The organism is Reinekea blandensis MED297, from assembly GCF_000153185.1.
Classification (GTDB): domain Bacteria; phylum Pseudomonadota; class Gammaproteobacteria; order Pseudomonadales; family Natronospirillaceae; genus Reinekea; species Reinekea blandensis.
Window position 1 is genome coordinate 214,020 of sequence record NZ_CH724155.1, and the last position, 53,349, is coordinate 267,368.

The window sequence follows — 53,349 nt, forward strand, 5'->3', positions numbered from 1 at the left end:
CGGATTCTGAAAATCATGAAAACGCTGGTGGGTCAGGTTGATGTCCTCGAAACCATGACGCCGCTGGAGTTTGACAGCTTTCGTCACCGGTTGGATGCTTCCAGCGGTTTTCAGTCCTATCAGTTCCGTGCCTTTGAATTCATGCTCGGTTATAAACGGCCCGAACCGCTGAAGTTTCAGCCGGAGGGGTCGTTCGGTCGCCAGCTGCTGGAAGCAACGATGGCCGCTCCGTCTGTCTGGCAGGTGTTTCTGAATCTGATTAACCGGCAGGGGTATGACGTGCCCGAATCGGCTTTGCAGCGCCCGGTCACCGAGGCAACCGACGCCGATACCGATGTGCAGAAGGTTCTGATCGACATCTATCGCCATGACCATCAGCTGTCGGAACTCTGTGAGCTGCTGGTGGATCTGGACGAGGGCTTGCAGGAATGGCGCTACCGGCACGTGAAGATGGTGCAGCGAACCATTGGTGCCAAAATGGGCAGTGGCGGCAGCAGCGGCGCCGCCTACCTGCAGAAAACTCTGTTTAAGCCGGTGTTTCCGGATCTTTGGGACATTCGTTCGGAGCTGTGACATGACACGATTGAACTGGACAGAACGGGCCGCGGAACTGGCTGGCCATTATCAGCGTTTTCGGGTCAGTGAGCGCATACTATTAACCGGGCATTCTCATCAGGCCTGGCCCGACTGTGCTCGTGAGGCGCAGTTGAATGCTTTTGACGACGCGGCCGAATGGGTCGATGACAAATGGTCCCGGGCATTCGAGCAAGCCGACCGGGTGCGTGAGGAATATCGCTGTCGTCTCGGTGATTCAAGTGGTGAGTTGGTACTCGGTCCGAATACTCAGGAACTGCTGGTGCGTTGGTTGAGCGCCCTGCCGCTGACGGAGAAACCCCGGTTGGTGACCACCGACGGTGAGTTTCATTCCATGCGGCGGTTACTGGATCGATTAGATGAGACCGCTATTGAGGTCCATAAGGTGCCTGCCGAGCCGGTGGCGACCTTGGCTTCACGACTGTCGGACGCGGTGGATGATCGCACCGCCGCGGTCTTGTGTTCAATGGTGATGTTTCAAAGTGGCGCGATTGTGCCGCATTTAGACCAGTTAGGCGCCGATCTGCGCCGAAAAGAAGTCCCGTTGCTGATTGATGCTTACCATGCAGTGAACATTGTGCCGGTGTCGTTGGATGACCTGAACCTCGGCGATGCCTTTGTCGTCGGTGGCGGTTACAAATACTGCCAGTTGGGTGAAGGTAACTGTTTCCTGAGAGTTCCGCGTGATTGCAACTGGCGACCGATCGTGACCGGTTGGTTTGCCGAGTTTGCCACACTGGATCAGGCTCCTGACGGGTCGGTGCAATACGGATCCGGACGCTGGGCGTTTGAAGGCTCGACCTACGATGCCACGTCGCACTATCGGGCTGCACGGGTGTTTGAGTTCTTCAATGAGCAACAACTCGATGCGGCCACCTTGCGGGCAATCAATCTGGCTCAGTTGCGGTGTCTGTTAGACGCGTTGAAAACCTATGATTGGCCGGATGATATCCAGTTGCCGGATGATAATCTCGAAAGCCGGGGTGGGTTTCTGGTCATTCGAACCTCTCGGGCGAGCGAACTGGTGAGACGGTTACGCGAGCATGACGTCTATGCCGACGCGCGGGCGGACAGTCTGCGTTTGGGGCCCGCCCCGTATGTGACAGAAACGCAGCTGCTAAAAGCAGCAGAGGTGCTGCACTCGGTGGTGTGAGGCTTGTGGCTGCATCGCGACCCGCATGAAATGCCGGGTCGCTGTCATACGATGGCGATCAGTTCGCGACGCGAACCGCGTATTCCGCTGCAATGGCCGATCCGAGCCGGGCGTTGTTCAGCACCAGTTGGATGTTACTGGCCAGGCTGTCACCGCCGGTGAGTTCCGCCACCCGAGCCAACAGGAACGGTGTGGATTCTTTGCCGCTGACGTTCTGGTCTTTGGCTTCTTGCAGTGCCTGAGCAATGGCCTGATCAATCTTGGCTTTGTCCATGGCGTATTCTTCCGGAATCGGGTTGGCGATAACCACGCCGCCGTTCAGATTCAACTGCCACTTGGCGTTCAGGAAGTCGGCGATCGCGTCCGCCGAGTCCAGTCGGTAGTCGACGGTTTCGTCGCTGGTGCGGGTATAGAACGCCGGCAACGCATCGGTTTTGTAGCCCAGAACCGGCACGCCAAGGGTTTCCAGATATTCTCGCGTCAGGCCCAGATCCAGAATGGATTTGGCGCCGGCGCAGATCACCGCCACATTGGTTTTACCCAGTTCCTGCAGGTCGGCAGAAATGTCGAACGTTTCCTGTGCGCCGCGATGCACACCGCCGATGCCGCCGGTGGCAAAGACTTTGATACCGGCCATTTCGGCGATGATCATGGTCGCGGCCACGGTGGTGGCGCCCATCTGTTTGTTGGCAATCACAAACGGCAAGTCACGACGCGAACACTTGGTGACACTTAAGCCGGCCTTTGCCAGCTGGTCGATCTCGTCGTGGCTGAGCCCAACCTTTAGTCGGCCGTCAATGATGGCAATGGTGGCCGGCACAGCACCACTGTCGAGGACGGTCTGCTCGACCAGTTTTGCGGTTTCCGCGTTTTCCGGCCACGGCATACCGTGAGAGATGATGGTGCTTTCCAGCGCCACGACGGGCTTGTTGGCGGCCAGTGCTGCGGCCACGTCCGGGTGGATATCGAGGTATTGGTTCATGTTCAGGACTCCGATTCAGCCAAGGCTGAGGATTGGGTGGTTTCGGTTAATCGTTGAAGAACGGCGGTTGCACTGAGGCGGGTGTTGACCGCCTGCGGGGCTTCCAGCGTCATCGCTGCACACAGCAGCGCAAACTGCAGTTGGGTGTCGACCGATTCAATGTGGTGCCGGGCATGAACAAAGCCCGCGAGCAGCGCATCGCCGGCGCCGGTATCGCTGAGCATGTCGCAATGCGGAACCGGCAGCTCGATCTGTTGGGTTGAGTCGCCGTAGCGAACGCCACGCTCGCCCAGGCTGAGCAAGACCGATGTCACGCCGCACGCCAACAGGCGCAGAATGAGTTGTTCATCGCTCAAATCGCTAGACGCCGGCTCGTCGATCAACGTCAACGCTTCGCTGCGATTGACTTTTAGCAGGTCGAGCCGGTGTAGCAGTGGCTTCAGTCGCACGGCTTTGGTGGCCGACACCGCATCGGCCACCAGTGGCGCATTTAAAGACTGCTCGCCCAGCCAGGTCAGGGTCGCTTCGGGCAGATTGGCTTCCACCAGCAGCGTCTGAGCGGATTGCAGCAATGACATGCGCTCGGCCAGCCATTCCGGGGTGAGCTGTTCAATGATGGCCATGTCGGCAATGGCACCGACCAGTTCACCCTGATCGTTATTCAATGCCAGATAGGTACTGGTGGCGTGTTCTGAATGGCGAACCATGGCCTGCGTCTGAATGCCGGCCTCCTGGGCCTGTTCGATCAGATAGCGGCCGCGACTGTCGTCGCCGACCAGCGTGACCATGACCACCTCGTTACCCAGCCGGGCGAGGTTTTCCGCGATGTTTCGACCCACGCCGCCGGCGCCCTGTTTGACACCGCCGGGGTTGGAGTCGCCGGGGCGGAAGGTGTCGGCAGACGTGCCGGTGAGGTCTACATTGGCTCCGCCGAGCACCACCAGCGTTTGACCGGCCGGCAGAATGTAGCCTTTGCCCAGTATTTCACCCTTTCGGGTCAGCCGCATGATGTGACCGGCGACCGATTCACGGGACAAACCCAGCTCGTCAGCGAGAGATTGCTGACTGGCCAGCGGGTTGGCGCGAATGGCGTCGAGCACTTTGCTTTCTATGGCTTTCATAACAAAAGTTACCTAATAAAACTTTTGTTAGATTACGCCGACAGTCATCCCCATGCAAGTGTTTTGGCAATCCGGGTTTATGGTCAGCGGAGTAGTCGATCAGTGAAGCAGGACGGGCGCCACTTGGCGTTCACGGACCTGTCCAATGCGCGTGGCCAGCCCGGCGTCCAGCAAAGACTGTCCGTGCTCGGGTGATACCGACACCAGCAGCCCGCCCTGAGTTTGCGGATCGAGCAGGCAACGCAGTCTGGCATCCGTTGGCCGTTCGATCTGGCAGTCGCGCAGCAACGGTTCCAGTTGTGGTAACAGCGTGGACTGGACACCCTGTTTGGAGAGCTCGTGAGCACCGGGTAACAGGGGGACAGTATCGACCTCGATGACCGCACTCGTTGACGTATCGGCCATCATTTCCAGCACGTGTCCGATCAGGCCAAACCCGGTGATGTCGGTGGCGGCATTCACAGGGGTGTCCGCTAACGCTTCAAAGAAGTCGCGGTTACTGGTTAATAAATGCTGCCACAGCGATTCGATATCCGCCGGGTGCGCGCTGCCGGCCATATCGGCCGCCAACAGAATGCCGGTACCGATCGGCCGGTTCAGCATTAACCAGTCGCCGGGCTGTGCGCCGCGCTTCGGCCAGCGTGCCTGGCCTTCCGCGTTCACCACCACCGCCATGTGGGTTTCAGCGCCTTCGGTGCTGTGGCCGCCGATCAGCCGGGCATCGTGCTCACGCAGCGCATCGTGAACGCCGTGCATCAACCATTTGAAATCCCGTCGTGCAAGGCGGGGATGACTGAAGGCGAGATTGATCCACACCTGTGCCGACGACGGTGCCAGCCCCATGGCGTAGCTGTCGTTGACCGCGTGATGAACTGAGACGATGCCCAGCCGGTAAAGATCGTCGGTAAAACTGCGAAAGCCGTCCAGGCTTTGCCAGAGATGCCCCTGTTTCAGAGGTAAAGCGACGGCATCCTCGGCCGGTTCGCGATAGCCGAGTTCCGACAGGGTTTCACTGAGCATTGCCGGCCCCAGCTTGCTGCCGCAACCGGCGCAATGCATGGTCGATGCTTCCGTGGCCGGTAAGGCCTGTCCAAACTCACTGAAGCGACGCATAAAGGCGCGATCAATCCGGTCCTTCCAGCGCCAGACCCAGGCACCACTGAACGACAATGGGCCGCGTTGCCCCGCCGCTGTGCGATCACCTAAAGACAACAACGACAAAAAGTCGGTTTGCAGGCGGACCGGTTTGGGTGGCTCGGCGGTAAACGAACGCCGCAGGTTTTCCGCCAGAAAGGGCGCAGAACGCACCGCATAGACACCGGCTTTGGGGCGCGGACTCTGCACCATGGCCGCCACGTCACCGCAGGCGTAGATGTCCGGGTGTGATGTGCTCTGCAGGAATCGATTGACGGCAATAAAGCCCTGCCGGTCCGTATCCAGCCCGGCATCGCCAGGCCAGGATGGCGCGGCGGCCGGTGTACACCACAGCGATTGATCCGTGCTCAGCCGCTGCCCACGATCTGAAATCAGCGCGTCGGCCTTGACTTGGGCGACATTGAAGCCAGAGATGCGTTCGACGCCCGCGCGTTTCAGGGCCAGTTCCGCGCGTCGGCGGACGCCAGGCCGGTAACCGCGCAGCAGCTCGGTACCGGCATGCAGTAATGAGAGTTGGATTGGTTGACCCTGCTGAGCAAACCGATGCGCCATGGCTAACACGACTTCGACTCCGGCGGCACCTCCGCCGACAACGGTCCAGTGCGGAGGCTGGTTTGGGTCGTAGCGGTCCAGTAACTGCTGCCATTTGGCTTTGAGCTGACTGACCGGTTTCACGCCAATGGCATGCTCCCGGGCGCCGGGTAAACTCAGGTTGGGGGTTGATCCGGTATTGATCGACAGTTTGTCGTAACTCAGATCGGCATGCTGGGCGAGCTGCACGCGATGGTGCTGAGGATCCAGACCGATGACCCGGTCATGGACAAAACGCACGCCAGCCAGCCGGCACAGTTGGTTTAGATCGATGTGCGTATCATCGACACTGTAGTGACCGGCGAGAAAGCCCGGCAGCATGCCGGAATAGGGCGTTTGGATAGTGTCCGAAATCAACGTGACGCGGACACCCTCGATGGGTTTCATGGCCAGCATGCGAATGACCAGCGCATGGGTATGACCGCCGCCGATCAGGACGAGGTCACGTTCAAACGGAGAGTTGGGTTTCATGGTTGCCTGCGTAACAGAATCAGTGCGCCTGCGGCTTTGTAACCGAGCCAGACGGTTCCGACTGGGATGAGAATACTTTTAAACAGCATGCCGACAATTAAGGTGACCACCGAGGTCGAGAGCCTGGTCCCCATGTCTTCACTGTCCAGCGCGGGCGTGTCGCTGCCGAAAATCAGTCGCCGTAAGTCAATTTCGGTGAGTGTGTCGCGGAGATTCTGCAACACCTGCGCGCTGGCCTCCAGAACGGACAGCGCCTGTTCGCCAGTCGCATCAAAGTACAGTTGATCGAACAGCCAGATCAGTCCGACCTGAATCGACAACAGGTACCGTAACAGCAGCATGACCAAAAACAGCCGTAAAACCAGGCTGCGCCAGTTGGGTTTCTTCCAAAGCGCGTAAAGGGGCATCAATGCCATCACCGACAGCACGATCTTCATGATCGTTGAGGTCGTCAGTAACAGAATGACCTGCTGAATGCCCAGCGCTGTGAGCGTCACCAGCAGCAGGCCGGAAAAACGTTCAATCAGATCGTTGACCGGGTCAAAGATTTCACCGAGACCCACACCGGCGACTCCGACCCCGACTTCCGCCGACTGCACCACCGAGATCACCCCATTCAGTGTCCGCACGACCCCAAACACCACAACGTTGCTGCTGATGGTGTCACTGAGGTAATCCTGGGCGGCCCGGTCAAACTCGGGAATCCAGTTAATGGCAATGGCCAGCAAGACCGCGAACGTCAGGGCCAGTTTCAGGCGGGTGCTGGGGTTTACCGGCTCGCTAACCATTCGAGAATCTCCGTTTCCGTGCCGGTGAACAGCACGCGGTTTTGTTTCTGCTCGAACTGATATTGATACATCGGGTCATAATAGTCGACCAGCAGTCGCTCGATGAGGGTATCAAAGTGTCCCCAATGGTTTCGGCTGGTCAGCGCTGCAATGCCCTCTTCCAGAGTTTGCATCAGGGTCTGATAGCGCTCGCCACCCAGGCGCTTGCGGATTCTGGTCAGCGCATGGGCGACAAAGTCGCGCAACTGTTCTGCGGCCAGTGATGGGTCTGTTTTTTGATATCGCTGATAGCGCTGTTCAAAATAGTCCCGGCGGATGCGTTCGACCCGCGCTTCTACGGACGCCTGCAAGACAATCGAATCAGCCTGTTTGGCCAGCGCCAGAAACTCCGGCAGCACCGAGATCCGGCCAATCAGCCGGGACTCGTCTTCAACCAATACCGGCCCCGGACCCTGCTCGACCTGTTTCAGCCAGGCAATGGACCAGGCATTTTCAAAGTCGATCTGCGCGGGTTGTGCCTCGTCGTGATGACCGAAGGCACTGCCACGATGATTAGCCAGTCCTTCCAGGTCCAGGCTGCGAGGCCAGGCATGGATGACGTCGGTTTTGCCGCTGCCGGTCGGGCCGGCGAGAATCTGAACCTGCCCCTCGGACACCCGGTCGTGCAGTTGATCGAGTAAAAAACGGCGCATGGCTTTGTAACCGCCGGCGACAAACGGTCGGTCGATCCCGGCTTCCTGCAGCCATTGTTGTGTCACGCGTGAACGCAGCCCGCCGCGAAAACAGTAGAACACGCCCTCCGGGTATTGCTCGAAAAAGGCTCGCCACGCGGCGACGCGCTCGGCTTTAATATCGCCCTGTACCAGCTCATGCCCGAGTTGAATGGCGGCGTCCTGCCCTTCTTCTTTGTAGCGGGTGCCGACCGCTTCGCGTTCTTGATCGACCATCAAAGGTCGGTTGTGCGCCTGCGGAAACGCGCCCTGGGCGAACTCCACCGGTGCACGAACGTCCATCAACGGGGTTTCGTTCAGGAATAGACTGCGGAAGTCGGAAATGGCCTCAGACGTCATGTTGCAAGGTGCCTGCGTGCTTGGGAAGGCGCCATTTTAACCACAACGCCGAGGCGAGACTAATGACGATCATCAGCGTCAGCATGGTGGGCAAGCCACCGAGTTCGGCCAGCGACCCCATGATCAACGCACCAAAAGCCGGTCCGGCCAGTGCAATGGTCAACCACAGGCTCATCACGCGGCCGCGTTTACCGTCTTCGGTAATCAGCTGGAGCAGAATCTGCGACCCGGTACCGAGCAATGTCATCAACCCGCTGATACCGGCGATGAACAAACCGACGGTCCAGACCGGCCACGCCCGATACATGGGTACCAGTAACAAGGCCGTCCCGGCCATGGCGAGCATGAGAATCAGATAGAGTCGCTCACGAGAGCCGCGCTGACGGGAAATGAACCAGCCGCCAATGATGGAGCCGGCGCCGGCTGAGCCGGTGATGAATGCCAGATCCGAGGCTCGACCGGCCGTCAATGTCCCTGACAGTGCTGGCAACAACTCCATGAGCGAGCGCGCTACCTGACTGTTGGTCAGGGTCAGCAGGAACAGCAGTTGGATCATCGGCATCGACCAGCAATAGCTCAGACCGGCCACAAAATCCTGCCAGCCACTGGTCTTCGGGCCGTCCCGGGGTGTCGGCACCAGGTTTTTTGGTAAACCGACATTGATCAGTGCCGCGCTGACGAACAGGACGGTTCCGAAGATAAAGACCCAAGACGCCGACGCCCATTGCAGCGCAAAGGCCGCCAGTGCTGGTGCCAGAATCCGCGAGGTGTTGAACAGCATGGCGCCCCAGCCGACCGCATTGGGCAGTTCATCCTGAGTCACCAGCTTGGGAATCAGCGTGAGGCGCAAAGGCGACCCGGCGGCGGCCGTCATACCAAACAGCAGCGTCATGGCGAGCAGGAACGGCAGCGAATGACCGACGCCGTAGAAGATGATCCAGCTGAACAGGGTAATGGTCGCCTGTGCAGCCAGCCAGACGATGACGCCGGTGCGCAGGTTGATGCGATCGGAAATGACACCAAAAATGGGCGTGATGATTAACGACGGCAGCAGCAGTGCGGAACTTGCGACGCCCACCCAGAAAAACGATTCGGTCACGTCCCAGACCAGCCAGCCATAAAGAAAGCGGGTCATCCAAACGCCAAGTGTGGCAAAAGCCGACGCGGTGAAATAGCGACGATAGAGAGGGTTACGGAGAGCAGAGTGTGATGACATTCTGGGAATCATACCATAACGACAGGCTATCGGAGAGTGTCGAGCTGTTAAAGTTGGGCTAATAACTGTAAACATCCGAAACAGAATTGCCCTTGAAACCTATAGATGGTGCTCCATACTAGGCGGAGCAGTCATTTTTGCGCCTGCAGAGCGCACTCATGCTACAAATTCATGCGCGTTTGCGATTCTCTCTTACGGGACAACAAGCCCGCCTAAATGCTCCAACCATAGGACATCCTTTGAATGATTGAACAAAACAAAGTTGTATCACTGAACTATACGGTGAAAGACGATGCCGGCCAGGTGATCGACACCTCTGAAGGCGGCGATCCGTTAACGTACCTGCACGGTCATAAAAACATTATTCCAGGCCTGGAAGGCGCACTGTCCGGTAAAGCGGCCGGTGAAGAGTTCGACGTGACGGTACAGCCGGAAGAAGCTTACGGCGAATATCGTGAAGAGATGGTTCAGGTCGTTCCACGCAGTGCATTCGAAGGCGTTGAATCGGTTGAGCCGGGTATGGTGTTTACCGCTCAGACGCAAGGCGGTCCGTTGCAGCTGACCGTCACCGGTGTTGAAGGTGATGACATCACTGTCGACCCGAACCACCCGCTGGCGGGTAAAGTTCTGCACTTCACCGGTTCAGTCGAAAGCGTGCGCGAAGCGTCAGCCGAAGAGCTGGAGCATGGTCACGTGCATGGCGCCGGCGGTCACGATCATTAATCGTTGGCCCGGCAAAAAAGAACCGACCCATTGTGGTCGGTTTTTTTATGTCTGGGATTTCACTTTGATGAAGTTTCAGTCTGAAATCACCGACCGTAACAGGTCGCCGAACGACGCAATATGCCGCAACCAGTCTTCTTCGGGCAGCGTGTTGAACCCATCGCCGATGGTCAGCTCAGTCATCATGTAGTCTTCGCCGACTTCATACGGTGGTGTCAGAATCCCAATGCCGGTGGCCTGCATCCATTTGATCATCGCGGGCAGTACCGAGTTGGCGTCCCCGCGGAGGCGCAACCGGAACATGTTGGTCTGCGGTACGCGTGGCCAGGTGCTGATGCCCGGCAACGCATTCAGTTGGCCGGCCAGCCAGATGGCCTGCTCCCGTCGTTTCGGCATTTGTGGCAGGTGGGTCTTCAGCCCTTCGCGAGCCGCGACCACATAAGGTGCTAAGGAATAGAGGTTGCCGCCGGCCCGGCGGATCCAGATACGGGCCTTATCAATAAAGGTCTGATCACCAACAAGGCAAGCCCCGGCCAGCCCACCGAGATCTTTGTAAAAGCTCACATAAACCGAATCAAACAAAGCCGCGATGTCAGCGAGTGACTTGTCATAGGCGGCGGGACACTGCCAGAGTCGGGCGCCGTCCATGTGCACACGAATGCCCTGTGCTTTCAGCCATTGCGTCTGGGCCACCAGGTCGTCCCACGGCGGCAACTGCCCGCCAATTTCGCGCATTGGCAGTTCCAGCAACACAGCCGCCAGCGGGTTTAACGCGGCCTGTTGCAGATCCTCGAGTGTTGGGACCTGATGGTTCTGACCTATTGTGACGCCGTGCAGTCCATACAACGCCTGATAGCCGTTATGCTCATGGAGCAACACGTGACTGGTGCTGTGCATGGCCACATATGGGGTGCGAGCCGCTTCTGACCAGATTTTAAGGGCGATCGGCTGCGCCATGGTGCCGCTGGGCAGAAAGACGGCGGCTTCTTTACCCAGCAATTCTGCTACCTCGGTTTCCAGCGCTTCGATCAGCGCACCGCTGCCGTAGAGGTCGGATGTTTCATCGTCGTCCAGGCTGTCGGCGAGTTGTTGAAAGCGCTGTTTCAGTCCGGCGTCGAGATTACGTGCGGTTCGGTGTTGGCAGGCGTTAAAGGCTTGTCGAAAATCATTGATTAAGCTGTCTGGCATGGTGGAAACCCTGTCATGATCGTGGGAGCAGAGTATCAGGCCCGGTCGGGTCCACCAAACATCGTCCTGGTCAGGCTTGAACTCTGATTAAGCTACGCCATATAACGGAGTACGATTGTTGACTCTTCTTCTGCCTGTTTGGAGGCCCTCTCATGAACAGATTTACCTTTCAGAACACCACGCGCATTCACTTCGGTGAAGGACAGATTGCTGCCATTACCAAGGACATCCCGGCGGATGCCCGGGTGCTGGTAACCTACGGCGGTGGTTCGATAAAGAAAAACGGCGTTTACGATCAGGTTGCTGACGCGTTGAAAGATCACACCTGGGCCGAATTTTCGGGCATTGAACCGAACCCGAAATACGACACGCTGATGAAAGCGGTCACCATGATTCAGGAAGAAGGCTATGACTACCTGCTTGCGGTCGGCGGTGGTTCGGTGGTTGATGGCACCAAGTTTATTGCAGCGGCGGCGGAGTTTGCCGGTGATCCGTGGGACATCTGTCAGTTTGGTGCCACCATTGAGCGTGCATTGCCGCTTGGGTGTGTGCTGACATTACCGGCCACCGGGTCGGAGTCTAACACCGGCGGTGTTATTACCCGCGGGACGGATAAATTACCCTTTGGCTCCGAGCTGGTTCGCCCCATTTTTGCGGTACTCGACCCGGCAGTGACCCTGACCTTGCCAGAACGGCAGGTGGCTAACGGCGTCATCGATGCCTTTGTGCATATCATGGAGCAGTACATGACCTACCCGGTCAACGCCAAGGTGCAGGATCGGTTTGCCGAAGGCCTGTTAATGACGCTGATGGAAGAAGGTCCGAAAGCGTTGAATGATCCGAAGGATCTGGACGTGCGGGCCAACATCATGTGGGCGGCGACCCTGGCGCTGAACGGACTCATCGGCGCGGGCGTTCCACAGGATTGGGCGACGCACATGATTGGGCACGAGCTGACTGCCTTGCACGGCATCGACCACGCCCGTACGTTGAGCATTGTCTTCCCGGCCGTGCTGAAGTTTCAGCGCGACAGCAAAAAGGACAAGTTGCTGCAGTTCGGTGAACGTGCGTTCGGCATCACCGAAGGCGATGACAACACACGCATCGATCAGACCATTGCCCGTATCGTCGATTTCTTCCACGAAATGGGCGTTCCCGCGGCGCTGAGCGAAGCCGATCTGACCGCCGACGCCATCGACCCGCTGGTGGATAACCTTAAGGCGCACAAGATGGGGAAACTCGGTGAGCATCGGGCCATTGGCTTTGATGAGAGCCGGGCCATTCTGGAACTGGCCGTCTGAAACGAACAGGCCCGCGTGTCGCGGGCCTTGGTGCCTGTGAACAGGCTGGTGGACGGTAGGCACGTCAACGAGCCTGCCGGTCACATGTGATGTCGATAGGTACGCAGGTCATTCGCCTGCACGTTCAGGTCTTTCTTCTGCCATTCCGGCATCTGATCAATCATTGTTGAGGCGCGGCGTACGCGCATCTGCAGTTCGCGTTGTTTCCATCCCTTGCGGATCTGAATCATCATCCATTCCGGAATCTGAGCCAGGAAGTTAGGGTCTGATAAGACTATGTGCATCCAATCTGCCGAGTTTAAAACCGTTCACGACAAGGCAGAACGCGCGAGTCGTGGTTATTCCACCTGAGCAAGTGATAACGATGACGTGAACGGTTTTAATCCGGCCCAAAGGGTTGGTTTGTGCACTTCCAGAGACGTCGTTGTTCGTCTTTCGTGTGGAGCAACCACAGGTCACTCCTTACGCCTCGCTCTGAAAGCGCACAAAGCCAACAGAATGGACGCACATAGTCTTATCAGGCCCTGCCATGAAGTGTCTCCCTTTATGGTTGGGGTGAGCGTTACCCCGGTGAAGATCAGGGCGGTGTCGGACACCCCGATCTGAAAGACTGGAACAGTGGTCATTTTGAAGCGATCCAGGGTAAAATACCAACGATACCTCCTTACAGATTCTATAAGCCCTCCTTATAGTTAAACCGGTGATCAGAAATGAGTTTTCCAAACCTTCCGGATCTGCAGTATTTCCGTTTTTTCGAAGCGGCTGCACGTCTGGGCAGTTACACGAATGCAGCGTCAGAGCTCAATGTGACGCAAGCGGCGGTCAGCCAGCAGATTCGTAATCTGGAGGCCCGGTTAGGTGTAAAACTGTTCCATCGACAGGGTCGGAGGATGGTGTTAACCGAACAAGGTCAGCTTATGCTTCCGGAGATTCAGGATGGGCTTGAGCTGCTGCAGTTATCCATTCGTAAACTCGACCACTATAAACAACCTAGGGCCTGTTAACACTGTTTCTGTCCATTCTGTTGGCTTTGTGCCCTTTCAGAGCAAGGCGTGAGGAGTGACCTGTGGTTGCTCCACACGAACGACGAACAACGATGCCACTGGAAGGGCACAATCCAACCCGTAGGGCCGGATTAAAGCCACTTACGCCGTCGTTATCACTTACTCAGGTGGAATAACCACGATTCGTGCGTTCTGCCTAGCCGTAAATGGTTTTAATCTCGGCAGAATAGACAGAAACAGTGTTAACAGGCCCTAAGTCCTCAGTGTGACCATGTTGCCCAGTTTTGCTTCGCGTTGGCTGGTGCCCCGGCTCTGGAAGTTCAATCACCGTCATCCGGAGATCGAGCTGAGACTGCACCCCTCCCACCAACAGGTTGATCTGCACCGCAGCGACATCGATCTGGCCATTCGGTTGGGTGAATCCCGCTACCCGAATCTGAACTGCGAGCCGTTGTTGCAGGAATACGCTTACGCGGCCGCCTGCCCGCGCATCGCCGCGCAAATCAATGACCCCGCCGATGTTTTTCGCTTCATGCTGATTCACGGCTGGGTCGACAGCGGCATGAACTGGGAGAGCTGGTTTGAGGCGACCGGGGTCGATCCGAGCGGCCATCCGATTCGCAAGCAGGTGATTAACGAAGGCGGCATTACCATCTACATGCTGTTGTCAGGGCATGGCATTGCCGTGGTGCGTAATACCCTGGCCCGCGCACTGGTGGAAAACGGACAGTTGGTGCCTTTACTTGGCATCACGATTGCAAGTCACTTTCAGTACTATTTGCTGCATCGGCATGAACTCGCAGATAACCCCAACTTGAATGCTTTCAAAAATTGGTTGGTTGAAGAAGTAGATGAGTTTACCCGCAATTACTCTAGAGCCGGAATTGTTGCGCTCTGACAGGAATTGACTACTACTCTTACTCTAAACATTCGGTTGGTTCGGCCGATCAGTTATCTATACGTGATTTCTGACCGCCTGTGCTTTTTGGGCGCCCTGTTTCTGAAGTGAGATTCCCTGTGAAAAAACTCAGCATTACCCTAAAAATCAGTCTTCTCGTTGCCAGCCTTATGGCCGCGTCGCTGGTTATCTCGTTGTACTTCATATTTCAATTTATCGGCGTTATTCAATCGAGTTCTCAGGATGCTGATCTGCGACAGTTCGAATCAGTATTGGTGAACGACTGGGACCAGTTAACCAGCCTGTATAACGACGCCCGACGAGTCGCACCGGAGTTCTTTTCCGGCAACGCTGAAGAAAGTGAGCTGCGCTCTATTATTGAGTCCGCAACTGCGCTCCAGACAAACTTGTTGACCCATTTTGAGGCACTGCCGTTAGAAATTGAGCCAGCTTGGAATGCCGCCAATGCTGATGAAGGTGGTGATCTGCAATCCGTCATTAATAACTTCAACACCGCGATGCAGGCGGCAGAAACCACCTTCGCTGACGCATCCGACGTCTGGATTAATAAAGGTGCCTGGAACCAGCGTAACGCGGCCGATAAAGGCGTACTGGCTGCGATGGACCCGGTCGATGTCGCCATCAAAGATTTCAGTCAACGTCTGGGCCAGCTGGTGACGACCCGATCGGAACAGTTGATTGACTCCCTCAGCACCACCATTCGTTGGTTAATCGGGTTGGTCGGGCTGCTGTTTGTGGTTGCGGCCATCGTTTCGATCTCGGTGTTGCGGCACTTGAAGAAAGACTTGGGCGACATTGTTTCGCTGACGCATCGGTTATCTGAAGGCGACCTGACCGTCACCGTGAACGCGCGTGAAAATGGCGATGAAGTGGACACCGTCAAACTGGCCATGGCCACCATGAGCGATAAGCTGCGGGAGATTGTTGAGTCCGTAGTGGAACTGGCTGACATGTTGAAAACGTCCAGTGATGACAGCCTCAAAGACACCCAAACGCGTTTGCAGGATGCGGAAGAACAGGCCAACCAGTTAAATCAGCTGACACAGGCAACCGAACAGCTGGAGTCCATCGCACAGCAGGTCAGCCATGCCGCGGCCGAAAGTCTGCGCGTCGCCGAAGAGGCCGATGGTCAAGCCGTGCGCGGCAGCGCCACCGTATCCGAAACCGTCACCGCCATTGAATCCCTGGCCGGAGAGATTGAACAATCCGTAACCGTCATTCAGCAACTGGATGGCCAAGCCGAAAGCATCACCACCATCATCGGAACCATTCAGGCCATTGCCGAACAGACCAATCTACTGGCGTTGAATGCCGCCATTGAAGCGGCCCGTGCCGGCGAACAGGGCCGCGGCTTTGCTGTCGTTGCTGATGAAGTCCGTAAGCTGGCGCATCGTACGCAACAGTCGACCGAAGAAATCGAATCGACATTGGAAGAGCTGCGTAAAGGTTCGCAACAGGCCGTGTCCGTCATTGAAGTCAGTCATCAGCGTTCGGTCGCCTCGGTCGAAAAAGCCACCGAAGCTGGTACCGCCATCAGCGAGTTTAATCAGGCCGTCAGCACCATCCGTGAACAGTCCGGACAGACCGCCGATGCCAGTGACCAGCAGAACCAAACCCTGGGTTTGATTACCGACAGTGTGACCACGGTGAATGGCATCACCCAGCAGAACACTGAACGTGCTCAACAGCAGTTACGGGCCATCGAATCGTTGAAAGATCTGAGTGACGATCTGGTGCAATCGATTTCGTTTTTCAGACTCAAGTAGAGGTACGGTTTCCGTTGAAGGGTCTGCGATAGACGTTGACCTCGAACTTCAACGGTAACCGGCATCTTAGGTAGCATTATTTGTTGTTACCACCCTGTTTACCAAATGCAGGTGCCAGGTCAAAGGATATGGCGTCTTCGATAATCTGAATGACCTCAGGCGATTCGCTGTAAACCCGAATGGTGATTCGATACTTACCACGAAACCAATGGCTTAAATGCAGCGCATAAGTCTGTTTGGGTCCATCACCTAGGTGCTGAACGATGCGTTTTTTCAGTCCGGTGGTGGATGATCCGACATACATTACGGAAGAGGGGCGATTCAATTTTGGACAGGCACGCGCTTTTGTTTTTTTGAAGGCGGAAAGGTCGGCAAAAGTTTGCTCAATATCGCCATCAACTTGTTCGATGATATAGATACCATGTGTAAGCGACTCAAGTTGACTGAGATTGGTCAACTCAAAAGTTTGAACCGGTTTGGCGGCTTTAGCCTGGTTGCAATACTCAATAAGGTCGTCAATGTATTTCATTTATGGTCCACTTAGTTCATTGAGGCGACTGCTAATTAGATCCGACCAACAAGTAAACTGGATTTGTAGTTGAATGCCACCTTCCCTTGATGTTGAAACCTATTAAACAGCTCGTTTATGTCTGCTAACAAATCTGAATAGGCTGTCGATGTTTCTGGTGGACAATAAGACGAGGAACGCATTCTGCCAATCAAACCGTCCAAATCAAATGATTGCTGATATGGCCAGGTATGGTGCTCAAACTGCCCTTTTCTGAAAACCTGAGTGTATTCTGAGTTTTCAAGAGTTTGGTGATTAACCGAGTCGTAGTCTTGTGCGTATGTCTGAATGACAGCGTCGTATGCCTTTTGAAAGGGTTCGTGCGTTGAGCGTTGATTCCAGATCAGCGCAACGTATCCACCGGGTCTGAGAATTCGCCGGAATTCGTCAATTGTTCTGTTGAGATCAAACCAGTGAAAGGACTGCGCGGCGATGATCAGATCGATTGAATGGTCGGGGATTCCGGTATGTTCGGCTTGGTGGGGTTGTGAGTGAAAGTTTTTGAAAGAATCCAGCTTCTTTTCGGCTATGGCTCTCATGTCATCGTTTGGTTCAACAGCGGTAACGGAGTACCCCTTTTCGACAAAATATCCCGAGAAAATACCAGTACCTGAACCGATATCGGCAATTTCAGCATTTTTGCTCAGGTTGGTGACTATTTCGATACGTTCTACGAGTTCAGGTGGGTAACCCGGACGAAAACGGTCATAGTTCGTATGCCGACCGGTAAAGCGTTGCGATGATTCCATTGATTCTCCTTATCAAAGATTTTTTGTCATTCAGGTTTAAAACCTATGTCTTATCGTGGCTGCTCAGTAAACCGATTTATCAAGGCAGTAGTTTTTCAATCCGGCGAAACCATACAAATCAACGCCATGAACCTCTGCCATGCCGAGCTTTTTAATGACCGCGATGGAACTTAGGTTTTCAGGCATGGATACTCCGAAAATCCGTTTTTGATCTGTATTTGCAAACGTCCAGTCAATGGTGGCCTTGGCGGCTTCGGTCACAAAGCCCTGACCTTCAAACGGTTTGGTAATGCCATAGCGAATATCTACAAAGCCTGATTTGGGCGTGAACTCCACACCGGAGAAACCGAGCTTGGTATCAGGCGCGTCTTTCAAACAAATGATGAAAGTACCAAAGCCATGCTCCAGCCAATGCTGCAGCCGGTTGTTCAGATACTGTTGCTGTTGTGCATTGGTGTAGGGGGCTTCATTTGGTAGATAACGGGTTTGCTCCGGACAGGAAAGAATGTCGCTTAGCACATCCGCATCGTCAGGAGTGGGTTGTCTTAAATGAAGTCGGGCCGTGGTTATCAAGAGTTGAGATCGCCATTCGTTTTTTGGCATCTTGGGTGGGCTCTGCCTGCCTGTCAATCGATGGGTCGCTTTTGTGGCGTTGCCTTCAGCGAAGTTAACCAAGCCTCCGCCGCGGGTTTTAAACGCAGATAGCCGACATCAATCCGTCGCTCGTGAAGGTTTGACAACGGCACCGCGGCAAGGTGCGTCGGGACGGCGAAATCGGGCACGATGCCCAGCCCCAAACCGGCCTCCGTCAGTGCAATTTGCGCATCCACACTGCCCAGGCTCATCCGGTGAATGACGGTTCCGGGCTGGTGGCTCAGCCATTGCTCAATCAGGTGGCGTGAGGTGGTGCGCTCTTCCAGTAACAACAATGTTTCATGCTCAAGTTGGTGAGCCGCGACCGGGTTGGGTGTTGCCAGGGAGTGGCTTAGTGGGGTGAGCAGCACATCTCGGTACTGCAAGACCGGTTGGCGTTTCAGTTTGGGGTGCGGTTCATCGCTAAGACTCAGGGCCAGATCGGCGCGGCCTTCGACGACATCGATTTGGGCGCCAGCGGACGTCCGGTTCAGAAATGACAACTGCACACCTGGATAGCGGGTTTTAAAAGCCTTGATGGTCGGTAACAGGGCAAAGCGCATCAGCGTATCGCTGCAGGCAATGGTCAGTTTGCCGCGCGTCAGTGTCTGTTCGTCACTGACGTACTCGAGTGCCGACTCCCATTGATCGAGAATTGCCTGGGCCTGGCTCAGCAGGTGCTCTCCGGCATCGGTCAGGCGCAGTGGGTGACGAGTGAACAACGCGGTTCCCAGTGCGGTTTCGAGCTGTTTGATTTGCAGGCTGACGGCCGGTTGGGTCAGATGCACCACATCGGCGGCGCGGGAAATACTGCCGTAGCGCGCCACGGCGACAAAGCTTTTCAGCTGGCTGAAATCAGACATAAGAAAGTCTTATATAAAATATAGAAAACATTAAATTCTAAAATAATTAGTCCAGGCGTACGCTGCAAGCCAAATTTACGGAGGTGAGCTGAGCGTATGAGTTATCCACAACCACACATCGTGGTCGGGGCCCAATGGGGTGATGAGGGCAAGGGTCGGATGGTCGATTACTTTGCCGAAAAAGCCGATGTGGTCTGTCGCTATCAGGGCGGCAACAACGCGGGCCACACCGTCATCAACCATCTGGGAGAGTTTAAGCTGCATCTGCTGCCAAGCGGCGTGTTCGACCCTAACACAACGAATGTTCTGGGCGCCGGCATGGTGATTGATCTGGCCGGTCTGGCCTCAGAACTCGATGCGCTGGCGGCGAAAAACATTCATCCAAAACTGGTGATCAGCGACCGCGCGACCCTGGTGTTGCCATTGCATCGGCTGGAAGATGAGTTGGAAGAGGCCCGCTTGGGTGACCAGGCATTTGGGTCGACTCGTAACGGTATTGCCTATGCCTACGCCGACCGCTTTGCCAAAAAGGCCCTGCAGTTAGGGGCGTTGCGCCATCCAGAGACCCTGCGTCAGAACCTGAAGCGTTGGTACGATTGGAAGTTGCCGATGCTGACCGGGCTCTACGGCGAACAGAACTGGCCGACATTTGAAGCCCTGCTGACCGATCTGCAATGGCTGGCCGAACGGTTTGGGCCCATGATTACCGATCTGACCGCCTGGCAACGGCAACAACCCAAAGACAGCCGACTGCTTTTTGAAGCACAGCTTGGCGCCTTGCGGGATATTCAACAGGGCAATTATCCCTTCACCACTTCGTCCTCGGTACTTAGTGGCAGCGCTCAGGTTCTCAGTGGTTTGCGATTCCCGGCCGCTCCACGCGTGACCGCTGTCGCTAAGGCTTTTTCGACGTGCGTCGGTGAAGGACCCTTTCCGACCGCGATGACCGACATGACCACGCTGCGTGAAAGTGCGAACGAGTATGGTGCCCGTACCGGGCGGGCGCGGGACATCGGCCATTTCGATGCCGTCGCGACACTCTATGGTGTGCGCATGCAGAATGCCGATGAAGTGGCATTGACCAAGCTCGACTGTTTGTCCGGACAAGAGACGCTAAAGGTTTGCACGGCCTACGAACTGGATGGAGAAACGTTGACCGATTACCCGCTGACCAATGACCTGTATCGGGTGACGCCGGTCTATGAAACCTGGCCGGGTTGGACGGACGATCTGCAGGACTGCCGAAGCTATGAAGCCTTACCGGAAGCCGCTAAGGCCTATATCGAGCGGATTGAGGCGTTGATTGACTGCCCGATCCGATATGTTTCGGTTGGGCCGGAGCGGGAGCAGTTGATTGTTCGTTATTGATATCGGGGAAGGCCGGGTATTGCCCGGCCTTTTTTTACGATTATCGGTGGTAATAGGTAAAACCGAAGCGAGTTCCGACGTTGAAGTAAGACCAGTCAAAGTCTGATAAGTCAACTTCTTCACCGTCGTTGGTCTGATTAATCAGTTTGCCTGCATAGAGGCCCAGCCCGGCATCGACAGAAAAATTGTTCGCTAGAAAATAGTGGACGTCTCCTGTGATAGTGCTGCGCAGATAAGTTTCAGAAAATGTATCTGAGCTGTCTTCTTCATCCTCGTAGTTTTGCCAGTCGATACCCACGTTAGCAGCAGCTCGTAACATCGCTTTGTCGTTGATGTCTTTTTTATACACCCCGCCAAGCCAAATTTCGGGACTATTGTAGTTATCGGCAGTGAACGTCTCGTTACCATCCATGTCGGTGGTTACATCAGCGCCCGAGTAGTAGTACGACAACTCAACTCTGGCATGGAAATCTCCGCTAACCTGATATTCAACAAAAGGGTTAATTTGGAAGCCAGAATCCCGGCTTTCGTTATCCGAAATCGTCGTTCCACCGGCCGTTTCGATATCTCCTGATTTGGTGGCAAACACTCGGGCATAGCCACCAACCTGGACTTGCTCATTAAGAGCGTAGGTACCTGAACCCTGCAGCGAAAAATCGACGGAAGTCGTTTTATCGGTAGCATTCGACTCAGGGTAGTCGGTTTTAGTGCTTCCAAAGAAAAGATTGGCTTCTGTCGGTTTCAGGTTGACCGACCATTGACCCGGTTGCAAATCAAGTTCTGAAGCGGAGGCAACGGTTGCTAGGCTTAACAAAGAGACAGTAATCAGTTTTTTCATCATAGGACTCATGCAGTTTGTATTTGTTTGTGTTCGCCATGTTTATCAAAATGAATAGCGGCCTGTCGATCTTGTCGTCGAAGAACCATGCTGTGCATCAATAAACCGAAGTTTTTCGGCGAAGATGACGACATTTTGTCGGAATTTTCTTCAAAAGATAGAGTCAATCGGAGATCCGTCAAACTTGGTATTCGTGCATGCCAAAGGTCATAAATTCCGTTATCTTGCAAAAAATTCGTTGCTATTAACGATTTTGAGGTCTACCTTGACGGAATATTAGCGAGATATTTTCCGGAGTTGCCGTTGCTTGAGGCGTTAGAAGAACAGGTGCTGACCAACCTGGTGGCGTTGCGCAAAGCCGCCGGCCTGTCGCAAAAGCAGGTCGAGTCGCAGCTCGGGTTGCGGGCGAATACGCTGTACGATCTCGAAAAGGGTCGATTGAAACTCAGTTTTCTTCAGGCTGCCGATTTGTGTCAGTTGTATCACGCAGACCTAAACGATTTGTTGGCCGGTGCCGATGCACCTGAACCATTGTCGCGGTCGGAGAGCAATGAGCCCCCCCCTGCGCCACAACCGTCGGTATCCAGTTTGACCGCTCTGGGGGTGATCAGCGGTGGCATTCATCCGTTCGCGCATGCCATGGCACAAGATCCGGTGATCGTTGCCGAAGTGGGCGTCGGCCAGATGGGCAAAAAGCCGTTGATGGAGTTGCTGCTCGGTGAGCTGACGTCGACACAACGACGCTACTTTGTGTTGGATCTGTACCGTTACATTAACTCGGTCATCAGCAGCGATGGAGAGATCCGTGAAACGGAGGTAAACCTTCGTGACACCTTGATCGAGCAATCGCAGGTGATGCTCAGTGAAAGTGAGAAAAAAAGCATCGCCCGGGCGTTTCGCAAGCCCTACTTTGGCAAGTCGATGTCAAAAAGCCTGCCGCGCGATGCGTACCGTCACTTTCTGATCTGGACGCTGCAACTGGTCGCACATTGTGATGGTCGACCGCACCATCAAACTCAGACTTACATACGACAGGTCGCTGAACACATTCGTTTGCCCGTCAGCGCCTTTCGTTACATTGAAGAGCAGATCGATTCTGCCCGTTTGGAGGAAAACTGAAATGGAAATGGTCGCCCTTGTCTGGATGGGTCTTGGCGCCGCGCTGATCGTTTTGGAGTTGGTCGTGCCCGGAGCCGTATTTGGCTTCGTAGGTGGCGCTGCCATCCTCACCGGTGTATTGGTGCAGCTGGGCCATATTCACGGTCCGGTGAACATCTTGCTGACGTTTTTTATTTCGTCGATTTTTTTCGTGATGGTTTTGAGAACCGGGTTACTGAAAATGTTCCCGTCCGATGATCGTGTCGAAAACACCGACGAAACCCAAGACGCTATCGGCAAGATTGTCGAAGTGATCGATGAAGTCACCCCTTATCGTCGCGGACGAATCCGTTATCTGGACACCAGCTGGGAAGCTCAGTCGGATGAAACGCTGGAGTCCGGTCAGCAAGCCGTCATCGTCTCACGCGATGGCAACTGCTGGATTGTTAAACCTTTATAAACCTGCTCGAAAAAGGAAATCACTATGGTCTATATCACGCTGCTGATTCTCGTCCTGATGTTTCTGGCGAAAATCTTCTTTGTCATTGTGCCGATGCGGGAGTCGTTCGTGGTCGAACGGTTGGGTAAGTTCCGCACGGTTTTTGAACCGGGGCTGCATCTGATCATCCCGTTTATCGATCGCATTGCCTATCGCCATGAAATCCGCGAGCAGGTTTTTGATATTCCGGCGCAGCACTGTATTACCAAGGACAACATTCAGGTCGAAATCGACGGCCTGGTGTATCTGAAAGTCATGGACCCGAAGCTGGCCAGTTACGGTATTGGAGATTATCGCTTGGCGGCCATCAATCTGGCGCAAACCACAATGCGTTCCGAGGTCGGTAAGTTGTCACTGGGCGAGATTTTTTCGGAACGGGAAACACTCAACGAAACCATTGTGCGCGAAATCGATGAAGCCTCTGAAAGCTGGGGCATTAAGATGTTCCGCTATGAGGTGGCGAACATTGCGCCATCAGAACACGTTGTCAAAACCCTGGAAAAACAAATGGTGGCCGAACGCGATCGTCGTGCGGAAATCACGTTGGCGACGGCCGAGAAAGAAGCCAAGATCAACATTTCTGAAGGTGAGCGTCAGGAGTCGATCAACCACTCGGTGGGTGAACGGCAACGTCGGATCAACATTGCCGAAGGTCGCGCGCAGGAAATTTCTTTATTGGCCGATGCGCAGTCGCAGGGCATTGCGATGGTCGCTGAAGCCATTAACAAGCCCGGCGGCGACAAGGCCATTAAGATGCGACTGGTCGATCAGTTTGTCGGTGAGTTGGGGCGCATTATGGATGGTTCCGACATATCGGTTCTGCCTTCTGAAATGGCGCGCGTGAAAGGCATCTTTGAAGGTGTCGATCAGGTTTCCAAGACGTTTAAGAACTAAGGAGCGTTCACATGTTTGGTATTGATTCTATTGGCGACATCTTTGTCATTGCGGTGTGGAGCTTTTTCTTCCTGGTCTTCATCGTCGCGTTATTTAAATCGCTGTACTTTGTGCCGACAAAAAGTGCGTACATTGTTGAGCGGTTTGGCAAGTACCTGAAAACCATGGAGCCGGGTTTCCATGGCATCGTCCCGTTCATCGACAACGTCGTGGACAAAATTAACCTGAAAGAAATGACCATCGATGTGCCGCCGCAATATTGCTTTTCGATGGATGAAATTAACCTGCAGGTCGATGGTGTGATATATGTCCAGGTGATGGACCCGGCGAAAGCGTCTTACGGCATCGTCGACTATGTCGATGCCGCCATTCAGTTGGCGCGCACGACCACGCGTTCCGTCATCGGGACATTGGAACTGGAAAAGACGTTCGAAGAGCGAGACCTGGTCAGCGCCAAGGTCGTGGAAGTCTTAAACTCAGCCGGACAGGCCTGGGGCATTCGCGTGCACCGTTTCGAAATCAAAAACATTCTGCCGCCGGTGTCGGTAAATGAAGCGATGGAACGACAGGTAACCGCCGAACGGGAACGCCGCGCGATTCTGGCCAAAAGCCTGGGTGATAAGCAGGCACGCATTAATGTCTCCGAAGGTCACATGACCGAGACCATTAATATTTCCGAAGGTGATAAACAGCAGCTGATTAATGAGGCCGAAGGTAAAGCGCAGGAAATCCTGACCATTGCCAAGGCGACTGCCGAGTCCATCACCAAAATCGGTGCGGCGATTAATGAAAAAGGTGGCGAAGCCTCTATCCGCTTGCAACTGGCTGAGAAGATGTTCGAAAAAGTCGGCTCTCTGGCCGATGCCCATACGCGGGTCGTTCTGCCGGCCAATGTGGCCGACTTCCATGGCTGGTTGAAAATGGCTGACCTTGAGTTACTGCCAGAGTCGTCTGACTGATCGAACCAAGGGGTGGGTTGCGTCAGGCGGCCCGCCCGATTTTCACAAGGGGTTATTTGATGAGACACGCACCCAGGTCGCCGTATCGCCGTCGGCTGGTTCGCCGCAGTTTGGCGTCGTTTTTCTCTTTACTGGTCGCTTTACTGGTTTACCACCTGAATATTGGTCACAACTGGCCGCTACTCGTCGTCGTTATCGGCTCGCTGTTACTGCTCAATGACTGTGCGCTGTTACTGGTCGGGTATGAAGAAGACGACGGGGAACAGGCCGCGGCCGGTGTCGCCAGTGGCTTGGCAAATGGATTGGCGGTACGTTCCAATCAACCGTTCAAAGAGCCAGAGTGATCAAGTCAGTTTTGCTCGGGAGATGACAATGTCTCAATTGAACCTGCGAATCGCGATACTTCTGTTATTGGCGATCGTCAGCACCACCTGGTTGAACCTCTGGGTCGTGCTGGGTCTTGCATTACTGGCCGCGGCGATCAGTGCGGTCCTGTTTCAGGTATCGAAGGCTCGGCGTACGGAAGTTTCAGCGTCGGTTGATGTTGAACCGTTCGAAGATTGGCAGGAATGGTCGGCACTGACACCAGAAGAGCAGACGACTCTGCAGATCGAGTTCGGTCACTTTCTGGATACGTTACCTCCAACCTGCTCCATGGACGCCAAGAAGGAGCGCTTCCGTCAGTGGTTGGCAACAGAAAAGCGCGTTCGTTATTCGAGCGACTAACGCGGTGTCGGTTTTTCGATTTCGAATAACGCATCTTTGACCGTTTCCAGTCGTTCATCCATCACCTGCATGGCGTCATACAACCCTCGGTTGTAAAAATACCCACCGATTTCTTCGGCAAAAAAGTCGAGCAGAAACTCGGCATCGAACTGACCGATTTTCTGATCCAGTTCCTCGGTAAAGTACATTTGAATTTTGCGGACAATCTGAGCTTTTTCGTCGGCGTTGAACTTGATTTCATCCAAGAGAAGGCGCTCCTTACAGGTCGATTTTCATGTGGGTATTGTTCAGGGTGACGCCCCGACGTTCGATGGTCTGACGAGCTTTCGCCTCAAAACCACGAGCTTCAAAGAAAGGGCGGGCTGCATCGCTGGCATCGACCGACAGTTGCGTTAAACCGAAGGCGTTGGCTTCCGCCAGTACCTGTTCATAAAGCTCACGCGCGACGCCTTTCTGCTGACAGGCCGGGTCGACAAACAACAGGTCGATCAAGCCGCTCGGTTCCAATGTGACAAAGCCCGCAATCTGGTCACCCAGCACGGCGACAAAGGGTTTCTGATCGACAATGCGTTGTTGCCAGCGGTATTTGGTATCGTCGTTTGGCTCCGGTGCCCAGGCTTTTTTTTGTTCAGGAGAATAGAGCGTGTCGGAAATGGCATGCACCGACCGATAGAAAATGTCGGCCAGTGTCGGGGCGTCGGTGATTTCGGCATTGCGTACGCGGATCACCTGATTGTCGCCGACCGCTTGCTGAAGATCGGACAGCAAGCCCTGAGGATCGGTCAAAATGGTCAGCCCCGCGCTGACCACGCTAGCGGTCGATGCGCTCGCTGGAAATCGGGCCCAGCCGATGTCGCCGAAGTTCAGTTCAACCTGCAGATCGTCCAGTTGAAACCGAACACTCACCAGGTTGTGTGTTGCTGATACGTCAACGTTCGACGCCGAACTGAACAGGGCTTGCAGCCACGTATGTGTCTCGATGTACACCGTAGGTTCCTGGCTGATTAATGCAATGTCGATATCGGGCTCTGTTGGTCGGAGTCCACGGACATAGCTGCCGACCATTGCCGCCGCAGAGATATCCGGGTTGGCATTCACCCATTGATCCAATGTGGCGAGAAAACTCAGGTAGTTCATCTGATGTCCAGTTAACTTTGGGGTTCGGGTTTAAGGGTAACATTGATCCGGATGGACTTCGCTGTAAGAGAAACCGACGCGCAGATTCCTGATATTGTCAGGTTACTTTACGACCTATATGACAGTGAACCCGAGCGTGGCCTGCAAAGCGATACGCTGCAGGGCTTTGGCTGCCTTGGCATAAAACTTGATTTAGGTTTGGGGTATCTCCGAATCTGAGTGTTGGCTCTAGCTGATGCTTCGACCCTCTCCTGAGTATGGATGCTCGGGCGCAGTCTGCGGACTGCACAAGGGAGGTGAGCGATCACCTCCCTTAACTTTTTCAGTCCGGGGCTTTCAAACCCGATTCCGATGATCGTCGGGATGCCTGTTTCGCTGCTATCCATTGTTTGATCTTACGAACATCGAGCATCGATGTCAGAACATCGTCTTTCAAAATAAAATGATGGTAAAGCGCGGCACCGCCATGCGCGCCGATCATCAACATGGCCAACCAGGTGCCGGTTTCATGAATACTTCGTATGCGCGCATACAGCTCGGGGTCGCCCGCCAGTTGCGACAGATTGATCGCACCGAACAGCAGGGTCGGTGTGGGCGAAAACAACGCAGTCGCCAGACCTGATAACGGGATGAAGACGGCCAGCGCGTACAGCAGAAGTTGCACTGAGGTGGCCGCCAGCTTTTTCAACGGAGGCAGGTCGGCTTCGGGTCGGGGTTCTTTGTAGATCCAGCGTCTGATCATCAGTGTGAGTGCAGTAAACAGCACGATCGCCCCCAAGCTGGAATGCAACTTGAGCCCCCGTGCCCGATAAGCATCGGTCAGGTCAAAGTTAAACTGTTGTCCGGCGATGAGCAGCGCGATAAAACCACCGGCCATGAGCCAGTGTCCGATGCTGAATGCGCGTCGATAACGTTTGGTTTTTCGTTGGGGGGACATGAGGTACCGCTCTGTAAGGCTCAGATTTCTGCCCTATTGTGGGGGAGCAGGAACCGGCTCCGCTGACCTGTATCAATCCTGTGTGTCTGGATCGTGTCAGGGTCGATCATTGGTCAACCTGACAAATAAAGCTTTCTTTCAGGCCATAAACTATTAAAATGAAACAACGGTTCATTTTAATAGTGTTGCTGTTTTGAGTTTGGTATCTCCCGACAATATTCGCCGTAATGTGTCTGTCGCCTGGCCTCTGGCGTTAAATTCGATCTTAATCCTGTCGATGTCACTGATCGATGTGCTGCTGATTGCCCCGCTTGGAGAAAGCGCCATCGCGGCATTAGGCGTGGCCAGTGCGCTGATGGCGTTCTTTACCGGCATTCAGTTTGCTCTGGCCAGTGGTTCGCAATTGGTTATTGCCCGCTACTGTGGTGCCGGAAATCTGATCGGGGCGGCCAAAGCGGTACTCGCGGGCGGTCTGATCAACGGTCTTGTTTCGATGTTGATGCTGGTGGGGTTGCTGTTGGGACTGCCATCATTGTTGGCGGCGATCATCCACAATGCCGCTGTGGAGGCGCTGGCCCAAACGTACATGACGGTCATGATGTGGGTGTTGATACCATCGTCACTGTCGCAAGTGATGATGGCTTACTACAACGGGTTCGGAAAGACGCGCATACCGCTGCAGGGTTTTTTGCTGGAAATTCCAATCAACATCGGCGTCAGTATCGTTCTGATCTACGGGTATCTGGGCTTTGACAGCCTCGGCTTGGTGGGTGCGGCCATTGGCAGCCTGGTGGCAGTGACGTTGCGTTTATTGTATTTAAGTTGGCGGCTGAGCCGGGACCCCATTGCCACCCGGTTGCGTCCGATCACGCAGCTTTCGCGCTCAACAATAAGCCTTCATTTTAAAGAAATCGCCCCCATCGCTGCGAACTTCATCACCTTGCGCAGCGGCGTTCTGGTATATCAGGTGTTGTTTGCCCAACTGGATGTATATGCCTATGCCGCGATTACGCTGGTCTTGCCATGGGTGCAAATGGGCGCCAACGTGGTTGCCGCCTGGTCCCACGCCACGGCAATCAACGTCAGTCAGTTCTTAGGTCACAATGACACTCGAAGCATTCCCGGGTTCATCACTCAGGCTATTCGCATCAGTTTGGTTCTGGCGGTGTGTCTGAGCCTGGCCTTTCTCTGCCTGAGTCTGGCATTACCGGGTCTGTACCCGGACATGCACGCGCAGACGCTTCAGGCTCTGGTTATCATTGCCCCGATCTACATTCTTTTACCGTTGGTGAGAACTTACAACGGGCTGTGTGGCACGACGCTGCGGGCTCTGGGTCAGAGTTTTGGTGTCTTGCGAGTGCATTTTGTCACGCAATGGCTGGTGGGCATTCCGCTACTCGCGTTTCTGGTTTTTCAATCGGCCCCCTTGCTGCTGGTGTTTGGGGTTATGTTGTTGGAAGAATCACTGAAGGTGGTGTTTTTTCGCCGTAATATCCAGCGTACTTTGCATACGATCGATCAACCGGGTGTCACGGCACTGAGCAAATAGGACGGGCAAATGAAAAAAAATTTCGATTCAATATTGGACGATTTGGCCCAGTACGCGGACACGATTCTGGCGCACTATCGAGATCCTTTTCACGGCACGCCCTTGTTTGCTGATGGCTGTGATCGGGACTCCGGTGAGCCGATTCGATGGCGAAACCAGAGTGGCCAGGACTGGGTGGTGTCGAACCTGGCCAGTCAGCAGAATCTGTTTCGATTTTTCAGTGGGTTGAGTGCGCTCACGGGCGATCAGACTTATGAACAGGCCGCACAGGCAGCCATTCAATGGCATTTCGATCACGCCGACAGCAGTGGTCTGATTCATTGGGGTGGGCACTGTTTTATTGATCTGCAAACCCTGAGTGTCGTGGGTCCGGAGAACAAGAACCGGGTGCACGAACTGAAGCATCACTGTCCGTTTTATGAACTGATGTACCGGACCGATCCCTCCGCAACCCGGCGGTTGATTAAAGCGATTTGGAACACCCACGTGCACGATTGGGAACAGATGGGTATGACGCGTCATGGCGACTATGGTCTTTCATTTGAGGACGCGACCTTCTGGCAGAAGCCGAAGACTCCGGGGCTGCAACCCTTGCGAGAAATGGCGGGGTTGTCGTTTGTGAACATCGGCAACGACCTGATTTACAGTGCGGGCATGCTGTACTGCCTCGATGGTGACCGGGACGCGCTGTCGTGGGGTGAGTTTTTAATGCAGCAGTACGTTAACAGCCGCCACCCTGAGACAGGTTTAGGCTGCTATCAGTACAACCAACCCAGGAAAACCGGTGAGCCACCGCAGGATGAATCCGACCCGCAATACACTTTTTCATTCTGGGGCGACCGGGCGCAGCGGCAGTTCGGCCCGGAGTATGGGGATGTGGCGCGCGAGGCCTGGGTGTTGTTCAAAGTGGATGATCAGGCGCTGAATGGGCCGGAAGGCATTTACGGTGATTGCGCGCTGGCGCAGACGCAGCTGGCGCGGTTGTTAGGCGACGCCGGTCAACCGCTTCTCGAATGGACCACGCAGGGTCTGGATGCCTGGGCACACTATGCTTACGACGGCGCGACCCATGAAATCAAACCCATATTTGCCGATGGCAAGGACCTGACCGGTCAACGCCTGCCTCGGTACGGCTACTATGGACCAGCGGGCACTCCGCTGACCCGACGTGCCCTGCCCGATCATGTGTTTCTAGCCTATGTCGTGAACTGGGCTGTGAGCCGGAGTGACACGCTCTGGCCGGTCGTCTGCCAAATGGCGACCAATATCGGTTTGGGCGATTGGTCAACAGAAGAACCAGCGGTGAATTTGGCCACCGACAACGATCAAAGTCTGATGTTGTTTGCCGCATTGGAGATGTATCGCGTCACCGGCAAGGACGCATTTTTGTCATTGGCGGAAACGATTGGCATCAACCTTCATCGGCGAAGTTTTCATGACGGACTGTTTCTGAAAAGCCCGGCCCATCGGTACTGCCGTTTCGACGATGTTGAACCCCTGGCCCTGCTCAGTCTGCTGGCGGCGAAAGCCGGTCGTTTACACGACGTGCCGGAATATCGCAGTCAGGGCGGTTATATCCACGGTGACATGACTCTGCCGGATGGTCAGGTGAAAAACACCATGGATGTGAAGACAATTTACCCGACGCTGCGAGCTTAAACCCCAACGACTGAGGCCCCAGGTTCAGTTCGCCTGGGCCCGGTTAATGGCCTCACGCAGTACCTTGGCCGTTAACAGTTCGGGAAGCAAAATACCATCGGTCGCTTCAGGTCCGAGCACAAGGTTAAACGGGATGGCGGAACGGTTGTAAGTTGCCAGCAGGGCTTCGATGGCGGGATCGGGTCGGGTCCAGTCTGCCTGCATCAGAACAACGTCACGTTGTTGGTAGAACACGAGCATGGCGTCGGTTTCCAGCACCGTCAGTTTGTTGAACTCACAGGTGATACACCACTGCGCGGTGACATCGATCAACAGGGTGTGCCCCTGATTCAGATGCTCAGATACAGCGTCCGCCGAATAGGTTTGCCAGTGGGCCGAAGCCGACGACGTTTGTGGCTGAGCCTGGAACAGAAGCAGAGCGGCAACCATCGAAATCGCCAACAGCGGCAGCCCGAAGCGTGCGACCTTGGTGGTGAGCGACGGCCAATACAGCAAGGTAAGCCAGAGGGTCGCTGCAATCGCAATCACGCTCAGTCCGATCAGATTGAGATGTTCATTGAGCAGCCACCCCAACCAGATCAGCGTCGCCAGCAAGCCCAGTGCCATCACCCGTTTTAACGTCACCATCCAGCGACCGGGTTTGGGCAGCCAACGAACCACGCTGGGTGATGCCGCAATCAGCAGGTAAGGCAGCGCCAAACCGACGCCGAGGCTGGTGAACATCAGCAACAGTACGCCCGCGTTCTGAGTAAAGGCAAACGCCACGGCGGTGCCGAGGAACGGTGCCGAACAGGGGGTGGCCAGCAGTGTCGCCGCGCCCCCCTGCAGAAAACTTTTCACATAGCCACTGCCCTGTTCACTGACAGTGAGCAGGCCCGATTGCAACGTTTGCGGCAGCTGTAACGTGACCTTATCGAGCAGGTTGGCCAGAAACACCAACATGACCAGAAACAACACCAGCAGGAACCAGGGGCTCTGGAACTGAATGCCCCAGCCCACGTAAGCGCCGGTGGCTTTCAGGGCAATGAGGCCCGCAGCCAGCAACCAGAAAAAGCTGATGACCCCAGCTGCCGTGGCGAGTGAGTGCAGACGGATCTTGGCAGGCGCTTCATCGCGCCAGCTTAACCAGCCAATCAGCTTAATGGACAACACCGGTAACACACAGGGCATGGCATTGAGAATCAAACCTCCAAGGAGCGCGGCCAACAGCATGAGCCACAGTGCGGCGTCTGGCTCGGTGAGGTCAGGCCTGTCCGGAGCGGCGGGTCGTGATTGTTCGGTCAGGTCTAACGAAGATGAAAAGCTCTGCAGCGAGTCTTTGTAGGTAAACACCAGACGTTCTTCGATGTCCGGCATGCGGATCTCACCGCGCGACCACCAGGCCTGTACCTGGCCGTCGTCGACGGTGATTACCGGCGCGGGCCACTCATACACATCGAGGTTTTCGACAAAAATTTCCGGTGCCTGTCCAATCGGTTGCAACGGAAAACTCAGGTACAGGCCCTGCTCATCGAACCGGGCTTCGCCGGTGAGATCGTCATTTGGGACTGGATACTGGCTTAAGGCTTCGTTGTACCGAGGCGCAACGTCCCAATCGGTGGTCTCGTTTGTGGACTCGGGCAGGCTCAGGCTGAGGTTCAGATCCACCGGAATGCAGATGTTATTGCAAACAAAGACCGTGGCTTTAAAGCGCATCGGGTCGGGCAACGGCTGCGCGATGGGTTCCACAAAAAACGGTAAGACGGCTTGTTTTTCATAGCCGTAGGATTGAAAGCCCAGCAAGGTAAAGGTGCTGGGCGCGGGTAATTGCCAGCGAACGGTTGGCGCAAAGCCATCACTGAGGACGTTAATTCTCGGCGCCGCACCGGCGGCCCCGGCAACCCGCCAGTAGGTTTTCCAGCCGGCTTCCAGGTCCAGCTCAAGGGCCAATGGCAGCTCTTTTCCAACATGAACCGATTCGAGTGGGCTGATCAGACGGGCGCGGACCGGGCCATCACTTTGCCACGGTCCGGTCGCGGCGTTTAAAGCCAACGACCAGAAAACCAGGATAAGTATCAGCGGCAGGCGCATCAGATGGGAAAGCATGAACCCTCGAACAACGTGGCAAAACAGCTGGGTTAAGTGTATCGGGTAGTGTCAGCGGCGTGACCCGCTGACGTGCCAGTGTTGTGTAAAATCAGTCGCTGGCTTGCGATCGATCAAGAATGTCGAGTCGCTCATGCAGCTCTTCGGCGCTGATTTCGCCGCGAGCATAGCGTTCACGCACCAGATCACGAGCCTGTTGCTTTGGCTTCTCATCGGACGTTGACCGTCGTTCAAAGACGCTGCGGATCGCCCAGATGAGCAAAAACAGCAAGCCTATCCAGAGTATCGGCATGATCAGCATCATGCCCCAGCCGGCAACGCCACCCATGTGACCGTAGCCGCTGGCCGGGTGCATCCAACCAGCCAGCGCTAAGCTGGGACTCAGTGCCAAGGTGGTCATTAGCGTTCGTATCATTGTGACCTCCGTTTTGGTTGACCAGGTCGATTACCGGGCCTCGGGCTATCAGTGACAGCCGCGTCCCGGTCCGTTCCACAACGCTTTCTGTTCGTCGGTCAGTGAGTCGGCGAAGTCGTTGTACAGTTGATGATGTTGTTCGACTAGGGCCTGATTTTCAAACATCAGCGTCATCATCTGATGGTGACCAAAATCATCATCATTGCTCGATGCCTGCATCAGGCTGTGCATCTGTGCCTGTGACGCCTGAAACTGCGACAGCAATGAAATCTGTTCGTCGTTCAGAGACAGCCGATCCGCCAGGGACTCAATGTCGACAGGTGTGCTATAGGCACCGCCATTCATCATCGACATGCCTCCATAACCCCCGCCATGATGGCTTTGGAAGTCGCTTTGATGGTTGTCGTTGTTATTAAAACCGTTGTGCGCCAGGGCGGCCGCGCTCAGTGTCAGTGCGGCGGCGGTTGTGATGGCGATTAAGTATTTGGATTTCATGAGAAGGCTCCCGTCCGTTGTTGATAGGCTCAGTATGGACCGGCCGGGTTACCGCAGCTTATCCTCAAGATTAACGATTGTTCATGTTCGACCGCGCAGCCGGATACAGCGTTATACTGCGCTCACAACACGACACTTAAACGGAAGGGGGCACCGTTGAAAATTCTGGTGGTCGAAGATGACCGGACGCTGGCGGATTACATCGTGCGCGGGCTGACCGAAGCCGGTTATCGGGCTGATAGCTGTACCGATGGCAAAGACGCTCTGTATCGCGCCGCTGCTGAAGACTATGACCTGATCATCCTCGACCGGATGCTGCCGAGCGTCGATGGTATGACGATTCTGCGTACTTTACGGGCTTCAAACAAAACCCTGCCGGTGCTCATCCTCAGCGCGTTGTCCGATGTCGATCAACGCGTCGAGGGCCTCAGTGCCGGCGCAGACGATTACCTGACCAAGCCATTTGCTTTTGCTGAGTTGCTTGCCCGGGTGCAGGTGTTGTTGCGTCGCCCCGGCGCTGACAGCCGCCAATCGACTGTTCTGGAAACGGGCGCAATCCGTTTGGACCTGAGCCGACAAAAAGTCTGGGTTCAGGGACGGGAAATCGCTTTTCAGCCGCGCGAGTTCCGCTTGCTTGAGTATTTGATGCGGCACGCCGGTCAGGTCGTTTCCCGAACAATGCTGCTAGAAAATGTCTGGGATTATCACTTTGATCCCCAAACCAATGTCGTCGACGTGCACATCAGTCGTCTGCGGCAAAAACTGGATCACGGACAGGAGACGAGTGTGATCCGAACGGTGCGGGGAGCCGGTTATGTTTTCGAAAGCTGAGTCGCTGCTGCGCAGTTCCAGTTTCCGTTTCGCGTTGCTGACCGGCCTGATCATCTGGGCGACAACGGCTTCGATTCTGGTGGTGGCTTACCTGATCCTGGAAAACAGTCTCTGGCAACGGATTCGCTCTGGCCTGTCACAGGAAGCCGAGCGCATTCAGGCGCTGGTCCTGGAAAACCCCGATCTCGACATTGAGACGCTGAGCGGATTGTTGCCGGAGTCTGATACCAGCGGCAGACGGAGGTTTCAGAACGGCATGATGGCCATGCACAACAGCCCGGCAATGCAGGAACATCACGCTTCGATGGGGCTGGTGACGCCGCCCGGACATCTGTTGGGTGAAGGCGAACGGGTGACCGACAGCAATGGGCAACGGGTGTACCAGCGGGACGTTCAGTTGCCCGACGGGTCTGTTTTGATTTTGTCGCGGGACATCGGATACCTCAGCGATGTTCAGCGCAGCCTCTGGCTCAGCCTGGGTGGCGGGTTGTTGCTCACTCTGATCATCGCCATTCTGGCGGCCATCTGGCTGACGCAGCGAAGTCTGCGCAGAATTCACCAGATCAACGCGGCCAGTCAGATCATCCGCTCTGGCCATTTCGACCACCGCATTCCCTATGCGAATCCACAAGGGCATTACGACGACTATGACCGCATGGCCAATCACATCAATGCCATGCTGGACGAGATTCACAGCCTGGCCGAGAAGAATCGTCAGGTTTCGGACAACATCGCGCACGATCTCAAAGCCCCGCTGGCCCGGTTACGAACCCGGCTGGAACAGGCTCAGGTTGAGACGCCCTCGGATCATGTAAGCGATAGCCTGGCCGAACTCGATCGTTTGTTCGAGATGATTCAAAGCCTGTTGCGCATCGCCCGGATCGAGAGTCAAACGACCACCGGTTTTGAGTCGCTGAATCTGGATGACCTGATGGCCGATCTGATAGAAATGTACGTGCCGGTTTTCGAGGATCGGCAGGTTCGTCTGACCCTGAACGGCCACTGTGGAACCGTTCATGGTGATCGTCATCTGCTGTTCCAGGCGTTTGCGAATGTGCTCGACAACGCCGCCAAGTTCACCCCGCCGGGCGGAGAGGTTCGACTTGAGGTGAGCCGAAACGATGATGTCATTGATCTTGTGATTCAGGACAGCGGCCCTGGCATTGCAGAGGCGTCTCTGGAGCGGGTTTTTGAGCGATTTCACCGTGAAGACAGCGCGCGCAGTACGCAGGGATTTGGCCTGGGGTTGAGCTTGGTGCGGGCCATCATCGAGCGACACGACGGTCAGGTGCGATTGTCGAATCACCACGGCTTACGGGTGGCGATTCGGCTCCCTGTCTAACCCACCGCGAATTATCGACGTCCGGCACCCGGTGGCGGACGATTGCAGCAATGGGCATCGTTAGACAGTGCATTGCTTAGGGCGTTGGAATCCACATAGCGGTACCAGCGATCGCGCCACTGATTGCGCCAGTGGTGAATGCTCCCCGGCTGGGCCTGGTGCAGTTTGACCACTATGTCTGGCCAGTGCACTTCCGTGACCTGGTAGCGGAGGATCAGGGTATTCCGTTTGTGGTCGATCGAGCGCAGCGGCAGTGGGGCTAAGCGGGCTTTAACGTCAGCGACATCTTCAGGGCGTACATGCCATCGTCGTGTCATGGTGAATGCGGAATCGGTCATTGCTTGCAGGTCCGAAATACATGAAAACCCTCGTCCGTGAGCAAGGTGCGTTGAATGGCGGAAATCCTCGCCGCGATTCGGCACAGAGTAACAAGGCACTGGCCTCAACGACCTCTGCGTTAGCCGCAGTATACGTCGGTGACCCTGACTCCGACCAGCGGCGAGCGCACTCACCGGCGCAAGCATTGCGTAAACGAAGGTTCAACCCCGGCTGCGTTGCAGTACCCGCTTTAGACGATATTTCGTAGCCCGCCAATGGGTTCTCGGTTGCTGCGGTGTGTGTACCTCAAAACAGGGGTGACCGTCGCGTGTGTCCAGTTCTCCGCCGTGGGCCAGCAGGACCCAGTCCGGTTTCAGATCGCGGATCTTCGCGACCGATTTCCGATAGCGATTCGGGTGAAAAATCGGCCAGGGCGTGATGAAATTCTCCCGGACTTTCACCATCAGGTCGGCGACGTAAATCCGATGCGTCGGACGATGCCACAACGAAATATCACCATTGGTGTGGCCTTGCGTTTCCAGCACCTGCCACTCGTCGAAGCTCGGCAGCGTATCGCCGTCGTGTAGAATCAGATCAGGCTTGAGGATCGGCGAGTACCAGAGGTGTTTCATCTTCTTGCCCTGTCGCCGGGCCACGTACCAGGTTAAGGCGATGTCGGTCAGGTGCATGGTGCGCCCGTGCAGGCCCTGGTACCAGGCGCGCTCGGCGTCGCCGGTGGCGATTTTGCAGCCGGTGAGTTTCCGCAGCGTATGAGCACCGCCGGCATGATCCGGATGCATATGGGTCACGGTGATCAGTTTCAGATCGGTTACCGGACGTTGCAGGGTGTCACGGATAAAACTGAGCACAGACGTGACATCGGCCCGGCAGCAGCCGTCGAGCAGCAGTAACCCCTGTGGGTAGTCCACCAGATAAATGTTCTGAATGTAGCCTTTGAGTGTATGCAGTTGCATGGTGTTGGGTAATGCGATTATGAAAGCGGCAGTGTATGTCGAACGATCCGTTCTTTACCAACTTCGCGCGTATTGGCAACGGCATCGCATGAATGATGACCGGGCCTCCGTGATTGCCGGTCGATCAGTCATCAGTAAACAGGGTATGGAAGATATCGCCTTCCAACAGCCCCTGCCGAACCAGCGCATAACCACTGTACCAGGGGCTGTCGTAAATGTCGGATCGCAACAGCTCAATGGGTTTCAGGCCACGCACCTGAAGGCTTTTGGTTTTAAGCTGTTGTTCCAGTACCGGATGAATCAGGCTCCAGGCTTGTGTCACGGCTCCGGCCAGAATGATGCTGTCTGGCCGGAACAGGTTGGCGACTGTCGCCATCGCGGTTCCAATATGGGCGGCGGCTTCTTTCAAGACTGCAAGGGCGTTTTCGTTCAGTTCGCCGGCGGCTTGCAGGACATCCTGAATTGTCTCAGCTCGTTCGGTATCCACAGATTGAAGCGCCTGACGCTGATTAAAGTGTTCAACGATGGCCGAGTCGGAGACTTCGGTTTCCAGACAGCCATAGTTGCCGCAGATGCAGGGCTTGCCCAGACGGTCGATCTGGATGTGCCCGATCTCACCGACACCGGTGCCACTGTACAGTTCGTTGTTGAGGATAATCCCGGCACCGACCCCGTTGTGAACTTCGATGAACACGCTGTTACGAGCATGAAAGGACGCGCCGATCTGTTTTTCAGCCAACGCCATGGCAGAAGCAAAGCTGTTGATGTAACAGGGCATTTCCAAAGCGTCGGTGATGATGTCGGCCAGTGGCAGTTCGTGCACCGGCACATGCGGCATGAAGTTAACGATGCCACGGTTGGCATCGACCAGCCCCGGCATGGTGACGCCAATGCCGACCACGTTGCGAACCTGATCGGCATGAGTCGTTAAGAAGTGCCGTAGAGAGCGGGTGAGTTGCGCCACGAACTCATCTTCATTGTCCGCGTTGAGCGGTTCCGCTTCCCGCTGCAGCAGGTTACCGGAGAGATCGCAAAGACCCACATAAAGGTGCTGTCGATCAGCCCGTGCCGCCAGTATCTGTATATCGTCGGTTTTGGGGGCCAGCAATACGGCCTTGCGGCCACGTTCGGACTGCTGCTGGGCAACTTCGTGCACCAGGTTCTGTTCGATCAATAAGCGAGTGAGCTTAGTGACGCTGCCGGCAGCGAGGTCTGAAACCTCAACCAGCTGTGTTCTGGAGATCAGTCCGTATTCCACGATGATTCGGAACAGACGCATCAGGTTGTACTGTTTGACGCTGTCCAGATTGGCCACCGGGTTGGTATTGGTCACGCTGTTGCCCCTTTTTAAAAAAATCGTCGACTCGGCTGCTTTGTGACCATGCTAACAGTTTTCGTTGAGTTTCAGTCACTTAGCGTGCGGATCGGCTTATTTAATTCATTCTGAAAATTATATTAGCACTAAATCGTGTTGTTTTTTGTGTTGAATGGTTGAAAACCGACCTTTTCAGCGCTAGCCTAGGTCTATTAATTCACAGCGTGAATTATTAAATCACAATAACAAGACTCTGAAAGAGGTAGAGATATGAACGTCCTCGGGTATCTACAAAAACTGGGTAAAGCGCTGATGCTGCCCATCGCCGTCCTGCCGGTCGCAGCCCTGTTGTTGCGCTTAGGCCAGCCGGACCTTCTTGGCATTCCGTTTATGGCGGAAGCCGGTAACGCTATTTTCAGTAACCTGCCATTGCTGTTTGCGATGGGTATTGCCGTTGGTTTATCGAAAGACGGGGCTGGTGCGGCGGCTCTGGCTGGTGCTGTCGGGTATTTTGTATTGACGGCCGCGGCCGGCACCATTAACCCGGACATCAACATGTCGTTCTTCGGCGGTATCATTGCGGGTATTGTGGCCGGGCACAGTTATAACCGTTTCCACGCGACTCAGTTGCCGCAGTACCTCGGCTTCTTCAGCGGTAAACGATTGGTGCCGATCATGACCGGCCTGATCATTCTGGTGGTTGCCTGGGTAGCCGGTTATGTCTGGCCCTTTATTCAGAACGGTATCGACGCCTTCGGTCATGGTATTGCCGAGTCCGGCTCCGTTGGCCATTTTCTCTACGGTACCCTGAACCGAGGCCTGATTCCGTTTGGTCTGCACCATGTCCTGAACTCTTATTTCTGGTTCGGGCTGGGTGACTTCACCAATGCCGCGGGCGATCTGGTGACCGGTGACCTCAACCGTTTCTTCGCCGGCGATCCAACAGCCGGGGTCTTCATGGCCGGTTTCTTCCCGGTGATGATGTTTGGTCTGCCAGGCGCTGCGTTGGCGATGTACCTGACCGCGAAGCCTGAAAAACGCAATCAGGTCGGTGGTGTGCTGTTCTCAGTTGCACTGACGTCTTTCCTGACCGGTATTACGGAACCGCTGGAATTCATGTTCATGTTCATGGCGCCGCTGCTGTATGTGGTTCATGCGGTACTGACCGGTTTGTCGCTGGTACTGGCGAACGCCTTCAACATGATGGCGGGCTTCGGTTTCTCGGCAGGCCTGTTCGATATGGTCCTCAACTGGGGTCTGGCAACGAACCCCGTTGCACTGGTGATTCTTGGTCTGGTGTATTTTGCCGCCTACTTTGGCATCTTCTATACGCTGATCCGGGTTTTGAACTTGAAAACGCCGGGCCGTGAAGACGACGACGCTGTGGTTGCCGCCAAAGGCAGCAGTCAGCCAGAAACGGCTTCGGGTGCGACAGGTAAAACCGCATTGGCACAAAGTTATGCCCAGCATCTGGGCGGTTGGGACAACCTGACCAAGATTGATGCCTGCATTACCCGTCTGCGTCTGACACTGAAAGATACCAGTGTCATTGACGAAGCCGCCATTAAAGCCCTTGGTGCGGCCGCCGTTGTCCGCATTGGCAGTAACAACATCCAGGTGGTGATCGGACCGGAAGCTGAAATCATTGCCGACGAAATGAAAGTTTTAAGTCCCGCGGTCTGATTACACAGGTGACGTTATGAATGCGCAAACCCAAACCCTTCGACTCATCGCGCCGCTCAGCGGCGTCCTGAAACCGATTGAGCAGGCCGACGATCCGGTGTTTGCTCAGCGGTTGGTCGGAGATGGCTGTGTCATTGATCCAGCCGATGACACGCTCCTGGCGCCGTTCGATGGTGAAGTAACCCAGCTACACGACGCTCATCACGCCGTGGCGATTCGCCACAACAATGGCGTTGAGGTTCTGATGCACATCGGCGTCGACACGGTCACTCTGAAAGGGGATGGGTTTGAACCGTTGGTTAGCAAAGGTGATCGGGTCACGCAGGGGCAGGCATTAATCCGCTTTTCGCGCCCGGTGCTGGATCGCGCTCAGCTCAGTGTGCAATCGGCTGTTTTACTGACGACCGGTCAGACGGTACCTGGTGAGATTCACAGCCGGAATGTGAAAGCCGGTCAGGATGAGATCATAGTCTTGAGCGCCGCTGGCGAGGTGGACGCTGAGCCGTCGGCTGGTCAGCCGACTGGCCCGGTTCTCACCGGGACGGTTGTCATCCGTAATCCACAGGGATTACACGCCCGGCCTGCTGCGCGGTTGGTGCAAGCTGCGAAAGCGTTCGATGCACAGCTGACGGTGACGCGCATCGACGATGGTCGTGAAACCTCAGGCCACAGTGTGACCGGTTTGCTCGGTTTGCAGACGCAGAACGGAACGGAACTTACGTTAACCGTTAGCGGCGCGCAGGCGCAGGCCGCGCTGGACGCCGTGACCGAGGCCATTAATGCCGGCTTGGGCGAGACAATAACTCAGGCCGGCTCGGAGTCCGAAACCTTCCCTGAAGAACCTCCTTTGTTAAAGGCATCCGACGACACCGATAACCGGTTACGCGGTGTCAAAGCGGCGGGCGGCCTGGCGATTGGTGCGTTGCAGTTTCGTGATCATGAGTTGCCATCCTTTCCGCAGGAAGGCGTCGCGGTGGAAGAGGAGCTGGGGCAGCTGAAATATGGGCTGCTGCAAGCGCATAAAACCCTCGATGCCCTGATCCAGCGGCTGGAAGATCGACGGTTGGGCACTCAGGCCGATGTCTTCCGGGCGCACGCCGAGTTGCTGCAAGACCCGGCACTGATCGATGCGGCTCAAAACCTCATTCGCGACGGGGCCAGTGCCATGTATGCCTGGGAACAGGCTTGCCTGAGCGAAGCCGCCCGACTGCGTCAGATGGATGCGCCATTGTTGCAAGCGCGCGCATCGGACATTGATGACATTCGACTCAGTGTTCTGCAAAGCTTAATTGGTATTCAGCCGGCGACCGACAACCCGGATCGTCCGACCGTGTTGGTGCTCGATGACCTGACGCCCTCGGAAGTGGTGGCGTTGGATACCGACACCGTGGTTGGTGTGGCCACGTTGGCCGGTGGTGCGACCTCTCATGCGGCCATTCTGGCCGCGTCCGTCGGGTTACCCTATCTGGTGAATCTGGATCCGGCGATTCGATCCGAGGCAGAGGGGACTGTGTTGATCCTCAATGCCGACGAAGGCTGGGTCGAACCGGCTCCGGATGAACAGGACGTAGCGCGGTGGCGCGCGTATCAGCATGAACAACTGGACCGGTTTACTCAAGCGCAGGCGGAGGCCGCGCTCCCCGCGACCACGACCGATGGCGTGTTGATTGAAGTGGCCGCCAATGCTGCGAGCGTGGAACAGGCGCAGCAAGCGCGTGCCGCCGGTGCTGATGGGATCGGTTTAGTGCGCTCAGAATTTCTCTACCTCGACCGGGCCAGTGAACCCGGGTTCGACGAACAGGTGACGGTGTATCGTGACTTGCTCGCCGCTATTGGCCGGGAGCGTCCCTGCATTATTCGCACGTTGGATGTCGGCGGTGATAAACCCCTGCCTTATTTGCCGATGCCCGCCGAAGAAAATCCGTTTCTGGGTGAGCGTGGTGTACGCATCGGTCTGAACAAGCCGCACCTGTTGCGCAAACAGATCCGCGCCATCTTGGTTGCCGCCGACGGTGGGCCGGTACGCATCATGTTTCCGATGATCGCCAGCCTGGAAGAGTTTCGGGCCGTGCGCCAACTGGTGCAGGACGAACAGGATCGCGCCGGCAATGAAAATGTCGACGTCGGTGTGATGATCGAAGTGCCGTCAGCGGCCGTCATGGCCGATATGTTAGCGCCGGAGGTCGATTTCTTTTCCATCGGTACTAACGATCTGACGCAATATACCTTGGCGATGGATCGTGGGCATCCGAAGTTGGCCGCTCAGGTGGACGCGTTGCATCCCGCCGTATTGCGGTTAATTCATCAAACGGCTCGTGCCGGTCAGCAGCACGGTAAGTGGACGGGCATCTGCGGCAGTCTGGCCAGCGATCCTGAGGCCACGGCCTTGTTGATCGGGTTGGGTGTGACTGAGTTGTCCACCAGTTTGCCGGCCTTACCGTTGGTCAAAGCGCGTGTACGACAGGTGTCTTTGGAAGACAGTGAGCGATTAGCCAAGCAGGCGATGCGCTGCGCGAATGCGGCGGAAGTGCGGGCACTGTTGTCTTAATTTTTTTTGGAGTGACTGTCGTTCAGCCCGACTCTGGTCGGGCTTTTTTTTACCGGTTCAGATCAGGACAGATCCAGCGCGAAATCGCGCAGCTTATCCAATGGGACGATCTCCAGGGCACGCTGATGCGTTCGGCTAAGATAAACTCGCGGTGCTGCATCGTTATCCCAGGCTTCCAGCCAACGCGCCGCACACAAGCACCAGGCATCACCGGGTTTCAATCCCGGGAAACCAAACTCCGGACGGGGCGTCGATAAATCATTGCCCAGGTATTTGGAAAAGGCCAGAAACTCAGCCGTCATTTCGGCGCACACGGTATGAGAGCCAGCGTCTTCATCGCAGGTGTTGCAGCACCCATCGCGAAAAAATCCGGTGATCGGATTCATGCCACAGGGAATCAGCGGTTCGCCGAAAACGTTCAACGAAGGGGCGGGTTCATAACTCATGCACTTGCCTTTTGTGTGGGGTTTTAATGACTCGAGTGTAGTGGGTTGTTCGCCGGTTTCCTATGGGCTGACACCAACCTTACGTGTTGCCGTGTCGGTCGACCTTCTTAGAAAAATCCGCTACAAAACGGCGGAATTTTTATAAAAAATTTGCCTGAAAATTCCTCTTGAAACCGATTTAGACGACCCTATTTTACGCATTGCAGAGAGGTCTCTCAGAGAGTCTCTGCGCATTGTTTTTGTTTTATATTGCTCAATAGGAGAATGTATTATGAATGCAATCGACCTCACCCCACTCTACCGAAGCAGCATTGGTTTCGACCGACTGGCGAACCTGCTCGACAGTGCTTTTTCTGTCGACTCAAACACCAGCACGTACCCACCTTACAACATCGAGTCGCTCGACGATAACCGCTACGCCATTACATTGGCCGTGGCTGGTTTTAAAGAAGAGGACATCGAAATCGTAGTCGAAAAAGGTGTATTAAGTGTCAAAGGCAAAAAAGACGCAGATGAAAAACGTAAGTATCTGCACCAGGGCATTGCCAACCGAGCCTTTGAGCGCAAATTTAACCTGGCCGACTTTGTTGAGGTGACCGGTGCCGAACTGGTGAATGGTTTGCTGACGATTTCGCTGGTGAAAGAAGTGCCGGAAGAAATGAAACCGAAGAAGATCAGTATTTCATCGGACACTCGGGTGCTGGAGCACAGCCGAGGCGATGAAGGCGGCAACGATAAAGCTGCCTGATCGGTTGTTTCGGAAAACAGGGGCCGACACCGGCCCCATCCAGATAGCTTTCAAACGAGTCATGCCGACTCAGGAGGTGAGTGATGAAACTGGATAGACTGAACCCTTGGAACTGGTTTAAACACGAAGAAGGGCTGACCGCGCAAAGCGATCAGGTCCCCGTACAAAGACGAGACGATGCGTTACCGCTGGCCTCTGCAACCGATCCTTTCTGGCAGTTGCATCGAGAAATGGACCGATTGTTTGACAGCGCCTTCCGGTCGTTCGGGTTTCCGCAAATGCGCCCCGGATTAATGGACGAAACACGTCGGTTGACCGATCAGTTGCCGGCGTTCAAGCCAAATCTGGACGTGTCCGGTTCAGACGATCAATATGAAATTACGCTGGACTTACCGGGCATGAAACAGGACGACATCGACATTGAAGTCCACAACCGAACCTTGACCATCAAAGGCGAGACTGAATCAAAATCCGAACAGGACGATCGTAAATATTATTGCGTTGAACGCAGTTACGGTTCGTTCCAACGGACCCTGGCTCTGCCGGAAGATGCCTCAGCTGATGACATTCAGGCATCCATGAAAGATGGCGTTTTAACCCTCAAGGTGCCACGTGTGGCTCTGGCCAAAGACGACGTCAAACGGATTGAAATCGCCTCATAACCCATCGGACCGGTGCAGTCGCACCGGTCTTTTTATTGGAACCTTCACATCATGATGCAAACACTTTTCCGTTTACCGGGACGACGCTGTGCGGCAATTCTGGCGAGTCTGTTGTTGGTTACCCCGGCGTTCGCCGTATTGCCAATGACCGATAGCCAGGGCAACCCCTTGCCCACGTTGGCGCCCATGTTGAAATCGGTCAATCCGGCTGTGGTTAACATTGCTACCTACTCCACTCAGCGCTACGACAATAACCCCCTGCTGAACGATCCGTTTTTCCGATACTTCTTTAACATTCCCGATGCTCAGCGAGCACCGCAAAAGCGTCAGCAAAGCGCCGGGTCGGGCGTGATCGTTGATGCTGAAAACGGCTATGTACTGACGAATTTTCACGTCATTAACGGAGCCGATGAGGTGCAGGTTCAGCTCATCGACGGACGCAGTTTGCAGGCCGCGGTGATGGGAACCGACCCGGATCTGGACATCGCGGTACTGAAGGTGAATGCCGATAATCTGACCGACGTGCCATTCGCGAACTCAAACGCGTTGCAGGTGGGCGACTTTGTCGTGGCCATTGGTAATCCGTTCGGGCTCGGACAAACCGTCACCACCGGCATTGTCAGTGCGTTGGGCCGCAGTGGTTTGGGTATTGAAGGCTTTGAAAACTTTATTCAGACCGATGCATCCATCAACCCCGGCAACTCCGGCGGCGCGTTGGTGAACCTGGCCGGTGAGCTGGTGGGCATTAACACCGCCATCCTGGCCCCGTCCGGCGGAAATGTCGGCATTGGTTTTGCGATTCCGGTCAACATGGCCCGCGCCACGCTGGAACAGATTCTGGAATTTGGTGAGGTGCGCCGCGGACAAATCGGGATTGCCGCTCAGGATTTGACACCGGACTTACGTAACGCCTTTGGCCTGCCAACCGGGTTGCGCGGCGTACTGATTGCCGACGTACTCGACGGATCATCGGCGTCCGACGCCGGTCTGCAACCGGGGGACATCGTGTTGAGTCTCGACGGTCAGCCGGTTACGTCGGCGAATCAATTGCAGTCGATACTGGCGACAACGGCCATCGGTCGCACGATTGATTTACGCTACATTCGTGGTCAGCGCGAACGCACGGTTGAAGTGACCTTGCAGGACGCCTCCACCCTGCTCTCCCTGGATGATGAACTGCATCCGTTACTGGAAGGTGTGCGCTTTGAAAACAACGAGCGCGGCGGTGTTCGGGTGATGAACATGGCGCCGACGTCGAGAGCAGCGTATGCCGGTTTACGTCCGGGGGATGTGGTGACGGCCGTTAATCGGCGCCCGGTGCGGGACCTCTCCGCCCTCAATGACGCTTTGCAATCCGCCGGACGCGAACTGCTGCTGAGTATCGTGCGCGATAACCGATCGTTTTATGTGGTCATCCGCTGACAGAACAACGGTCGGTCGGAGACTGCCTGCAGGCGATTTGAGAGTGCGGTTTGGTTTGCCATGGATGGTCGCGAGCAGGCTCGCTCGTACAGTGTGGCGGCGGTATTGTAGGAGACTGCCTGCAGGCGATTTGAGAGTGTGGTGTGGTTTATCTTGGATGGTCGCGAGCGGGCTCGCTCGTACAGGGTGGCGGTGGTTTTGAAGGAACGCCGGAGCGCAGCAGTGCGCTCCGGCATCGGGTCAATCGATTTTCGGCATGGCCCGGGCGGACGCGTGTGTGAGTTCGGCACCGGAATAGACATCGGGCATGGGGCGACGTGTTCTTGGCTGCAACCCGGTGATGTCGGGCTCCACCGACCACAGCGCAATGTTCCATGCCTCAGCCAGCTGCTGCACCGCCGCGTTGATGGGCGTGGCTTCCGCTCCGAGGGTGCCACGGTTCATTACGATGACCTGAGGGGCCAGTTGAGCACACAGCGAAATCAGTAAGCGATCCGGCGAACGCGATTCAACGTGAAACTCAAATGACAGGTTCGGGTAACGTGGCGTCAGTGCCTGCACCAGCCGATCCAGCGCTTCACACTTCAGACTCATCGACAAACGATTCATCTGCGCTTTCTGTTGCGGGTTTAATGCCGGTGTTGCCGCTGCGACCGTCCCGGCCTGGGCAACCAGATGCACGGTGGCATGGCGGTCGTTGAGTTGTTCGAAGATCGCGTCATAGCGCTCACCGAACGTCTGATGATCGACCACGGGTAAAATAACAGTGAAATCGCTCATGGCCCTTCCTCCTGTGATTGGGGGTAGGACAAGCATGCCTCGGAAAGATCATCGATAAAAATCGATGTTTTTTATGATTATCATAGATAAAAAGCTATGCTTGTTGATCGTCAGTGATTATCCGGGCCGGATTTGCACCACCGACCCTCATGCAGAGGACCGTCATGAACATCAACCGCTTAGGCACCCTCCGTCAATTGGAGATACTGGTCGAGGTGTATCACCGAGGGAGCATTTCCGCCGCCGCCGAAACGCTCAACCTGTCGCAACCCACGTTGTCGATGCAGCTGAAAAAGCTGGCCAGTCAGAACGACATCATTCTGTACAACCAGGTTGGCAAGCGACTGGTGTTCACCGAAGCCGGCGAGGTCATGGTCACCAGCGCCAAAGCCATTCTCCGCGAACTGACCGCCCTGAACTCGCAGCTTTCCGAGTTGCACGGTCTGACACGCGGTACCTTAAAGCTGGCCGTGGTTACCTCGGCGAAATACTTTACCCCACACTTGCTGGGACCGTTTTGTGAGCGCTACCCCGGTATTGATGTACAGTTGAAAATCGGCAACCGTGAACAGGTGATTGAGCGGCTGGCGCAAGCCGAAGATGACTTTTACGTGTTCAGTCATAACCCGGACATGCGCCACATCAGCGCTATCGAATTTCTGCCGAACCCGCTGGTACCGATTGTCGCGAACGATCACCCCTTGGCCAAGCGGAAAAATCTGCAGTTAAACGACCTGCTTGACGAACCCTTTCTGATGCGCGAAACCGGCTCCGGCACCCGGCGTGCCATTGATCGGTTTCTGGCTGAACAGAATGTGTCGCTGAACGTGCGGATGACCATTGAAAGCAACGAAGCCATTAAGCACTGCGTCATGTCGCACCTGGGTATGTCGATTCTTTCAGCGCACGCGTTGAGTTTTGGCGGTGACGAAGGCATTGTCCGTTTAGAGGTGGCGGGCTTTCCGATTGTGTCGCAATGGTCGTTTGTCTGGCCAAATGAAAAAACGCTCTCGCCGGTGGCCGATGTGTTTTTGCAGTACCTGCAGACTGAAGGCCGGCAAACGTTGGATGCGATGGCGTATTAGAGGTGCGGGTCCGTTGACTCTACCACGCCAGAAGGACAAGCTAACCGACCAACAACACAACAGAGACCGCTCATGAAAACCTTTGACTATAAAATTATTGATACCCGAGACGTCGACAAGGCCGGAATGTTCAAAGGCCGTAAGCGTGAAGACATTGAAGCCTATCTATGTTCGCTGGGCGCGGAAGGCTGGGAACTGGTAAATGTCGACTTTCGTGAACTCGAAGGTGGCCTTGAGTTTGCGGGCATCATGAAAAAGGCGATCGAACCCAACCGGTAGTCGTCGCTTTCCTCTTTCCGATTAACCGAGGCTGGTCAAAACCGGTGCGGAGAGACGTTGATGATGTTTTTTCAAAGCGCCCGGGCTGTGACCGTATTTCTTTTTGAATGCCCGGATAAAACCGCCTTCCGATTCAAACCCGCTCATCGCGGCCACCTGTTTGATCGGTCGGTTCTCCGAAAGCACCGTCAGTGCATACTCCATACGGCATTGGTTGATCATCTGATAGGGCGTCAGATCGGTTTTGCCACGAAAAATATTGTGCAGCTGTGACACACTGACCAGCGCAGCTTCCGCCACATTGTCCACGGTCAGAGCCGGGTCGCTGAAACGTTCGGAAATAAACTGAAAGGCCTTGTCGAAAGCCAGCGCCGAGCTGTGTGAGACGTTCTGAAGCTCGGTGTTGTATTGCGGCTCGCTGTGAATTTTCAGCGCGCAATAGAGATATTCCGCAAATTCCGGATCATCGACATGGTCGGACAGACGACGCAATGCATCTTCGGCAAACTGCCGCGCGCTGATCACACCGGTCCAATGATTCATTCTTGAACGCCGCAGGCTGCGACCGGGGTTAGTCTTCAGTGCCAGGATCAGACACTCATAGGGGACGCGCTCGCGGGTACTGGCAATGGTTTGGTCACCGGGCTGATGCCAGATCAGATCACCCGGACCGACACGTTGTTCACCCTGCGGCGTTTTCAGAATGGCCTGCCCATCCAGTACCAATTCGATTTCTTCGCGGCCGGGATAAATGATGCGCGGCAGGTAGTGCCGGTCATAGGTCTGAAACGACATGAGCGACAGCAACGTCGCCACGTAAGGTGTGTTGGGCATGATCAGCGTTCTTGTTGTTTTTATAGTCTGATCATTCTATGACCTTTGTCATGGAAAGTTTGTATCAAAGTATTACACGAGGAGCGGTGGCGTGAATGATCAAATTGACACGGTATGAAGATGGCCGCAAGATTGGTTCTTGGTGTTGATTGCGAAGCACGGACTTTTCCCTGACGACTTAGAGCGGGCGTTTAGGCTGCAACGGACCCGTCCGATGCTCTGTTCCGATGAAATAAACTAACAACCCGAGTTGAGTAGTGATGAACATATGACCATAGGGAAAGGAGGGTTTGCATTGGCTAGATCAGATAAAACGATAACTCTGAGAGTCTTTAATGCGGTGTGCAGTTTGTTTTTGCTCGGTGCAATCGCTTACGCACTGTTCATCAGCATGAATTTAATTGTTATCACTATTATTACTGCCTCAGTCGTTGCGGTTGCAACGCCCGTTGTTTTGGCCGGTGAAGGGGTGCTAGACGTATTGCTCGGTATTCTCGAGGTGCTTATTGAAGGTTTCGTCGAACTTATTGCTGGTATCGTCAACTCAATAACCAGTCTTTTTGGCTAGCGGATTAAGATGAACATTGAGCAAGTCCTGTCACCATCTCCAGAGCTAGTTGCTGAGCTTTCTAATCTCTTTCATGCCTTTACCATTAGTCGGCTTCCTGATTTACCACCCGAATCGGAAGACAAGATATTCATGGTTACGGCACGTTCTGAGTCCGGTGTCCTTCAGGGCGGCATATTGGCTAATTGTTATTGGGACGGCCTCGAAATCGAAACGCTTTGGGTTGACAGTCAGCAACGTGGTCAGGGGTTAGGGTCGATACTTCTTGAAAATGCGGAAGCGTTTGGCATTCGCCATGGGGCTGTGATTTCATTTTTAAAAACTATGGAAGCGAAAGCGTTTTACGAAAGCTGCGGATATGAGGTGTATGGTGTCTTGGAAGACCGACCGATCGGCACACTGCTCTATCACATGAAAAAACGACTGATTAAAGCGGTTTCAACTTGAAACGGATCCTACTAAATCCGATGAACTCACTCCCAATAATCACCCTCAGAAAACCCCGAGACGACGAAGCCGAAAGCCTCTATCAACTCATGATTTCCGATGAGCAATGGACTGAGTTTAACGGGCCTTACTTTGGCCATGTGCGTCCAACCTACGATGAGTTTTTAGACGGGTTGTTTGCCAAACTGAAAGCCGGGGATCAATCACTGGCGATTGATTATGACGGTCGTCTGATCGGTACGGTCTCCTACTACTGGGAAGATGAACAAACCCGATGGTTGGAAGCCGGCATCATTATTTACGACAGTCACCAGTGGGGGCGAGGCCTTGGGCGAAAAGCCCTCGTGCCTTGGGTAACTCACCTCTTTGAAACACTGGAGATTGAGCGGGTCGGCATGACAACCTGGTCCGGCAACCCTCGTATGGTCGCCAGTGCCGAGAGCATCGGTTTTCAGGTAGAAGGACGATTACGAAAAGTCCGTTATTATAAGGGCGTTTACTACGACTCGATTAAACTCGGTGTGACGAGGGAGGAATGGGAATCAAAGCTAAAAACTACCCAAGCCCAAGATTCCCTTTTAGCAGGTGAACTCTAGATGGAACCCTTTGTGGAGATTTTTCCCGGTCGTGTACTGCGTATATTAGAACCAAGTTCGGCAGCCGCGATAGAAACACAATGGATGAATACCTTTTGTCACAATAAACAGGGCGTTAATACGCGTCAGTATAAATGGCACATTTTCAGCAGTGGTCGGTATGAGGCATTGGAAGGCAAGCTGGCCGTTGATGCGTATGAACGACACTCGGCAACAGAGTTTTTTGTCTTATCAAATAGCTCACAAGAAGTGATCGTCACCGATTTACGTCCGCAAGCTCTGAGCGGCACCGACTGTTATGTGTTTCCTGTCAACATGGCATGGACCATGGCGTTTACGCATGAAGAAGACCGGCTTGGTCCTTACTTTGCCAAACACAGACAGTATGATCGTTTGGAAGCTGACAATGCTCGCTTAGTGAAGAAACAACAGCAAAAAGAGCAGGCGATAAAAAACGGTTGGTTATAGGGTGAACGATGAACCAAGTTATAACAGGTCACTGGTCTGTATTGGTTATTTGTTTTGCCCTCACCATTAAAAGTTCCTTTCGACAGACACAAAAAAGGCCGGCAAAGCCGGCCAAATGACTAACACCTGAAGAACTACTCTAGAATTCGGATGTTATCGATCTGGAAGTGCACATCGTTGTGGGCTTCATTCCAGTTCGGCAAAACTTCCAACACAGTGCCGACTTCGCTGAAGTCGATCTCCGCCGCGCTGTAATCGGCAAACACAATTTCATTGGTCACCCAGGTATCGAGCGCGCTGTTTAACACGATGTCTCCGGTGGAGAGGTTGCCGGGGCTGACCATCTTGCCCCAGATTTCCGTCGCACCGGCATAGTCGATCACTTTCAGGTCGAACTGAACCTTGGTCAGCGCCGTCAGGTTATGCTCGGTTTTGAATGGGAACGACACGGTGGCTTTCGGACCGGCAGCGACGTCGTGGTTGCCATACAGGATATCCAGCGCCAAATCGCCCGCGCCTCTATCGATTTCGGTAACGGTGACATAGCCAGGTATGCCGCTCCAGTCGGTCGCGCTTTTTGCAGTCCAGACGGTGGGGTCATTGAACATATCCGTATCGGCAATGCCGTCAATGTACACGTCGGTGCTGGTCGTCAACTCAGGAGCGGGGTCCGGTTCAAAGCTGGAACAGTCCGGATCGCTGCCGGCGGTAAACGGCATCCAACGCACGTCTTCGATTTCCAGATCGAGACCGGCATCGTCAGCCCAGATCAGGAAAGGCGTGTTGATGTTGGTGACGTCGAGACCCGAGAAACACTGTAATGGAATCGACACATTGCTCCACTCACCCACCGTCAGTGCGCTCAGGACCGGCGCAATGTTCACTTCACCCAGGCAAGGGTAAATGCAGTGTGCACTGAGGTTCACCGCATCTGACTGTGGCGCCACATTCACTTTCACGCGGAACTGAATCGACGTTTCTGAGTTGGCATAAGGGGCCAGGTCGGTGCCGGTTTCAGCATCATTGTTTTGCAGATAGATCTGACCGTTGCCAATCCAGCGAGCGCGCTTGGCGCTGTATTGCACGGCCCCGTCGGTGGTGGTAACCACGATGTCGGTTTCGGTGGCATCATTCGGTGTGGTATCGGTAGTCGCAAGCGGGTCGACACTGACTTCGGTGCCGTTCCAGTTGGCTGGACCGCCGATGCGCATCACGTAATCGCCCTGCGCGGTGCCGGAGCTGAAAATATCCAGCGGCTCGTTGGTCGTTCCGGCTTCGGTGATGTCCGGTGCGCCGCAACCACGATCCGATTCGGTTTCATCCAGCAGATCAACCGTGGCGGTGTCATCTGCTGTCAGGCCATACCCCAACGCAAACAACGGTGTCTGACCGTCGCCGGTATTCACCGGAACCTGACAGTCTTCAGCCGGCCAGGAATACGACAGCTTGCCGGTAAAGGACACATCACCAAACAGCACATCGGCCACGCCCTTGCCTTCGGAGCCGGGTAACCAGGCACTGACAAACGCGTCCGACAGGTTCAGTTCCGGGTTCATCCACAGCGGACGTCCACCGACATATACCGTCAATACCGGCGTGTTGGGATCGTTCACGTCAAGATCGGCCAGTAATTGACTGGCGGCTGGGTTCTGGTCAGCAAAGGCCATGGTTTCGAATTTACCAATGTCACCGTTACCTTCGGCGTATGGCGTTTCGCCCACCACCGCAATAATAACGTCGTAACTGCCGTCGGCACCGGAGCCGTCTTCACTGAAGGTGACACTGCCAGTGCCCTGCGCGATGCGTTCCTGCAACCCGGCGAGAATCGTATCGCCGTTCGGGAAATCCGCATTGCTGTTGCCGGTACCCTGCCAGGAGAGCGTCCAGCCCCCGGTCTGATTCTGCAGGCTGTCCGCCGAGGCGCCGACCACCAGGATCGCCGCGTCATCCGACAGCGGTAACAGGTCGGCATTGTCTTTCAGCAGGACCAGCGATTTCTGTACGGCTTCACGAGCCAGGGCGCGCATCTCGTCGGTGGCCAGTTTACTGTCGTCACCGGCGTCCAGGCGCAGCGATGGCTTGGGTTTATCAAACAGACCTGCACGGTATTTCACCCGCAGAATGCGACGAACGGCATCGTCGATGCGATCCATCGAGATCAGACCGTTGTTCACATCCGCAATGGTGTTGGTGATGAAGCCTTTCCAGTCCTGCGGCACCATCATCATGTCGATACCGGCGTTGACCGCCTGTGCACAATGGTCATTGCTGCAGCCAGTTACCTGGCCCTGACCGTTCCAGTCCGAAATGATAAAACCATCGAAGTTCATCTTGCCTTTGAGCACATCGCTCAACAGGTAATCATCGCCATGGATTTTTTCGCCGTTCCAACTGTTAAACGACGCCATCACGGTTTGCACACCGGCCTCCAGTGACGAGTAATAGCCTTGACCATGAATGTTGATCAGCTCTTCCTCGGTCGACAGGTA

Annotated in this window: 55 protein-coding genes (1 of these 55 cut by a window edge); 29 read left to right on the forward strand and 26 right to left on the reverse strand. The window is 55.1% G+C overall.

The features are described 5' to 3' along the window. Both MED297_RS20455 and MED297_RS20460 read left to right on the forward strand, forming a co-directional pair. Positions 1-573 carry the 3' portion of a tryptophan 2,3-dioxygenase gene (locus MED297_RS20455; RefSeq protein WP_008048462.1) on the forward strand. 213 nt of this gene lie to the left of the window's left edge, so 573 of the gene's 786 nt are visible here — the last part of the coding sequence; the start codon falls outside the window, past its left edge; the stop codon is at positions 571-573. Position 574: 1 nt separating this feature from the next. Beyond that, the gene (locus MED297_RS20460) at positions 575-1,747 is read left to right on the forward strand and encodes a kynureninase/PvdN C-terminal domain-containing protein (protein WP_008048463.1); all 1,173 of its coding nucleotides are present in this window, start codon (positions 575-577) and stop codon (positions 1,745-1,747) included. 58 nt (positions 1,748-1,805) lie between these two features. Here the strand turns inward: MED297_RS20460 and MED297_RS20465 are convergent, their stop codons facing one another. The 6 genes from MED297_RS20465 to MED297_RS20490 form a co-directional block, all read right to left on the reverse strand. Next, positions 1,806-2,729 (reverse strand): pseudouridine-5'-phosphate glycosidase, encoded by a 924-nt coding sequence (locus MED297_RS20465; RefSeq protein WP_008048464.1) that lies wholly within the window; start codon positions 2,727-2,729, stop codon positions 1,806-1,808. Between the two features lie 2 nt (positions 2,730-2,731). Continuing rightward, on the reverse strand, positions 2,732-3,850 hold the full coding sequence (locus MED297_RS20470) for a carbohydrate kinase (protein ID WP_008048465.1): 1,119 nt from the start codon (positions 3,848-3,850) through the stop codon (positions 2,732-2,734). 99 nt (positions 3,851-3,949) lie between these two features. Beyond that, positions 3,950-6,067 (reverse strand): selenide, water dikinase SelD, encoded by a 2,118-nt coding sequence (gene selD, locus MED297_RS20475; protein WP_008048466.1) that lies wholly within the window; start codon positions 6,065-6,067, stop codon positions 3,950-3,952. After that, positions 6,064-6,855: a hypothetical protein gene (locus MED297_RS20480; protein ID WP_008048468.1), complete on the reverse strand. Its 792-nt coding sequence runs from the start codon at positions 6,853-6,855 to the stop codon at positions 6,064-6,066. Before MED297_RS20480 ends, selD begins: the two co-directional genes overlap by 4 nt. Next, positions 6,837-7,925 (reverse strand): tRNA 2-selenouridine(34) synthase MnmH, encoded by a 1,089-nt coding sequence (gene mnmH, locus MED297_RS20485; protein WP_008048469.1) that lies wholly within the window; start codon positions 7,923-7,925, stop codon positions 6,837-6,839. Before mnmH ends, MED297_RS20480 begins: the two co-directional genes overlap by 19 nt. After that, the gene (locus MED297_RS20490; protein ID WP_008048470.1) at positions 7,915-9,141 is read right to left on the reverse strand and encodes an MFS transporter; all 1,227 of its coding nucleotides are present in this window, start codon (positions 9,139-9,141) and stop codon (positions 7,915-7,917) included. Before MED297_RS20490 ends, mnmH begins: the two co-directional genes overlap by 11 nt. Positions 9,142-9,384: 243 nt before the next feature. On the opposite strand from MED297_RS20490, the gene MED297_RS20495 reads away from it, so the two are divergent. After that, positions 9,385-9,864: an FKBP-type peptidyl-prolyl cis-trans isomerase gene (locus MED297_RS20495; protein ID WP_008048471.1), complete on the forward strand. Its 480-nt coding sequence runs from the start codon at positions 9,385-9,387 to the stop codon at positions 9,862-9,864. 75 nt (positions 9,865-9,939) lie between these two features. Here the strand turns inward: MED297_RS20495 and MED297_RS20500 are convergent, their stop codons facing one another. Further along, positions 9,940-11,052, reverse strand: a complete 1,113-nt coding sequence (locus tag MED297_RS20500) for a threonine aldolase family protein (RefSeq protein ID WP_008048472.1) — start codon at positions 11,050-11,052, stop codon at positions 9,940-9,942. A gap of 152 nt (positions 11,053-11,204) precedes the next feature. On the opposite strand from MED297_RS20500, the gene MED297_RS20505 reads away from it, so the two are divergent. Beyond that, positions 11,205-12,353, forward strand: a complete 1,149-nt coding sequence (locus MED297_RS20505; protein ID WP_008048473.1) for an iron-containing alcohol dehydrogenase — start codon at positions 11,205-11,207, stop codon at positions 12,351-12,353. An 80-nt stretch (positions 12,354-12,433) separates the two neighbouring features. On the opposite strand, the gene MED297_RS22250 is transcribed toward MED297_RS20505, so the two are convergent. After that, entirely contained in the window at positions 12,434-12,637 is a 204-nt protein-coding gene (locus tag MED297_RS22250) for a hypothetical protein (protein WP_008048474.1), read from the reverse strand. Between the two features lie 426 nt (positions 12,638-13,063). On the opposite strand from MED297_RS22250, the gene MED297_RS20510 reads away from it, so the two are divergent. The 3 genes from MED297_RS20510 to MED297_RS20520 all read left to right on the forward strand — a co-directional run bounded on the left by MED297_RS20510 (position 13,064) and on the right by MED297_RS20520 (position 16,042). Then, complete coding sequence (locus MED297_RS20510; RefSeq protein ID WP_008048475.1) at positions 13,064-13,357, forward strand: LysR family transcriptional regulator; 294 nt, start codon at positions 13,064-13,066, stop codon at positions 13,355-13,357. A gap of 271 nt (positions 13,358-13,628) precedes the next feature. Next, positions 13,629-14,255, forward strand: a complete 627-nt coding sequence (locus MED297_RS20515; RefSeq protein ID WP_008048476.1) for a LysR substrate-binding domain-containing protein — start codon at positions 13,629-13,631, stop codon at positions 14,253-14,255. Between the two features lie 119 nt (positions 14,256-14,374). Beyond that, a complete protein-coding gene (locus MED297_RS20520; protein WP_040557734.1) occupies positions 14,375-16,042 on the forward strand; it encodes a methyl-accepting chemotaxis protein in 1,668 nt (555 codons plus the stop codon). Positions 16,043-16,118: 76 nt separating this feature from the next. Here the strand turns inward: MED297_RS20520 and MED297_RS20525 are convergent, their stop codons facing one another. The 4 genes from MED297_RS20525 to MED297_RS20540 form a co-directional block, all read right to left on the reverse strand. Further along, positions 16,119-16,571, reverse strand: coding sequence for a GIY-YIG nuclease family protein (locus tag MED297_RS20525; RefSeq protein WP_008048495.1), 453 nt, complete (start codon positions 16,569-16,571; stop codon positions 16,119-16,121). A 35-nt stretch (positions 16,572-16,606) separates the two neighbouring features. Further along, the gene (locus tag MED297_RS20530; RefSeq protein ID WP_008048497.1) at positions 16,607-17,359 is read right to left on the reverse strand and encodes a class I SAM-dependent methyltransferase; all 753 of its coding nucleotides are present in this window, start codon (positions 17,357-17,359) and stop codon (positions 16,607-16,609) included. A 63-nt stretch (positions 17,360-17,422) separates the two neighbouring features. Further along, the gene (locus tag MED297_RS20535) at positions 17,423-17,962 is read right to left on the reverse strand and encodes a GNAT family N-acetyltransferase (RefSeq protein ID WP_008048499.1); all 540 of its coding nucleotides are present in this window, start codon (positions 17,960-17,962) and stop codon (positions 17,423-17,425) included. Positions 17,963-17,985: 23 nt separating this feature from the next. After that, the gene (locus tag MED297_RS20540) at positions 17,986-18,855 is read right to left on the reverse strand and encodes a LysR family transcriptional regulator (protein WP_008048500.1); all 870 of its coding nucleotides are present in this window, start codon (positions 18,853-18,855) and stop codon (positions 17,986-17,988) included. 96 nt (positions 18,856-18,951) lie between these two features. On the opposite strand from MED297_RS20540, the gene MED297_RS20545 reads away from it, so the two are divergent. Then, positions 18,952-20,223 carry an adenylosuccinate synthase gene (locus MED297_RS20545; RefSeq protein WP_008048502.1) on the forward strand — a complete coding sequence of 424 codons (1,272 nt, stop codon included), beginning with the start codon at positions 18,952-18,954 and terminating at the stop codon, positions 20,221-20,223. A 40-nt stretch (positions 20,224-20,263) separates the two neighbouring features. Here the strand turns inward: MED297_RS20545 and MED297_RS20550 are convergent, their stop codons facing one another. Next, positions 20,264-21,064, reverse strand: a complete 801-nt coding sequence (locus tag MED297_RS20550; RefSeq protein WP_040557735.1) for an outer membrane beta-barrel protein — start codon at positions 21,062-21,064, stop codon at positions 20,264-20,266. Positions 21,065-21,364: 300 nt separating this feature from the next. On the opposite strand from MED297_RS20550, the gene MED297_RS20555 reads away from it, so the two are divergent. From MED297_RS20555 to MED297_RS20580, 6 genes are read left to right on the forward strand one after another with little or no spacing between them, the layout of a single operon-like run. Then, on the forward strand, positions 21,365-22,180 hold the full coding sequence (locus tag MED297_RS20555; RefSeq protein WP_040557736.1) for a helix-turn-helix domain-containing protein: 816 nt from the start codon (positions 21,365-21,367) through the stop codon (positions 22,178-22,180). A 1-nt stretch (position 22,181) separates the two neighbouring features. Then, a complete protein-coding gene (locus tag MED297_RS20560; protein ID WP_008048511.1) occupies positions 22,182-22,619 on the forward strand; it encodes an NfeD family protein in 438 nt (145 codons plus the stop codon). 24 nt (positions 22,620-22,643) lie between these two features. Beyond that, a complete protein-coding gene (locus tag MED297_RS20565) occupies positions 22,644-23,552 on the forward strand; it encodes an SPFH domain-containing protein (RefSeq protein ID WP_008048512.1) in 909 nt (302 codons plus the stop codon). 11 nt (positions 23,553-23,563) lie between these two features. Then, positions 23,564-24,511, forward strand: coding sequence for an SPFH domain-containing protein (locus MED297_RS20570; RefSeq protein WP_008048515.1), 948 nt, complete (start codon positions 23,564-23,566; stop codon positions 24,509-24,511). Between the two features lie 59 nt (positions 24,512-24,570). Then, on the forward strand, positions 24,571-24,855 hold the full coding sequence (locus MED297_RS20575) for a hypothetical protein (RefSeq protein WP_008048516.1): 285 nt from the start codon (positions 24,571-24,573) through the stop codon (positions 24,853-24,855). Between the two features lie 28 nt (positions 24,856-24,883). Next, complete coding sequence (locus tag MED297_RS20580) at positions 24,884-25,237, forward strand: hypothetical protein (protein WP_008048518.1); 354 nt, start codon at positions 24,884-24,886, stop codon at positions 25,235-25,237. Here the strand turns inward: MED297_RS20580 and MED297_RS20585 are convergent. From MED297_RS20585 to MED297_RS20595, 3 genes are all read right to left on the reverse strand, one after another. After that, positions 25,234-25,482, reverse strand: a complete 249-nt coding sequence (locus MED297_RS20585; RefSeq protein ID WP_008048519.1) for a DUF2164 domain-containing protein — start codon at positions 25,480-25,482, stop codon at positions 25,234-25,236. The two genes, MED297_RS20580 and MED297_RS20585, sit on opposite strands and share 4 nt — an antisense overlap. A 13-nt stretch (positions 25,483-25,495) precedes the next feature. Then, a complete protein-coding gene (locus tag MED297_RS21700) occupies positions 25,496-26,374 on the reverse strand; it encodes a GNAT family N-acetyltransferase (protein WP_008048520.1) in 879 nt (292 codons plus the stop codon). 322 nt (positions 26,375-26,696) lie between these two features. Beyond that, a complete protein-coding gene (locus MED297_RS20595; protein ID WP_008048525.1) occupies positions 26,697-27,311 on the reverse strand; it encodes a cytochrome b in 615 nt (204 codons plus the stop codon). 193 nt (positions 27,312-27,504) lie between these two features. Here MED297_RS20595 and MED297_RS20600 point away from each other — a divergent pair, with 193 nt between their 5' ends. Both MED297_RS20600 and MED297_RS20605 read left to right on the forward strand, forming a co-directional pair. Continuing rightward, entirely contained in the window at positions 27,505-28,860 is a 1,356-nt protein-coding gene (locus tag MED297_RS20600; protein WP_008048526.1) for an MATE family efflux transporter, read from the forward strand. A 9-nt stretch (positions 28,861-28,869) separates the two neighbouring features. Then, positions 28,870-30,519 carry a pectate lyase gene (locus MED297_RS20605; RefSeq protein WP_008048527.1) on the forward strand — a complete coding sequence of 550 codons (1,650 nt, stop codon included), beginning with the start codon at positions 28,870-28,872 and terminating at the stop codon, positions 30,517-30,519. 24 nt (positions 30,520-30,543) lie between these two features. On the opposite strand, the gene MED297_RS21705 is transcribed toward MED297_RS20605, so the two are convergent. The 3 genes from MED297_RS21705 to MED297_RS20620 all read right to left on the reverse strand — a co-directional run bounded on the left by MED297_RS21705 (position 30,544) and on the right by MED297_RS20620 (position 33,514). After that, positions 30,544-32,604 (reverse strand): protein-disulfide reductase DsbD family protein, encoded by a 2,061-nt coding sequence (locus MED297_RS21705; protein ID WP_050762975.1) that lies wholly within the window; start codon positions 32,602-32,604, stop codon positions 30,544-30,546. Between the two features lie 91 nt (positions 32,605-32,695). Then, a complete protein-coding gene (locus MED297_RS20615) occupies positions 32,696-33,019 on the reverse strand; it encodes an SHOCT domain-containing protein (protein ID WP_154651032.1) in 324 nt (107 codons plus the stop codon). A 48-nt stretch (positions 33,020-33,067) separates the two neighbouring features. Further along, on the reverse strand, positions 33,068-33,514 hold the full coding sequence (locus MED297_RS20620; RefSeq protein WP_008048530.1) for a hypothetical protein: 447 nt from the start codon (positions 33,512-33,514) through the stop codon (positions 33,068-33,070). 156 nt (positions 33,515-33,670) lie between these two features. On the opposite strand from MED297_RS20620, the gene MED297_RS20625 reads away from it, so the two are divergent. Continuing rightward, entirely contained in the window at positions 33,671-34,345 is a 675-nt protein-coding gene (locus tag MED297_RS20625; protein WP_008048531.1) for a response regulator transcription factor, read from the forward strand. Next, positions 34,329-35,687: a sensor histidine kinase gene (locus MED297_RS20630; RefSeq protein ID WP_008048533.1), complete on the forward strand. Its 1,359-nt coding sequence runs from the start codon at positions 34,329-34,331 to the stop codon at positions 35,685-35,687. Before MED297_RS20625 ends, MED297_RS20630 begins: the two co-directional genes overlap by 17 nt. Before the next feature lie 11 nt (positions 35,688-35,698). Here MED297_RS20630 and MED297_RS20635 read toward each other — a convergent pair whose 3' ends face one another. The 3 genes from MED297_RS20635 to MED297_RS20645 form a co-directional block, all read right to left on the reverse strand. Continuing rightward, positions 35,699-36,025 carry a hypothetical protein gene (locus MED297_RS20635; RefSeq protein ID WP_008048534.1) on the reverse strand — a complete coding sequence of 109 codons (327 nt, stop codon included), beginning with the start codon at positions 36,023-36,025 and terminating at the stop codon, positions 35,699-35,701. Positions 36,026-36,226: 201 nt separating this feature from the next. After that, the gene (locus MED297_RS20640) at positions 36,227-36,979 is read right to left on the reverse strand and encodes an MBL fold metallo-hydrolase (RefSeq protein ID WP_008048535.1); all 753 of its coding nucleotides are present in this window, start codon (positions 36,977-36,979) and stop codon (positions 36,227-36,229) included. 124 nt (positions 36,980-37,103) lie between these two features. Next, on the reverse strand, positions 37,104-38,312 hold the full coding sequence (locus MED297_RS20645) for an ROK family protein (RefSeq protein WP_008048536.1): 1,209 nt from the start codon (positions 38,310-38,312) through the stop codon (positions 37,104-37,106). 252 nt (positions 38,313-38,564) lie between these two features. Between MED297_RS20645 and nagE the strand changes: the two genes are divergently transcribed. Beyond that, positions 38,565-39,977, forward strand: coding sequence for an N-acetylglucosamine-specific PTS transporter subunit IIBC (gene nagE / locus MED297_RS20650; RefSeq protein ID WP_008048537.1), 1,413 nt, complete (start codon positions 38,565-38,567; stop codon positions 39,975-39,977). Positions 39,978-39,993: 16 nt separating this feature from the next. Beyond that, entirely contained in the window at positions 39,994-42,525 is a 2,532-nt protein-coding gene (gene ptsP, locus MED297_RS20655) for a phosphoenolpyruvate--protein phosphotransferase (RefSeq protein WP_008048539.1), read from the forward strand. 62 nt (positions 42,526-42,587) lie between these two features. Here ptsP and MED297_RS20660 read toward each other — a convergent pair whose 3' ends face one another. Then, on the reverse strand, positions 42,588-42,971 hold the full coding sequence (locus MED297_RS20660) for a DUF2237 family protein (RefSeq protein WP_008048541.1): 384 nt from the start codon (positions 42,969-42,971) through the stop codon (positions 42,588-42,590). Positions 42,972-43,242: 271 nt separating this feature from the next. Here MED297_RS20660 and MED297_RS20665 point away from each other — a divergent pair, with 271 nt between their 5' ends. The 3 genes from MED297_RS20665 (at position 43,243) to MED297_RS20675 (ending at position 45,803) form a co-directional block, all read left to right on the forward strand. Beyond that, positions 43,243-43,719, forward strand: coding sequence for an Hsp20 family protein (locus MED297_RS20665; protein WP_008048548.1), 477 nt, complete (start codon positions 43,243-43,245; stop codon positions 43,717-43,719). An 83-nt stretch (positions 43,720-43,802) separates the two neighbouring features. Continuing rightward, positions 43,803-44,381: an Hsp20/alpha crystallin family protein gene (locus MED297_RS20670; RefSeq protein ID WP_008048551.1), complete on the forward strand. Its 579-nt coding sequence runs from the start codon at positions 43,803-43,805 to the stop codon at positions 44,379-44,381. A 51-nt stretch (positions 44,382-44,432) separates the two neighbouring features. Continuing rightward, positions 44,433-45,803 (forward strand): DegQ family serine endoprotease, encoded by a 1,371-nt coding sequence (locus tag MED297_RS20675; protein WP_237613470.1) that lies wholly within the window; start codon positions 44,433-44,435, stop codon positions 45,801-45,803. A gap of 240 nt (positions 45,804-46,043) precedes the next feature. Here MED297_RS20675 and MED297_RS20680 read toward each other — a convergent pair whose 3' ends face one another. Further along, entirely contained in the window at positions 46,044-46,583 is a 540-nt protein-coding gene (locus MED297_RS20680) for a hypothetical protein (RefSeq protein ID WP_008048555.1), read from the reverse strand. A 164-nt stretch (positions 46,584-46,747) separates the two neighbouring features. Here MED297_RS20680 and MED297_RS20685 point away from each other — a divergent pair, with 164 nt between their 5' ends. After that, positions 46,748-47,668: a LysR family transcriptional regulator gene (locus tag MED297_RS20685; protein ID WP_086004899.1), complete on the forward strand. Its 921-nt coding sequence runs from the start codon at positions 46,748-46,750 to the stop codon at positions 47,666-47,668. A 72-nt stretch (positions 47,669-47,740) separates the two neighbouring features. Continuing rightward, positions 47,741-47,947, forward strand: a complete 207-nt coding sequence (locus MED297_RS20690; protein WP_008048559.1) for a hypothetical protein — start codon at positions 47,741-47,743, stop codon at positions 47,945-47,947. 21 nt (positions 47,948-47,968) lie between these two features. Here the strand turns inward: MED297_RS20690 and MED297_RS20695 are convergent, their stop codons facing one another. After that, the gene (locus MED297_RS20695; protein WP_008048560.1) at positions 47,969-48,781 is read right to left on the reverse strand and encodes a helix-turn-helix domain-containing protein; all 813 of its coding nucleotides are present in this window, start codon (positions 48,779-48,781) and stop codon (positions 47,969-47,971) included. Between the two features lie 268 nt (positions 48,782-49,049). Between MED297_RS20695 and MED297_RS20700 the strand changes: the two genes are divergently transcribed. From MED297_RS20700 to MED297_RS20715, 4 genes are read left to right on the forward strand one after another with little or no spacing between them, the layout of a single operon-like run. Further along, positions 49,050-49,349 (forward strand): hypothetical protein, encoded by a 300-nt coding sequence (locus MED297_RS20700; protein WP_008048562.1) that lies wholly within the window; start codon positions 49,050-49,052, stop codon positions 49,347-49,349. A gap of 9 nt (positions 49,350-49,358) precedes the next feature. After that, the gene (locus MED297_RS20705) at positions 49,359-49,796 is read left to right on the forward strand and encodes a GNAT family N-acetyltransferase (RefSeq protein WP_008048563.1); all 438 of its coding nucleotides are present in this window, start codon (positions 49,359-49,361) and stop codon (positions 49,794-49,796) included. Positions 49,797-49,816: 20 nt separating this feature from the next. Continuing rightward, positions 49,817-50,392, forward strand: a complete 576-nt coding sequence (locus tag MED297_RS20710) for a GNAT family N-acetyltransferase (protein WP_008048565.1) — start codon at positions 49,817-49,819, stop codon at positions 50,390-50,392. Next, positions 50,393-50,860, forward strand: a complete 468-nt coding sequence (locus tag MED297_RS20715) for a DUF4275 family protein (RefSeq protein ID WP_008048567.1) — start codon at positions 50,393-50,395, stop codon at positions 50,858-50,860. 134 nt (positions 50,861-50,994) lie between these two features. Here MED297_RS20715 and MED297_RS20720 read toward each other — a convergent pair. Beyond that, on the reverse strand, positions 50,995-53,349 hold a 2,355-nt coding region (locus MED297_RS20720; protein ID WP_008048568.1), incomplete at its 5' end, for a glycoside hydrolase family 3 C-terminal domain-containing protein.

What these genes read in the sequence shown, in the direction of transcription:
- selD (WP_008048466.1), bottom strand. Translation starts at nt 6,067, where the DNA reads ATGAAACCCAACTCTCCGTTTGAACGTGACCTCGTCCTGATCGGCGGC.
- MED297_RS20545 (WP_008048502.1), top strand. Translation starts at nt 18,952, where the DNA reads ATGAGTTATCCACAACCACACATCGTGGTCGGGGCCCAATGGGGTGAT.
- MED297_RS20535 (WP_008048499.1), bottom strand. Translation starts at nt 17,962, where the DNA reads ATGCCAAAAAACGAATGGCGATCTCAACTCTTGATAACCACGGCCCGA.
- MED297_RS20620 (WP_008048530.1), bottom strand. Translation starts at nt 33,514, where the DNA reads ATGAAATCCAAATACTTAATCGCCATCACAACCGCCGCCGCACTGACA.
- MED297_RS20595 (WP_008048525.1), bottom strand. Translation starts at nt 27,311, where the DNA reads ATGTCCCCCCAACGAAAAACCAAACGTTATCGACGCGCATTCAGCATC.
- MED297_RS20635 (WP_008048534.1), bottom strand. Translation starts at nt 36,025, where the DNA reads ATGACCGATTCCGCATTCACCATGACACGACGATGGCATGTACGCCCT.
- MED297_RS20570 (WP_008048515.1), top strand. Translation starts at nt 23,564, where the DNA reads ATGTTTGGTATTGATTCTATTGGCGACATCTTTGTCATTGCGGTGTGG.
- MED297_RS20715 (WP_008048567.1), top strand. Translation starts at nt 50,393, where the DNA reads ATGGAACCCTTTGTGGAGATTTTTCCCGGTCGTGTACTGCGTATATTA.
- mnmH (WP_008048469.1), bottom strand. Translation starts at nt 7,925, where the DNA reads ATGACGTCTGAGGCCATTTCCGACTTCCGCAGTCTATTCCTGAACGAA.
- MED297_RS20465 (WP_008048464.1), bottom strand. Translation starts at nt 2,729, where the DNA reads ATGAACCAATACCTCGATATCCACCCGGACGTGGCCGCAGCACTGGCC.
- MED297_RS20690 (WP_008048559.1), top strand. Translation starts at nt 47,741, where the DNA reads ATGAAAACCTTTGACTATAAAATTATTGATACCCGAGACGTCGACAAG.
- MED297_RS20530 (WP_008048497.1), bottom strand. Translation starts at nt 17,359, where the DNA reads ATGGAATCATCGCAACGCTTTACCGGTCGGCATACGAACTATGACCGT.
- MED297_RS20525 (WP_008048495.1), bottom strand. Translation starts at nt 16,571, where the DNA reads ATGAAATACATTGACGACCTTATTGAGTATTGCAACCAGGCTAAAGCC.
- ptsP (WP_008048539.1), top strand. Translation starts at nt 39,994, where the DNA reads ATGAATGCGCAAACCCAAACCCTTCGACTCATCGCGCCGCTCAGCGGC.
- MED297_RS20510 (WP_008048475.1), top strand. Translation starts at nt 13,064, where the DNA reads ATGAGTTTTCCAAACCTTCCGGATCTGCAGTATTTCCGTTTTTTCGAA.
- MED297_RS22250 (WP_008048474.1), bottom strand. Translation starts at nt 12,637, where the DNA reads ATGCACATAGTCTTATCAGACCCTAACTTCCTGGCTCAGATTCCGGAA.
- MED297_RS20550 (WP_040557735.1), bottom strand. Translation starts at nt 21,064, where the DNA reads ATGATGAAAAAACTGATTACTGTCTCTTTGTTAAGCCTAGCAACCGTT.
- MED297_RS20615 (WP_154651032.1), bottom strand. Translation starts at nt 33,019, where the DNA reads ATGATACGAACGCTAATGACCACCTTGGCACTGAGTCCCAGCTTAGCG.
- MED297_RS20560 (WP_008048511.1), top strand. Translation starts at nt 22,182, where the DNA reads ATGGAAATGGTCGCCCTTGTCTGGATGGGTCTTGGCGCCGCGCTGATC.
- MED297_RS20490 (WP_008048470.1), bottom strand. Translation starts at nt 9,141, where the DNA reads ATGTCATCACACTCTGCTCTCCGTAACCCTCTCTATCGTCGCTATTTC.
- MED297_RS20460 (WP_008048463.1), top strand. Translation starts at nt 575, where the DNA reads ATGACACGATTGAACTGGACAGAACGGGCCGCGGAACTGGCTGGCCAT.
- MED297_RS20675 (WP_237613470.1), top strand. Translation starts at nt 44,433, where the DNA reads ATGATGCAAACACTTTTCCGTTTACCGGGACGACGCTGTGCGGCAATT.
- MED297_RS20700 (WP_008048562.1), top strand. Translation starts at nt 49,050, where the DNA reads ATGACCATAGGGAAAGGAGGGTTTGCATTGGCTAGATCAGATAAAACG.
- MED297_RS20500 (WP_008048472.1), bottom strand. Translation starts at nt 11,052, where the DNA reads ATGCCAGACAGCTTAATCAATGATTTTCGACAAGCCTTTAACGCCTGC.
- MED297_RS20670 (WP_008048551.1), top strand. Translation starts at nt 43,803, where the DNA reads ATGAAACTGGATAGACTGAACCCTTGGAACTGGTTTAAACACGAAGAA.
- MED297_RS20630 (WP_008048533.1), top strand. Translation starts at nt 34,329, where the DNA reads ATGTTTTCGAAAGCTGAGTCGCTGCTGCGCAGTTCCAGTTTCCGTTTC.
- MED297_RS20705 (WP_008048563.1), top strand. Translation starts at nt 49,359, where the DNA reads ATGAACATTGAGCAAGTCCTGTCACCATCTCCAGAGCTAGTTGCTGAG.
- MED297_RS20480 (WP_008048468.1), bottom strand. Translation starts at nt 6,855, where the DNA reads ATGGTTAGCGAGCCGGTAAACCCCAGCACCCGCCTGAAACTGGCCCTG.
- MED297_RS20580 (WP_008048518.1), top strand. Translation starts at nt 24,884, where the DNA reads ATGTCTCAATTGAACCTGCGAATCGCGATACTTCTGTTATTGGCGATC.
- MED297_RS20575 (WP_008048516.1), top strand. Translation starts at nt 24,571, where the DNA reads ATGAGACACGCACCCAGGTCGCCGTATCGCCGTCGGCTGGTTCGCCGC.
- MED297_RS20565 (WP_008048512.1), top strand. Translation starts at nt 22,644, where the DNA reads ATGGTCTATATCACGCTGCTGATTCTCGTCCTGATGTTTCTGGCGAAA.
- MED297_RS20505 (WP_008048473.1), top strand. Translation starts at nt 11,205, where the DNA reads ATGAACAGATTTACCTTTCAGAACACCACGCGCATTCACTTCGGTGAA.
- MED297_RS20685 (WP_086004899.1), top strand. Translation starts at nt 46,748, where the DNA reads ATGAACATCAACCGCTTAGGCACCCTCCGTCAATTGGAGATACTGGTC.
- MED297_RS20540 (WP_008048500.1), bottom strand. Translation starts at nt 18,855, where the DNA reads ATGTCTGATTTCAGCCAGCTGAAAAGCTTTGTCGCCGTGGCGCGCTAC.
- MED297_RS20605 (WP_008048527.1), top strand. Translation starts at nt 28,870, where the DNA reads ATGAAAAAAAATTTCGATTCAATATTGGACGATTTGGCCCAGTACGCG.
- nagE (WP_008048537.1), top strand. Translation starts at nt 38,565, where the DNA reads ATGAACGTCCTCGGGTATCTACAAAAACTGGGTAAAGCGCTGATGCTG.
- MED297_RS21705 (WP_050762975.1), bottom strand. Translation starts at nt 32,604, where the DNA reads ATGCTTTCCCATCTGATGCGCCTGCCGCTGATACTTATCCTGGTTTTC.
- MED297_RS20665 (WP_008048548.1), top strand. Translation starts at nt 43,243, where the DNA reads ATGAATGCAATCGACCTCACCCCACTCTACCGAAGCAGCATTGGTTTC.
- MED297_RS20470 (WP_008048465.1), bottom strand. Translation starts at nt 3,850, where the DNA reads ATGAAAGCCATAGAAAGCAAAGTGCTCGACGCCATTCGCGCCAACCCG.
- MED297_RS20695 (WP_008048560.1), bottom strand. Translation starts at nt 48,781, where the DNA reads ATGCCCAACACACCTTACGTGGCGACGTTGCTGTCGCTCATGTCGTTT.
- MED297_RS20710 (WP_008048565.1), top strand. Translation starts at nt 49,817, where the DNA reads ATGAACTCACTCCCAATAATCACCCTCAGAAAACCCCGAGACGACGAA.
- MED297_RS20515 (WP_008048476.1), top strand. Translation starts at nt 13,629, where the DNA reads ATGTTGCCCAGTTTTGCTTCGCGTTGGCTGGTGCCCCGGCTCTGGAAG.
- MED297_RS20680 (WP_008048555.1), bottom strand. Translation starts at nt 46,583, where the DNA reads ATGAGCGATTTCACTGTTATTTTACCCGTGGTCGATCATCAGACGTTC.
- MED297_RS20495 (WP_008048471.1), top strand. Translation starts at nt 9,385, where the DNA reads ATGATTGAACAAAACAAAGTTGTATCACTGAACTATACGGTGAAAGAC.
- MED297_RS20660 (WP_008048541.1), bottom strand. Translation starts at nt 42,971, where the DNA reads ATGAGTTATGAACCCGCCCCTTCGTTGAACGTTTTCGGCGAACCGCTG.
- MED297_RS21700 (WP_008048520.1), bottom strand. Translation starts at nt 26,374, where the DNA reads ATGAACTACCTGAGTTTTCTCGCCACATTGGATCAATGGGTGAATGCC.
- MED297_RS20640 (WP_008048535.1), bottom strand. Translation starts at nt 36,979, where the DNA reads ATGCAACTGCATACACTCAAAGGCTACATTCAGAACATTTATCTGGTG.